Consider the following 56,137-nt stretch of genomic DNA (forward strand, 5'->3'; position numbering starts at 1 on the left):
CTGGTCACGATCCAGTCGTTGTCGCTGTCGATCAATTGCCGCAGTTGGCGTTGCGACGCAGCGTCCAGCAGCGGCGCGGTGCGCCGATAGCCTGCTACCTGCGTCACCCGAACCCCGGCCGCGCGCAACGCATCGCCCAACAGCTCGCGCCCGTTTTCACCGCGGATGATGAGCACCTCGCGTCCGCGCAACGCGTCCAGATCGAGCACTTCCAGCAAGGATTCGGAATCGCTGCGCGCCGCGTCAACCGGCCGGTAAATGGTCGCATTGGCATCGGTCACCCCATGCGCCGCGAGCGCCAACCGGCTGCCCTCGCCGACCACCGCCAGCGCGACACCGTCCGGCCAGCGCGGCAGATGGGCGAAGCAGGCGTCAATCGCATTCGGGCTGACAAACGCGACCAGCGCATAATGCGATTGATCAGCCAGTGCGGCCAGTACGGCCTGTAGCGGCGCAGGATCGGACAATGGATGGATTTCGAGCAACGGAAATACGATCGCCTCTCGTCCCAGCGCGGCGACTTGACGCGCGAACGCACCGGCCTGCGCCAGCGGCCGCGTAATGACGACCGGTCTAGGCATCCGGCGTGGTGTCCGCGCCGGACTCGGTCACGCAAGAAGCCAGAATCGCCGCCGCATCCTGGTTCTTCAGCGCATCGGCCACTTGCCGGCCCAAGGCATCGGGCGCATCGGCAGCGCCGCGCACATCTGCCGTCGCCATTCGCAGGCCATCCGGCGTCGCGACCATCGCCCGCAAGCGCATCTGGTCGCCATCGACGGTAGCGAACGCGGCCAGCGGCACCTGGCAACTGCCACCGAACACTTTCGACACGGTGCGCTCGGCCTGCACTGCGCGCTCGGTCGCCAGATGATTCAGCGGCGCCAACCAAGCGTGCAGATCGTCGCGACCGGTGCGAATTTCAATCGCCATCGCGCCCTGACCGGCAGCCGGCAGGCTTTGCTCGGGCGACAGCAGCGCCCGGATCCGTTGCGGCAGGCCGAGCCGTTTGAGACCGGCCGCTGCCAGGATGATCGCCGCATATTCGCCGCGATCGAGCTTGGCCAGACGGGTGTCGAGATTACCGCGCAAGGGTCGTATCACCAGGTGCGGATAGCGCGCCGCGATCAGCGACTGACGGCGCAGGCTGCTGGTGCCGACCACCGCGCCTGGCGGCAGCGCGTCGAGACTGTCGTAATCATTGGACACGAACGCATCGCGCGGATCTTCGCGCTCCAGCATCGCCGCCAGCACGAAGCCGGCGGGCAGGTCCATCGGCACATCCTTGAGCGAATGCACCGCCAGATCGGCACGACCGTCCGCGATCGCGAGTTCCAGTTCCTTGACGAACAGGCCTTTGCCGCCGACCTTGGATAGCGTGCGGTCGAGAATCTGGTCGCCGCGCGTGGTCATGCCGAGGATTTCTATCTGGCATTGCGGGTATAACGCCGCCAGTTGTGCACGCACGTGTTCGGCCTGCCACATGGCGAGGCGGCTTTCGCGCGAGGCGATCACCAACTTGGTGGGATGGGGTGCTTTCAAAACGGGCTCTTTCGGATGGGCGTTGCGGCCGGGCTTGCCACCAGCTGCTTGGCGTCCGGCAAGTGCACCGGCGCGCAGTTTCAGTGGAATTTCAAGCCCGTATCGCTGTGTAAACAAGCATCGATTTTATCATGCTGCCGTCGCCGCTCATGGGCGGGAGCGGACGTGTCTACAGGGCGTCCGGGGCTGCGAAGCGCGTGTCGCCAACGATTCTCCTGATTTCAACTCGCATACCGGATCACAAGGTCAAATCCCGAAACATATATACTGCACCGTGTATTTTTCAACCCCGCCAGAACACCTGCGGGAGAAGCGCATATTTTGCACATACTCCCGCAAAACATGTCAAATTGGGAGCATGGCAAGGTGCATTTTGGCATCCTGCCACCCCCAACAGCGCGATGGAATCACTGCGCCGGTAAATGCTGTTCGACCCGATCCAGTTCCTGTTCCGGCTCCTCCACCACCTCGCCGTTTAAATGCCGACGCATTCGGTCGCTGTCAAGATCGCCGGTCCATTTGCCAACTACCACGGTGGCGACGCCGTTGCCGACCAGATTGGTCAGCGCCCGCGCTTCCGACATGAAACGGTCGATCCCGAGAATCAACGCCAGTCCGGCCACCGGCACATGGCCGACCGCCGACAGCGTCGCCGCCAGCACGATGAAGCCGCTGCCGGTCACGCCGGCCGCCCCCTTGGAAGTGAGCAGCAACACCGCCAGCAAGGTGATCTGCTGCGTCAAGGTCATCGGCGTATTGGTGGCCTGTGCGATGAATACGGCCGCCATCGTCAGATAGATCGAGGTGCCGTCCAGATTGAACGAATAACCGGTCGGGATCACCAGACCGACCACCGACTTGCGCACACCCAGGTTTTCCATCTTGACCATCATGCGCGGCAGCACTGACTCCGACGACGAGGTGCCGAGCACGATCAGCAATTCTTCCTTGATGTATTTGATGAATTTCCAAATGCTGAAACCATGCAGCCTTGCGATGATGCCAAGCACAACAAAGATGAAAAGCAGGCAGGTCAGGTAGAACGTTCCCATCAATTTGCCGAGCGACAGCAACGATCCGAGGCCGTACTTGCCGATGGTGAAAGCCATCGCGCCGAAGGCACCGATCGGTGCGACCTTCATGATGATCGCGACGATCGAAAACAGCACGTGTGAGACTTTTTCGACCATGTCGAATACCAGCGTGCCCCTGCCGCCAAACTTATGCAGCGCGAAGCCGAACAGGATCGCGAACAACAGCACTTGCAGAATTTCGCCCTTGGCAAAGGCGTCGATCACGCTCGACGGAATGATATTGAGCAGAAATTCGGTTGTGCCCTGCATCTTGCCGGGGCCGGTATAGGCCGCGATGCCCTTGGTATCGAGGCTGGCCGCGTCGATGTTCATGCCGGCACCGGGTTGCACCAGATTGACCAGGGTCAGGCCGACGATCAGCGCGATGCTGCTGACGACTTCAAAATACAGCAGCGCCAGGCCGCCGGTCTTGCCGACTTTTTTCATGTCCTCCATACCCGCAATGCCGACTACCACGGTACAGAAAATGATCGGTGCGATGATCATCTTGATCAGCTTGATGAAGCCATCGCCCAAGGGCTTCATCGCGGCCCCGGTGTCGGGATAAAAATAGCCCAGCGCGACACCAATGACGATCGCGGTCAGCACTTGCACATACAGGGATTGATAGATCGGCTTTTTGCTCATTGCTGCTCTCCGTTTTATTGTCCTTGAGCGCCATTGCAAGACGGTCCACGTGCTCGCGTCACATCCGGCTCAAGGTATTAATGATGACTTAAATCGCAAATTCAGCGCTATTGTGGGCGCATGAGCGTGTCGGACGTAATTGTGGATTTCCGCATTGCGCAGAGGTTGCGCAAGATCAATCTTCAGGCGCCAGGCTGGAGCGCTGCTAGAAGAATTCCCCAACGGCAATATTTCGCCCCCCAGCCTGGCCTGGCTATCGCACCAAGGCCTTCACCACCGGCCACTGGCGGCGCGAAATGGGCAACCGCTCGTCGACGTCGCGCAGGATGACTTCCCACGATTCCTGCACCTTGTCCGGTTCACCGTCGCCATCGACCGCATGCGCACCGCGATTGACGCCAATGATTGCATTGCGCGCGACCAGCGCATTGCGGTGGACCCGGACAAAAATCGCGCCCAGGCTTTCTTCAATCGACACCAGCGATTCCTCGATCAGGTAGTCGCGCATTTTTGTGCGCAGCGTGACGTACTTCAGTTCCGCCTTCAGATACAACACGTCGGCCACCGGCACCAGCAACAGGCGATCGCGCTCCTGTACCGAAAAATACTGGCGTCCGGCCGGCAGCAGCGCAGTGTTCGCAGCAGTATTCACAACAGTATTGGCAGTCGTATTGTTAGCGGCCATTGAGCTTGAGGTCTGGCTCTGGGCTCGGCGTTCACCGGCGCGGGCGATTGCATCGTTCAGGCGGCTGGCGCGCACCGGCTTCAACAGATAGTCGAGCGCATGCACCTCGAATGCCTTCAGCGCGTAATGGTCGTAAGCGGTGATGAAAATGATGACGGGCGGGCCGGCCTGTTTCCCGATATGGGCCGCCAGCTCGATGCCGGTCATGCCGGGCATCTGCACATCAAGCAGCACGATATCCGGCGTCGTGGCGGCGATGCCGTCCAGCGCCGCTTGCGCGTTATCTGCTTCGCCGACCAGCTGATGCGGGCAGTCCGGCGCGATATCGGACAGCAGCATCCTGAGCCGGTCGCGCGCCGGCGTCTCGTCGTCCACGATGAATAGTCGCAAGGGATTCATACTATCGAGGTCGGGCCGCCGACCTTTACATAAGGAAAACGCAGACGCACTTCAAATTGGCCTTGTACGCTGCTCGCTGTCAGTTGTGCCTCGACATCGTACAACAACGCCAGCCGTTCACGGATATTCTGCAGCGCCATCTGGTTGCCGGCCAGTGCCGAGGATTCGCCATGCACTGGATTGGCGACCACGATTTCGATCCGGTCCAGCGAACGGCTCAGCTGAACCCGTATCAGTGCCGCTTCGCGCGACGGTTCAATGCCGTAGCGCACCGCATTTTCCAGCAATGGCTGCAGCATCAGCGCCGCGATCTGGGCCTTGGCGATCACCTCGTCGCTGATATTGGCGGTATCCCACTCTACCTGCAGCCGTGCGCCGAGCCGGATTTTTTCTATCGCCAGATACTGCTTGCACAGCCGAATTTCTTCGTCCAGTGTGGTCATGTTGCGCGTATCACGCATCAGGACCCGGAACAGGTCGGCCAGGTCTTCCAGCGTGGTCTCGGCGCGGCGTGGTTCGGTCCGGATCAGCGACAGCACCGCGTTCAGGCTATTGAAAAGAAAATGCGGGCGGATTCGCGCTTGCAACGCCTGCAAGCGCGCCTCGGACAAGGCCGGCGAAAATGCGCGCGCCCGCAATTCGAAATAATGCTGCAGCACCAGACCGAACAGGCTGGACACCACTACTCCTTCGGACACCGTCAGGTGCGTAAAACTCGTCGAAAACCAGTCAAAACCCGATAATAAATGAATCAGCAGCCCGGTCACGGTGGCAGGCACCAGCGCGCACAAGGCGCGCTGTGCCCACAGCGACAGTTTCGGTATCAGCTGCATCTGCAGCAGGCCGCGCCGGACGCCGCACAGCGCCACCAGCGACATCAGGCTGGCCAGCTCCAGCAGCATCGACGATTCGACGAAATCGATCAAACCGGCCAGCAAACCGCGGACATTCGTCAAGACCGCGGCCAATACCGCGACGTTGACCGCCAGCAGCGTGCGCAAAATCATGCCGATATTGCAGCAATCGGGAATGATGCAGTCGAACGGCAGTTTCTTGCGGTCGGCGGGGGGCAGCTTCATTTAATCGGCTTGTATCAATAGGTCATTAATGCTGAAGCGGTGCCGGGACGTTGGCCATGTTTTATAATCGTGCAATTCACAGGGATCCAATTATGACAGCACAACTCTCCAAAAAAGGCGAAGCCTGGTCGGCACGTTTCTCCGAACCGGTTTCCGATCTGGTCAAACGTTACACCGCGTCGGTCTTTTTCGACAAGCGGCTGGCGCCGTTCGACATCGAAGGCTCGCTGGCGCATGCCGAAATGCTGCAGGCGCAACACATCATCGATGCCCAGGATTATGCCGATATCCAGCGCGGCATGGAACAGATTCGCACGGAAATCGCGGACGGCAAGTTCGAATGGCTGCTCGATCTGGAAGATGTGCATCTGAATATCGAAAAACGCCTGACCGAACTGGTCGGCGACGCTGGCAAGCGGCTGCACACCGGCCGTTCGCGCAATGACCAGGTCGCGACCGACATCCGGCTGTATGTGCGTGCCGCCATCGACGACATCAACGGCCTGCTGCGGGATCTGCGGCTGGCGCTGGTCGATCTGGCCGAACAGCATGCCGACACCATCCTGCCCGGCTTCACCCATATGCAAGTGGCGCAGCCGATTACCTTCGGCCATCACATCCTGGCCTACGTCGAAATGTTCGGCCGCGATGCCGAACGCATGGCCGATTGCCGCAAACGCGTCAACCGCCTGCCGCTGGGTGCTGCCGCGCTGGCTGGCACCACCTTCCCGATCGATCGCGAACGCGTGGCCAAGACGCTCGGCTTCGACGACGTCTGCCACAACTCGCTGGATGCGGTATCGGACCGCGATTTCGCGATCGAATTTTGCGCTGCAGCGGCATTGGTGATGACGCATATTTCGCGCATGGCGGAAGAACTGGTGATCTGGATGAGCCCGCGCGTCGGCTTCATCGATATCGCCGACCGCTTCTGCACCGGTTCATCGATCATGCCGCAAAAGAAGAACCCCGATGTGCCGGAACTGGCGCGCGGCAAGACTGGCCGCGTCAACGGTCACCTGATCGCACTGCTGACCCTGATGAAGGGCCAACCGCTGGCCTACAACAAGGACAACCAGGAAGACAAGGAACCGCTGTTCGACACCGTCGACACGCTGACCGACACCTTGCGCATCTTCGCCGACATGGCCGGCGGCATCACGGTCAAGCCAGCCGCCATGCGCGATGCGGCGTTGCAGGGCTACGCCACGGCGACCGATCTGGCCGACTACCTGGTCAAGAAAGGCTTGCCGTTCCGCGACGCCCACGAGGCGGTCGCCCGTGCGGTGCGGGTCTGCGTCGACAAGGGTTGCGACCTGTCCGACCTGACGCTGGACGAGATGCACAAGTTTTCCGACCTGATCGAGCTCGATGTGTTTCAGGTGCTGACGCTGGAAGGATCGGTCGCGGCGCGCGACCATGTCGGCGGCACCGCGCCGAATCAGGTGCGAAAAGCGATTGCGCGGGTACGGGCGCAGCTCGGTTGATGTTTTGAGACATGGGGATTGAGGCGCGTCGGTGCGCGCCCGTCCCCAATGTAAAGTTCAACTCGATTGATACGCTAACGACACTGGGTCCCAGCGTGGCCGCAGGCCAGTTTATCCTGAGCTTGCCGAAGGGCTGGGACGACAGGATTCTAGGCGGATAACGGTGTGCGGCCTGTTGTCGATACTTTGGCGCTTGAGGGACTGCATTCATGCCGCGGCCTAACGGAACGCCGGTCAACTTAGGTAAATTCGCCGGAGAATAGACGTCAGTCAATTTGTGCGTAAATCAACACCAACGATCGACATTACCGGTTACCCACCCAGGTAAGCCTCAACCACCTTGGGATTACCCAGCAAATTGGCGCCGGTATCGGCCAGCACAATCTTCCCGTTTTCCAGCACATAACCGCGCTGCGCAATCCGCAGGGCCTGGCGCACATTCTGCTCGACCAGCAAGATCGTCAAGCCGGTCCGATTGATTTCGGTCAGGACCCGGAAGATTTCCTGCACCATCAGCGGCGCCAGCCCCATCGATGGCTCATCGAGCAACAACACGCGCGGTTTGGCCATCAGCGCGCGGCCGATGGCCAGCATCTGCTGCTCACCGCCGGACAGGTTGCCGGCAAAACCCGCAGCACGGTTTTTCAGTACCGGGAACAGCGTAAACACCCACTCCAGATCGCGCTCCACTTGCGCCTTGTCGGAGCGAACATAGGCGCCAAGGTCGAGGTTTTCCCGGACGCTGAGCGTGGTCAGAATGGCGCGTCCCTCCGCCACCTGCACTACGCCTTTTTGCACGATCCGGTGCGGCGGCAGTTTGCTGATGTCTTCGCCATCGAGCATGACCTGGCCGCGCACCGGCTTCAGCAAGCCTGAAATCGCCAGCAGCGAGGTGCTCTTGCCGGCGCCATTCGCGCCGACCAGGGCCGTGATTTCACCCTGGTTCAGCGCCAGGTCGATGCCTTTGACCGCCTCGATATGACCGTAGGACACGGCCAGATCGGTGATACGCAAAATCTCGCTCATGCCGCTTCTTCCTTGCCCAGATAGGCTTCGATCACTTCCGGATTGTTCTTGATCTGATCCGGTGATCCTTCGGCGATGATGCGGCCGAAATTGAGCACGGCGATCCTGTCGCACAATTCCATCACGAAGCGCATATCGTGTTCGATCAGGAAGATGCTGAAGCCGCGCTGCTTGATGTTGACGATCTCGGCCATCAATTCGGACTTTTCGGTCGAATTCATGCCTGCAACCGGCTCGTCCAGCAGCAGCAACTTCGGTTCGGTCGCCAGCGCGCGGGCAAATTCGAGCTTGCGCTGCTCACCGTAGGACAGGCTGTCGGCCAGCATGTGCGATTTGTGATCGAGCCGCAGCCACGACAGCAGTTCCAGCGCGCGTTCCCGCGCCTTGGCCTCCATGCGGCGGTACGACGGCAGATTCAGGACCGAACTGACGACGCTGTAATTAAGATGATCGTGCATGCCGACCACCACGTTTTCCAGCAGCGTCATTTCCTTGAAGACGCGGATATTCTGAAAGGTGCGCGCAATGCCGAGCTCGGTAATCCGGTGCGCCGGCACGTTGGCCAGATTCTGTCCGTTAAATTCGATGCCGCCGCCGGACGCACGCAACAAGCCGGTGACCAGATTGAATACGGTGGTTTTGCCGGCACCGTTCGGTCCGATCAGGCCGAAAATGCTGCCGTGCGGGACGGTGAAACTGACGTCCTGCAGCACCTGCAGACCGCCAAAATTCTTGCTGACTTTAGTGAGTTGCAACATCAGGCGATCTTTCCAGCTTTAGTGCGTTTCCAGAATGTGCGTATGCGGCGCGGATCCCACATGCCCTTGGGCAGATAAAGGATCACGAGAATCAGGATCAGCCCATTGACCGCCAAGCGGTATTGGTTCAGGCCGCGCAGCAGTTCCGGCAACAACGTCAGAACCGCGCCACCGAGCACCGGCCCGACCAGATTGCTGGTGCCGCCGAACACTGCCATGGTCAGGATGTCGACCGCATTCTCAAATGCATAATTATTGGCGCCGATGGTGAAGGTGTAATGCGCATTCAAGCCACCGGCCACACCTGCGATCACTGCGCCGAGCACGAAGGCCAGCAGCTTGTAGCGCGGAACGTTCACCCCCATCAGCCGCGCGGCCACCTCGTCGGCCTTGATCGCCTCGAACGCGCGACCGACCTTGGAGCGGCGCAGCCGCGCCAGCACGTAGAGGGTCAACAGCAGGATTAACAGGATATGCCACCACTCGGTCTTTTGCGGTATGCCGTTAATGCCCATCGGACCGCCGGTGATGTCCAGGTTCAGCACGATCACACGCACCACTTCGCCAAAGCCGAGAGTCGCCATGGCCAGATACACGCCGGACAGGCGCAGGGTCGGAATCCCGATCACCACCGCCACCAGCGCCGGCAACACGCCACCCGCGATCAGCGCCACCGGAAACGGCAGCCCGCTGTGCATCGTGATCATCGCCGCGGTATAAGCGCCGATGCCCATGAAGGCGGCATTCGCCAGCGACAGCAAGCCGCAAGACAGTGTCAGGTAAATCGACAGCGCCAGCATCGCGTTGACGCCGATGCTGAACACGACCGTGTTATATGTGGCCCAGAAGCCATCCCACCATTCCAACATGTCAGGCCTTTCTTTCGAGTACTTTGCCAAACATGCCCGAAGGCCTGACTAACAAAATCAGAAACAGTAATCCGAACGCGACCGCATCGCGAAAATCGCTGGACAGATAGGCCACCGTCAAGACCTCGGCAAAGCCGAGGAACAGGCCGCCGATCAGCGCGCCGCGAATGTCGCCCATGCCGCCCAGAATGATGACGGCGATGCCCTTGTGCAGCATCGGTTGCCCCATGAAAGGTGAAATCGCATTGAACGACAAGCCGACCAGCACGCCCGCCGCACCGCCTAGCGCCGCAGCGGCAAATGAGGTCAGATAGAACAAGCCTTCAACGTTGATGCCGAGCAGATAGGCCGCCTTCGGCGATTCGGCAATGGCGCGCAACGCCCGCCCCAGTTGGGTACGCCGCATCACGACCAGCAACACCATCATCAGCGCGAACGAAATGGCGACGATGCCGATCTGCACCGCGGTGACATGGACATTGCCCATAGTGATGCTTTGCTCGGGAATCGTGCCGGACGGGAAGCGTTTGTTTTCAGCGCCGAACAAACCCTGCGCCAGGTTGGTCAGCAGGATCGCAACGCCAATGGTGGCGATCATCGGCGTCAGATGGGGTGCATTGCGTGCACGCAGCGGCTTCAACACCAGATAGTCGACCAGCAGGCCGATCAGACCGGTCACGAGCATCGCCGCCAGCATGGCCAGCCAGAGCGGCATCGCCAATTTCTCTACCAGCAATAGTGCGGCGTAGCTACCCAGCATGAAGATCGCGCCATGCGACAGATTGATCACGCCCAGCACGCCGAACACCAGCGTGAAACCGAGAGCGAACAGCGCATAGACACTGCCCAGTGATAGCGCGTTGATAAGTTGTTGTTCAAGCATATTGGGTCATAAAAATCGCCGAAGCCCGGCAAATTTACCGGGCTTCGACGTCACAACATTACGAGAGAGTCGCGACCGGCAGATGTACAAAACCGCGGCTCGCGGCGCCAGGCTGGCACTGCAGGCGGCGCAATGATCAACCACCTGCATCTTTGCTGAGCTTACTTCAACAGCACGAACTTGCCACCCTTGGCGATATTGACGATGGCATCCTGCTGCGCGTCATAACCGGCTTCCTTGCCATCCTTGGCGGCGGCGCGGCGGAACGCGAATTTGCCGGTCGCGCCGTCAAATTTCACAGCAGGCAAGGCCTCACGCAGGGCTTGGCGATCCTTGTCCAGCGTGCCGGTGATGGTGACCTTTTGCAGCGCTGCGGTGACGATATGCATCGCGTCGTAGGCTTGAGCTGCAAACTGATCCGGATCGGCATTGAATTTCGCCTTGTAGGCGGCGATGAAGGCCTTGTTTGCAGCGGCCGAATTATCGGCCGACCATGGGCTGCCCATCACCGTATTGTCGGCGCCGTCCTTGGCGATTTCAAACAGCTTCGGCGAATTGAAGCCATTGCCGCCGATGAACGGCTGCTTCATGCCGAGCGTACGGGTCTGCAGGATGATGTTGGCCGCTTCTTCTGCCAGGCAGGAGCACACGATCGCGTCCGGATTGGAGGCCTTGATCTTGGTCAGCTGTGCCTTGAAGTCGACGTCGCCCTTGGCGTAGGTTTCGGTATTGGTCACCGCAATTTTTTGGGCGTCGAGCGTGGACTTGAAGACGTCATAGCCGTTCTTGGTGAACGCGTCATCGTTGCCGTAAATCACGGCGACTTTCTTGATGCCGAAATGCTTGATAGCAGCGCGCGTAGTGACGGGCAGCACGTCGGACTCCATCACCGAGTTGCGGAACGTATACGGGCCCATCGCGGTGATACCGTCGGCGGTATTGCTGGTGCCGAACACGACGACCTTGGCGGCATTGGCGATGGGGTCAGCGGCAAACGCCGAGTTCGACAAGGTCGGTCCGAATATCATCAGCACCTTGTCCTGGAAAATCAGTTTCTTGAAGACGTTGATCGCTTCTTCTTTTTTACCCTGCTCGTCATCGACCACCAGCGCCAGCTTGTTGCCGTTGACACCGCCCTTGGCATTGATTTCGTCGGCGGCAAGCGTGAAGCCGTTCTTGATCGCGACACCATACTTGGCGGCTGGTCCGGTCAATGCTTCGGCCACGCCGATCTTGAGGTCGGCCGCCAATGTTGCGCTGGCCAGGCCTGCGCTCAATAACAGGAAGGATAATTTTTTCAGACTGATTTTCATGTGCATTGTGTCCTCTGAGTCAAAAAAATGCTTGCCTTGAAACGGCAAGAATACCGTGGTTCGATGCGTCAAACCGAACAGCTTCCGGGGTCGACCAGCGTTATCACGCAGGGTGGCGGCAGCGGTCTGTCCTTCCGGGTGTCGGCAAATTCTCGTGCCGAAAGTATAAACAGAAAGAATCGCCCGGATTGGCTGGTAACGATCAGTAATTGTACTTAGCCGCGCCACCCGTCATGCAGTCGATCTGGTTTGAGTATTGGCATTGATTGCCGAGTATATTACACAACAGCAATAAATTAGCGCGCATCACTGTGGGCGGACCTGGAGTATATGGCGCCATCACGCCAATGCACGTCTCCGCATGACCTCAATGCTGCTGCGCCCCGCCCAGATAAGCCGCCCTCACCGCCGGATCGTTTTGCAGCTTCTCGGCCGGTCCGTGCACCGAGATGCGGCCGTTTTCCAGCACATAGCCGTAATCCGCCACTTGCAGCGCGGCCGCCGCAAACTGCTCGACCAACAGCATCGTGACGCCGTCCGCTTTCAGACGCGCGATGATGCGAAACACTTCTTCCACCAGAATTGGCGCGAGCCCCATCGACGGTTCGTCCAGCAGCACGACTTCCGGATTGAGCATCACCGCGCGTGCCATCGCCAGCATTTGCTGTTCGCCGCCGGACAGCGTGCCGGCCAGCTGGGTCTGGCGCTCTTTGAGCCGCGGGAACAGTTCCAGCGCGCGCTCCAGATCGTGCTTGATGTCGCCGCGTGGACGCGCGCCGATATAGCGCGGGAAGGCGCCGAGCAGCAAGTTGTCGGTCACGCTCATGGTCGCGAACACGCGCCGCCCTTCTGGCGAGTGCGCCAGCCCTGCGCGCGCGATGCGGTGCGAATCGAGGCCGGTAACATCCTTGCCGCCCAGCGTCACGGTGCCTGATTTCGGCTTCAACATGCCGGAAATGGCCCGCATCGTGGTGGTCTTGCCGGCACCATTGGAGCCGATCAGCGTCACCACCTTGCCTTTCGGCACATCCAGAGATATCCCATGCAGCACTTCGACCTTGCCATAGGCGGCGTACAAATTGGAAATATTCAACATGTCAGGCCCCCGCTGTGGTTGAGGTGATGGCGGCGATCGCATCGCCGGCCTCGCCGCCGAGATAGGCCTCGATCACTTTCGGATCAGCCTGCACTGCCGCGGGCTTGCCTTCGGCGATTTTCTGGCCAAAATCGAGCACCGTCACGGTATCGGAAATCGACATGACCACGTCCATATGATGTTCGATCAGGATGATCGTGATGCCGTGCTGGCGGATCTTGCGGATGATCGCAACCAGTTCGACGATGTCGGGCGCGGTCAGGCCCGCTGCCGGTTCGTCCAGCAATAACAGGTTCGGATTCAGACCGAGCGCACGGCCGATTTCCAGCAAACGTTGCTTGCCGTAAGGCAGGTTGCGTGCCTCTTCCTCGGCCAGGCTGGCGAGTCCGACGAACTGAAGGATGCTGGCGGCGCGAACGCGGGCCCGCTGCTCCTCGTCTCGATAACGACGAGTGTGCAGCATCACGTCCCACACAGTACTCTTGAACGTGTGGTGCAGGCCGACCAGCACGTTTTCAGTCGCGCTCATTTCGCCGAACAGCTGCACGTTCTGGAAGGTGCGTGCAACGCCGCCCAGCGCGATTGCCGACGGCGTGCGTCCTGAAATGCGTTGACCGTTGAATTCGACGGCGCCGGCGGTCGGCTGGTAGATGCCGGTCAGCACGTTCATCATCGTGCTCTTGCCGGAACCGTTCGGTCCGATCAGTCCGTGGATTGAACCGGCAACGACAGTCAGGTCGACCTGGTTTAACGCCTTCAGCCCGCCAAACTGCATCAGCACCTGCTGTACCTTCAGCAGGTCGCCGCTGGTGGCCAGGCCTTGCTCGGGCGCGGCCCACGCACGCGCCGCATCGCCATGCTCGATCGGCATGGCGGCGGTGGCCGCGATGCGCTTGCCGAACATGCTGCGCAGAAAACCGACGATGCCGTCCTGCAGGTAATACACGACGAATAGCGTCATCAGCCCAAATATCGTTAAGCGCCAGTCAGTGATGTTTTCCAACCGATACGAGAACACGGCCATGCCGACCGTCGCGATCACCGGTACCACCACCTGGTTCAGGCTCTTGCTTTTCTTGGCCAGCAAGAAAACGTTGACCGCGACCGTGACCACCGCGGCGGTCGTCGCGATCTTGCGGAACAGCTCGATATCCGACAGCAAGCTCGGCAGCATCACCACGATCAGGGCGCCGACCAGCGCGCCGCTGCGGGTCTTGCGTCCGCCCATGATGACCGCCAGCAGGAACAGGATCGTCAGTTCAAAGTTGTAGGTATTCGGTGAAATATACTCTTCCGAATAGGCATACAGGCCGCCCGCCAGACCCGCCAGCGCGGCGCTGATCACGAACGCATACACCTTGTAGCGATACACCGAGACGCCCATGCAATCGGACGCGACCGGGCTGTCACGCAGGGCCTGGAATGCGCGTCCCAGATGCGACCGGACGATCCGATGCACCACGATCAAGGACAACACCATCAGCACCACGATGAAATAGAAAAATTCGAACTTGTCGAATTTATGGCCGAACAGCGATGGTTTGGCCACCTTGATGCCGAGCGGTCCCTCGGTCAAGAAGGTCATTTCATTGATCAGGATCTGGATGATGGTCCCGAACGCGAGCGTCACCATCGCTAGATAAGGCCCTGTCACGCGCAGCGCCGGCAGCGCCAGGATCGCGCCGAATATTGCAGTAACCGCGATACTGGCCGGCAGCGCGATCAGGAACGGCAGTCCGAGCTTGATGTACAGCACACCGGTGGTGTACGAACCGATCCCGAACAGGCCTGCATGTCCGAGCGAGACCTGACCGGTGTAACCGACCACGATATCGAGCCCGAACAGCAGGATCGCGTAGATCAGGATGGTTTCGACCAGATGGATGTAATACGAATTCTGGACGAAGAGCGGGAACAACAGCAACGCCGCGAGCCCGAGCAAGCCCGGCAGATAATTTTTGAGTTTCATCGGTCAGACCTTTTTGATCGCAGTTTTGCCGAACAGGCCGGCCGGCTTGACCGCCAAAACCAGTAACAGCAGCAGCAGGCCCGGCACTTCCTTGTAGCCGGTCGATATGTAAAAACCGGTCATCGTTTCCGCAACGCCGAGGATCAGGCCGCCGACGATTGCACCCATGCCTGAAGTCAGGCCGCCGATGATCGCGACCGCGAATGCCTTCAGTCCGAGCGCGGACCCCATGGTGGCACCGGTCAGCGTCAGCGGTGCCACCAGCACGCCGGCAAACGCGGCGGTGGCGGACGACAATGCGTACGAAAACGTGATGACCAGACTGGTGTTGATCCCCATCAGGCCGGCGGCATCGCGGTCGTTCGAGGTCGCCACCACCGCCTTGCCGTAAATCGACTTGCGGTTGAAGATTTCCACCGCCAGCATGATCGCCAACGCGCCCAGCACCACCACCACCTGCATCGGCTGGACGTTGGCGCCGAACACCTGGAATGGTGTCGACGACAATGGCGACGGGAAAGTCAGATCGTCCTTGCCCCAGATGTTTTCCGCGACGTTCTTGAAGATGATGGCCAGCGCGATGGTCGACATGATCCAGCCGAATTCCGACTTGATCTTGATCGCCGGCCGCACGCCGATCCGCTCGACTACCATGCCCTGCAGCGCGCCGAACACGATCACGATCGGGATCATCAACCAGTAATTCAGATACGGGCCACCGTGGATATTGCCGACCAGGCTAAGGCCGACCAGCGCGCCCAGCATCAGCGCTTCGCCCTGACCAAAATTGAGGGTGCCGGAAGTGGCAAACGTGAGTTGGTAGCCGAACGCGATCACCGCGTAGATCATGCCGAGCGCGATACCGCTGATCATCAGTTGTAGCAGGATTTCCATTATTTCACCCGAGTGACGACGCCACTTTACCGTTGCCGGTAACAAGCGGTTCCAAGAAAAAGGCCAGTCCTCGCATCGCTAGGACTGGCCCGATTTGTAGCTATGCCGATGGCAAGTTCAACGCCATGCTGACCCGCAAGGTATCCGCCGCGCTTACTTGGCCAGAACGACGCGCCCACCCTTGGCTTCGCCCATTACGGCCATGCCCGGTTTGATGGCTTCGTGGTCGTCATGGCTAAATGGCTTGTTGTAGGTGGTGACGACACCCTCGACCTTCTCGTGCAGGTTCTCGAGCGCTTCACGGATCTTTGGTCCGTCGGTCGAGCCAGCCTGCTTGATCGCGGCTGCCAGCAGATAGACCGAATCGTAACCCTGTGCCGCTGACACGGGAGACGGCATACGGTCGACCTTGTAGGTCTTCTGATAGGCCTCGATGAAGGCCTTGCGTTTTGGCGTATTGCCGTCCTGGATGAAGGTCTGCGGCATCAATGCGCCGTCGCCATTCTTGCCTGCGTTATCGATGAAGTTGCCCATCGACAAAGTCCAGCTGCCGATCATCGGCACCTTCCAGTTGAGTTTTTCCATGCCGTTGGCGATCTGCGCCAGTTCCGGTCCGATACCGTAGGTCAGCACGGCCTGGGCACCGGCCTGCTTGGCCTTCAGCAGCTGCGGCGTCATGTCGACGTCCTTCAGGTTGTATTTCTCGACCGCCACCGGCTTGATGCCTTTCGCGCCCAGGGTCTTTTCCAGGTCCTCGCGTCCGAGCTGGCCATAATTGGTCGAATCCGCCAGGATCGCGACCTTGGTGAATTTACGCTTGTTGATGGCTTCGTCGACGATCATCGCGGACTGGATCGTGTCGTTGGCCGAGGTGCGGAAGATGTAGTTATCCTTGTGCTCCGGCGGTAAAAACTGCTTGGTGACGATGCTGCCGGTGGCGACGTTATTGATGACCGGGATCTTGGCTTCCTGGTAGAAGCGCTGCGACGCCAGCGCCACGCCGGTATTGATATAACCGACGGTGGCGACGACATTTTCCTTGTTGATCAGTTCTTGCGTGACCTGAACACCGCGCTCGTTCTTGGCTTCTTCGTCGCGTTCGATCAGTTGCAGCTGGCGTCCCAGCACGCCACCCTTGGCATTGATTTCGCTGACGGCCAGCTTGACACCATCGCGCATCGACACGCCCATCGGTGCCGAACCGCCGGTAAATGGGCCGGATACGCCGATCTTGATTGTCTCAGCAGCAAAACCTGCCGCGGACAAGCTCAGCAATGCGGTCGCAATAGTCAAGGCCATCGATTTCATCTTGAAATTCATTTCATCTCCTGACACAGGGTTATGCCGTGATATCGGCACGAATAATATTTGACGAATAAAGCGAACTGGTGCGAATTGGGGCTGGAACATTGATGCCGCAAACGATATTAAGTGCTGCTTCCCCATCTGGCAAGACCGCATCGCGCCGGCTACGTAGAATTACTTAAGTGCCGGCGACCGCACGGCCATGCGACGGCAACACTCAACCGCCTGCGACCATCATGCTTTCAAGCAGGATCGAACCGGTCTGCTTGGTGCCCCGAATCAGCCTGTCGTTGCCGATCGCGACGATTTGTCGCAACATGTCCTTCATATTGCCGGCAATCGTGATTTCTTCGACCGGATACTGGATCACGCCGCGCTCGACCCAATAGCCGGACGCGCCACGCGAATAGTCGCCGGTCACGTAGTTGACGCCATCGCCCATCAGTTCGGTCACCAGCAGGCCGGTATCGAGTTTTTTCAGCATCGCCGTGAAGTTGTCGGTCGGCTTGGTCAGCGACGACGTCAGCGACAGATTGTGCGAGCCGCCGGCATTGCCGGTGGTTTTCATGCCGAGCTTGCGCGCCGAATAGCTGGACAGGAAATAGCCCTGCACCACGCCGTTCTTGACGACATCGCGCCGACTGGTGCGCACGCCCTCATCATCGAACGGCGACGAGCCGACGGCGCCAATCTGGTGCGGGTCCTCGACGATCTGGATGTGCGGCGCAAATACCGCCTGGCCGAGCGAATCAAGCAGGAAGGTCGACTTGCGATACAGCGCGCCGCCGGACACTGCCTGCACGAATGCGCCGAGCAAACCGGCCGCCAGCGGGGCCTCGAACAGCACCGGGCATTTGCGGGTGTCGAGCTTGCGCGCGTTCAGGCGCGCCAGCGCGCGCTCGGCGGCATAGCGTCCGACCGTTTCCGGCTTGGCCAGATGTTTCGGATTGCGCATCGACGAATACCAGTCGTCGCGCTGCATATTGCGGCCCTTGCCGGCAATCGGCGCGACCGACAGCGTATGCCGCGAATACGGATAACCGCCGATGAAGCCGCGCGTATTGGCGGCGACGAAATGCGATTGCTGCGCATACACGCCCGCACCCTCGCTATTGGTAATGCGCGGATCGACCGCAAACGCCGCGGCTTCGCAGCGCTGCGCCAGCTCGACCGCCTCGGCGGCCGAAATCAGCCAGGGATAGCACAGCTTCAGGTCCTTCGGATGCTTCTCCAGCATGTCCTCGTCGGCCAGACCGGCGCAATCGTCTTCCGCGGTAAAGCGCGCGATGTTATAGGCGGCCTCGACCGTCGCTCGCAACGCCTGGGGCGAAAAATCGGAGGTGCTGGCATTGCCGCGCTTTTGACCGATAAACACGGTCACGCCCATGCCCTTGTCCTTGTTTTGCTCGATCGTCTCGATTTTGCCCTTGCGCACCGACACGGACAAGCCGCTGCCTTCGGAGAATTCGACCGCCGCATCAGTGCCGCCGGTTTCTTTGGCAAAACGCAACACATCCTGCGCCAGTTGCCTTAATTGATCTTGACTATGGATAAATACGGTATCGCTCATGAGCTGGTTTTCTTCGGAATGCCTGTAAAACAGTTATCATAGCAGTCGTTTACAGTATAAGTATGGCTTACCGCCTCCTCCATCTCCATCATGCCAAATCCAAACCGCGGGGCCTGCGGATTCCAGTCGAGCGAATTCGAGCAGGAATACGATCGCCCTTCCAAGTCACAACTCAAGCGCGAAATGACCGCCCTGCAGAAACTGGGCGCAGAACTGATCGCCGAACCGCGCGAGCGCGTCAAGCGCGTGCCGATGCCGGAAGACGTGCGCGATGCGATTCTCGAATGCCAGCAGATCAAGGATCACGAAGGCCGTCGCCGCCAGTTGCAATACGTCGGCAAGAAAATGCGCTCGCTCGATCCGGAGGAACTCGCCGCAATCCAGCGCACCATCGACAGCTGGAAAGGCCAGTCCAAGGCCGAGACCGCCACCATGCATGCGATGGAACGGCGCCGCGAGAAACTGCTGACCGACGACACGGTACTGACCGAGTTGCTGGCCGAGCACCCGCAGCTCGATGCGCAACATTTGCGCACGCTGATCCGCAACGCCCGCAAGGAACAGGCCGAGCACAAGCCGCCCAAGGCCTACCGCGAGATTTTCCAGATCCTGAAGCAGCTGCAAGGGAAATCCGCAGTGGACTCCGACACCGATACAGATGCGATGGATGACAACGATGACGACAACGAAGCCGAACAGGAGTAATCCGGATCAGTTGCTGATCGGCTTGGTGTCGATCTCCGATCGCGCCGCCGGCGGCGTGTACCAGGATCAGGGCATCCCGGCTTTGCAGGAATGGTTGGCGGCCGCTGTCAGCAGCCCGTTCCTGATCGAAACCCGGCTGATTCCGGACGATCGCGCGCAGATCGAGCAAACCCTGATCGACCTGGTGGACGAGCTGCAGTGCGATCTGATACTGACCACTGGCGGCACCGGCCCGGCCCGGCGCGATGTGACACCGGAAGCGACGCTCGCGGTCGCGACCAAGGAAATGCCCGGTTTCGGCGAGCAGATGCGCCAGATCAGTTTGAAATTCGTGCCGACCGCGATTCTGTCGCGCCAGGTGACCGTCATCCGCGAAACGCCTGGTCACGCAGCGCTGATCATGAATCTGCCGGGACAGCCGAAATCGATCAAGGAAACACTGGAAGGCCTGAAGGATGCCGATGGCAAGACGTTGGTGTCGGGCATCTTTGCAGCGGTGCCGTATTGCATCGACCTGATCGGCGGCCCCTACATCGAAACCAATGATGCGGTGTGCGCGGCGTTCCGGCCGAAATCGGCCATCCGCAACAAGGCCTGAGCGCTTCACCAGCTTTGAAGTCGGACATATACTCCCAAGAGCGAACAACCTTTGCGCGCGCATTTCAATCGCAATGACCATATACTGCCACCAAACATGACTATCAGCACGCTTGATGCGATCGAAATTGAATCCTCCCCGAACCCTACGACCTCGGTGATCTGGCTCCATGGCCTGGGCGCCGATGGCAACGACTTCGTGCCGATCGTGCGCGAACTCGACCTGCGCGATTGCCCGCCGATTCGCTTCGTGTTCCCGCATGCGCCGACGATGCCGGTGACGATTAATGGCGGCTACGTGATGCGAGCCTGGTACGACATCCTGGGCACCGATCTGGTGCGGCGCGAAGACGAGTCCGGCCTGCGCAAATCGCAGGCTGCGGTCGAACAATTGATCACAAGGGAAAAAGCACGCGGCATCCCGGCCGAGCGGATCGTCCTCGCCGGCTTCTCGCAAGGCTGCGCGATGACCTTGCAGACCGGCTTGCGTTATCCCGAAAAACTGGCCGGCCTGCTATGCCTGTCGGGTTACCTGCCGCTCAATGAGGTGGTGGCGGCGGAACGTCACGCCGCCAATCAGCACACGCCCATCTTCATGGCGCACGGTCGTGGCGACCCGGTGATCCCGATCGACCGCGCAGAAAAATCGCGCGACATGCTGCAAGCCCACGGCTACGACGTCGAATGGCATGAATACATGATGCCGCATTCGGTATGTGCGGAAGAGATTGATGATATCGGGGTGTGGTTGCGGCGGGTGCTGGGGTAGTTTTGCCTTGGCTTGACCTGCCCACGCAAGGTGGACGGCGCAGTTCAGCGCTTCAGCGTGATCGCAGGCCGGCCCTAAATCCCGGCCTACACGAAAAATATACTCCAGCGTGTATTTTTTAAAGCCCAATGAAAGCATGGGCGATAGCACTATTTTAGCCCATACTCCTAAGAAAACACCTTAGCGCATAGCCTCAGCCGCGGCCTTGAACGTCACCAGATCAATCTGCACCGTTTCATCCCCGCCCGTCATCCAGATCTGCCCATCCTGAATCGTGCATTGCAGCTGCATGTTGCGTTGTGCCAGTTTTTGCAATGCCTGACTGGTTTCCGTCGGCAGGTTGAAGACGGTCAGGTTCTTGGCGCGTTCGAGTCGGCTACCGATCTGGTTCCACCAGATGCTGCTGTTGCTGGCGTAGCTATACACCACTACCTGTTCGGCGCGGCCGCAGGCTTTCAGCAGGCGCTTGTCGTCGGGTTGGCCGACTTCGATCCACAGCGCGATGGCGCCGGTTAAATCCTTTTGCCACAAGTCCGGTTCATCGGTGTCGAACAGACCTTTCGTAAAGCTCAGCGCCTCATGTGCGTGACGGGCGAAGGCCAGCACCCGCACCATCATGCGCTCATCGGTTTCGGACGGATGGCGGGCAATGGTCAGGTTTTGTGTTTCGTAAAAATTGCGGTCCATGTCTGCGATTTGCAGATCGGCTTTGTAGATTGTTGCCTTGAGTGCCATCGTGTCGGTTTTCTTTATTTCTGTTTGGTTCTATTTGATGCTTGCTGCCGTTATCTGGCGTTAGCCCAGTCGCGCGCTATTTGAATACCACCGTCTTATGCCCGTCGAGCAAGATCCGGTGCTCGACAAACCATTTGACCGCGCGCGCCAGCACCACGCATTCGACGTCGCGTCCGATCGCGGTCAGCGTATCGGGGTCCATCGCGTGATCGACGCGCTCGACATCCTGTTCGATGATCGGGCCCTCATCCAGCTCGCCGGTGACGAAATGCGCGGTGGCGCCGATCAGTTTGACGCCGCGATCGTGCGCCTGCAAATACGGCCTGGCGCCCTTGAAACTGGGCAGGAAGGAATGGTGAATATTGATCGCCCGCCCCTGCAGCGCCCGGCACAGCGTTGGCGACAGGACTTGCATGTAACGCGCCAGCACTACCAGTTCGATCTGCTGGGTGTCGATGATGTCGAGCAGGCGCTGTTCCTGTTCCTGCTTGGCTTGCGTCGACGCACCGGCCGCCAGCGGCAGATGGTGGAACGGGATGTTGTAGCTGGCGGCGAGCTGGTAGAAATCCATATGATTCGACACGATCGCCGGAATCTCGACCGGCAGCAGCCCGCTCTTGTAGCGGAACAGCAGGTCGTTCAGGCAATGGCCGATCTTCGACACCATCAGCAGCACGCGCGGTTTGCGGCGTGCATCGTGCAGCTGCGCGTTCATTCCCAGGCTGCTCGCGAGCTGCGCAAATTCGCTGCGCAGCGTGGCATCGGGCAGCGCCGGATTTTCCGACGCGAAGTGCACACGCATGAAAAACAGCCGTGAATCGGCATCACCGAACTGCGCAGAGTCGATGATATTGCAGTCGTGTTGCGCCAAAAAACCCGACACGCGATGGACGATGCCGCGTTGGTCCGGGCAGGACAAGGTAAGGATGTATTCGGGATGCATGCTGGACTCGGCGAAGTGCGGGGCGAAGTGATTGGAAGAGTAACGTCAATGCAAAGCGCACATTGTCGCATGGCTGCGGGGCGCCGCGCCGAAATGCAACGCCGCCGGTGTCGCGAGAAACCGGCGGCGTGCTGGGAAGTTGCGGCTCGACGGATGGTTGATCCGCCTTGAGATCGGCTTATTTGGCCGGAAATTTCATGCCGAGCTGGTCGAACAGGAAGCTGTACACGTCAGCTGTCTGGTTGATCCGGATCGATAGCGAGCTGCCGATACCGTGGCCGGCGTGGGAATTGATGCTGAGATACACCGGGCGGTCCGAACCGGTCGCCGCTTGCAAGCGCGCGATCATCTTGCGCGAATGCATGGGATTAACGCGGCCGTCGGTCTCGCCGGTCGCCATCAGGATCGCAGGATACCGGGCGCCATCGACCACGTGGTGATATGGCGAGTAGGCATACAGCGCCTTGAACTGATCGGGATTCTTGACGCTGCCGAATTCAGTCACGTTGAATGCGCCATTCGGATCGAGCTCGACGCGCAACATATCGTACAGGCCGACCTGCGACACCACGGCGCGGAACAGCCGCGGCTGCTGGGTCAGTACCGCCCCCATCAGCAGACCGCCGTTGCTGCCGCCGATGCTGGCCATGCGCGCGCGGCTGGTGTACTTCTGCTGCACCAGGTATTGCCCCGCGGCGATGAAGTCGTCGAACACGTTCTGCTTCCTGGTCAGCATCCCCTGCTGGTGCCATTCTTCGCCGAACTCGCCGCCGCCGCGCAGATTGACGCTGACGAACACACCGCCGCCATCGAGCCACAGGCGCGTGGCCGCGCCCAGGAAGTGCGGCGTTTGGCTCACGCCGTAGCCGCCGTAGCCGTTCAGCAGCAAGGGGTTGTTGCCGTCGAGCTTGACGCCTTTGCGACGCACGATATTGAGCGGAATCTTGGTGCCGTCCTTCGAGGTCGCAAATTCGCGCACCACCTCGGTATCGTCAAAATTGACGGGACTGGTCTGCACCAGTTTGGTCACCGCGCCCTTGCCGCTCTTTTCGTCGTAGCGCGCGAAATAAGACGGCTTCAGATAGGTGCCGATCGAATACACCAGCGCGCCATTGCCGAGTGCTTCGACTTCATTGACCGTTGCCACATCCGGCAGCGGCAACATGCCTTGCGGTTTGCCGTCATGGTCATAGATCGCGACGCGCGACGGACCGCCGACCAGTTCGTTCAGGTAAATCGCGCGCGGCGTCACCACGATCGCGGAGCTGCCCAGATTGCCGCCCGACTGCATCACCGCATCCGATTGCGCGACGATCGCCTGCGCATGCGCCAGTTGATAGTCGCCGCTCTTTAATTTCAGCAGCTTGCCACGCGGCGCGTCCTTGCGCGACACCAGGTACAGCGCATCGTCAGGACCAATCACGGTCGCCACCACCTGGTCCTCGAAGCGGGTCACCTGCCGGATAGCGCCGCCTTGCTGGATCACGTAATGCGCGAACTCGCCGCCGTCACCGTTGGCGACCGTCGCCAGCACCGCTGTCGAATTCGGATGGTTGTCGAGAAAGATCTCGGCCACTTTCGGGAAATCCTTGCCCAGCACATAGACATCCTGCTTTGGATCGTCGCCGATACGATGGTAGAAAACCTGCTGGTAAAAATGCTGGCGCTCGGCCGGCTGATCGGCGCCCGGATACTGGGTGTACCAGAAGCCGGAACCATCGGCCCGCCAGGCCAGGCTACCGCCGCCAGTCGGGTACTGCACGCGCGGGATCACGGCGTCGACCTGCTGGCCGCTCTTCACGTCAAAAATATGTACCGAGCCGTCTTCGCTGCCGTTGTCGGACAGCGACACCGCCACCAGCTCACCGGTAGGCGATGGCACGAACCAGTCGATCGCAGTCGTGCCCTGTGCGCTGATCTGGTTCGGATCGAGTACGATGCGCACCTTGGCCGGATCGAGGTCCTGGCCCATCACCGCGATCATCGGCTGCTGTTTCGGCGGCTGGTTATACATCGCAAACACCTGCTCGCCGGCGGTCTGCAAGCCGTAATAGGCGCTGGAACTGGCGGCCGCCTGTTGCATCAGCCACTTGAAAATCGGTGCGCGCGAAGGCAGGCGGTCGATATATTTACGGGTCCGCTGATCCTGCGCCAGACTCCATTGGTGCACCTTCGGATCGGCCGCATTCTCCAGCCAGCGATACGGATCGCTGGCGGTGATGCCGTGATACGTGTCGCTGACCGCGATGATGGGTGTGGGCGGTGCCGCCGGGGCGGACTTCAACTTGGTGGCAGTCGGCGCGCCCGCCTGTGCGGCGCCTGCGACCAGTGCGGCGGCGGCCACCTTGCCGACCAGTGCCAGCAATCCCAGCGGCGACGCGCCGCGCCCGAACCGGCCGGCCAGACGGTTTCTTGAACTCATACTGTGATCTTCCTGGTTATTGTAGAACTGTTGAAAGCAATGCAATGGTGAAGAACAGCCGAGTATATTCAGTTTCCTCTCAGTTTTTATTCGGAAATCTTACTCAAAAGCAAGAACATATTCCGGTGCCACGCGCACTCCCCATAAAAAAATCGCCGACGCCTGTTACCGGGCATCGGCGATTTGTCCATCCATAACAATACACCGGATGCGCCGCGCGGCGCGTCCGGTTATCCGAAACAGCAACAATGCAAGGCGGTGTTTATGCCTGCTTATGTCTGCTTATGCCGCCTGTGGTACCGACTGTGGCGTCGGTTGCGAGGACGGTTTTGCCGCTGACTTAGCCTGAGTACCGACCTGCACTTCGCCGGTCAGTTGGCCACCCTCCTCGATCACTACCTTGCCATAGCGGATCTTGCCGGACACCTTGCCAGTGGAATAGATCACCAGTTTTTCGCGTACCGTCAGGTCGCCTTCGAATTGGCCGCGGATTTCGGCGATATCGATCTCGGCCGAACCGATGAACGCGCCCTGTTCCGCAATCTGCATCACGCGCGAATCCATCGTCGCCTCGACTCGCCCCTCGACCACCAGCGTGTCGCAATCGGTGATCTCGACGCCCTTCAGCTTGATGTTCGGTCCGACGATCAGCTTGCTGCCCATTTCATTGGTGCTCGACACCGGCGCATTGGCGGGGCTGGTTTGGGTGCTGCCGGTTGGAGTAATCATGGGTTTCTGAATACCAGAGGGGCTATTGGAGGATGTATTGGCAGATGCAAAGGCGCTATTGCCGCCCAAAGGGGAATTAGTGGTCGGTGTACTGACCGGTTTTTTGCCAAAAAGTGTTTCGGATCGAAGCATAGGATCTCCTGATTGGTGCCCGGTACCTCGGCGCGCTCATGTATTGATCCACATGAAGGAACACGCCTGCAGTACTCGTTTTTACTTATTTCGACTAGCATCGTGTTACAAATATATGGAACACGATGCTGCATTTTGGTGCATGCAAAGCTGCTGCGCTCCTGTGAGCCGTGGTTTTCTGCAAGCTCATGGAGTTGGTCTACGACAAGTTCTCAAAGTTCAGATTTGTTACATTTCTTACATAATCATATAAAAAGCACGACCGTGCAAATTGCGCTATAGTGCCCTCCTTGCCATTACTCACCGGAGAAAGACATGACGACAAGCGTGCTGATCAATCAGCAATTTCAACTGGCCGCCCGCCCAGTCGGCATGCCAAAGCCGAGCGACTGGAACTTCATCTCCGCGCCAGTGCGCGAGCTGGCCGATGGCGAGATCCTGGTCAAAGCCCTGTACCTGTCGCTCGACCCCGCAATGCGCGGTTGGATGAATGAAGGCAAGTCCTATATCCGTCCGGTTGCGATCGGTGAAATCATGCGCGCCGGCGGTATCGGTCGCGTGATCGCATCGAAGTCACCCAAATTCGCCATCGGCGATATCGTGTCCGGCGGCATCGGCGTCCAGCAATACTGGGTCGGCGCCGCCGCCGACAAGACCGCGGGGTTCTACAAAGTCGATCCCAAAGCCGCGCCGCTGCCCAAATACCTGAACGCGCTCGGCATGCCCGGAATGACCGCCTACTTCGGCCTGCTCGAAGTCGGCCAGCCGAAAGCCGGCGAAACCGTCGTCGTGTCCGGCGCTGCCGGCGCGGTCGGCCAGAGCGTCGGCCAAGTCGCCAAACACAAGGGCTGCCGCGTGGTCGGCATTGCCGGCGGCAAGGAAAAAAGCGATTTCGTCGTCAACGAACTTGGCTTCGACGCCTGCATCGACTACAAGGCCGGCACACTGAAAGAAGGCCTGAAACAGCACTGCCCGGACGGCGTCGACATCTATTTCGACAACGTCGGCGGCGAAATCCTCGATACTGTCCTCACCAAGATCAACCTGAAAGCCCGCATCATCATCTGCGGCGCCATCTCGCAGTACAACAACACGACCCCGGTCAAGGGTCCGGCCAACTACCTGTCGTTACTGGTCAACCGCGCCCGGATGGAAGGCATCGTGGTATTCGACTACGCTGACCGCTACCATATCGGCGCAGCCGAAATAGTCAAGTGGATGCAGCAAGGCACTTTCAAGACACGGGAAGATATCGTCGAAGGTCTGGAGAATTTCCCGGATGCGTTATTGATGCTGTTCGAAGGAAAAAATTTCGGCAAGCTGGTGCTGAAGGTGGCCGACGAATAGTCTCCATTTCAAAGTCCTTGAAAAACCGCCATTCCGGTATGCTCTGGAATGGCGGTTTTTATTTGGACGACAAGTTTCTAGCCCGCTGGTTTTGCAGTTGCCGTTGCCGTTGCGCTTGAAGTTCCGCTTGAGACGCTGCCGTCTGTGCGCCAAGCAAAGCGGATCAGAAATGAAAAATGTCTGAGCGCAGCGAGTTGTTTTCATTTCCCGCTTTGCTTGGCGCACAGACGGGAACCCGAAGGGCAGCGTCTGCGCGGTCGCCTTTCTTTGCTTACTTTTCTTTGGCGAAGCAAAGAAAAGTGAGTGGCCGCCGGGCCACCCCCGGCCAGTGCCCACGAAGTGCAACCAGCCAACAATCAAAATCGATCGGCGCTTGATAAAATGTTGCGCTTGGCAACCCCACCGACCTTGTTGGAAACAACATGAAAATCATTTGCCGCGTAACTGTTATATCGATTGCCGTGGCCATCAGTCTCGCCGATGTGCCGGCGGCTTCATTCAATGCCAAAGCGCCGCCAAAAACGAAACTATGGGCGACATGAACACCCATTTTTCAGTCAAGATTGAACCCAAAGGCTGGGATTTTGAAGCTCAGGATTCTCTGTCCCTGCTCGAAGTGGCCCAATTTGCCGACATCACCTTACCCAGCTCCTGCCGCAATGGCACCTGCCGCACCTGCATGTGCCGCCTGATCAGCGGCCAAGTCAAATACGTCATCGAATGGCCCGGCCTCAGCGCCGAAGAAAAAGCCGACGGCTACATTCTGCCGTGCGTCGCCTATCCACAATCGGACGTCATCATCGATGTCCCCGGCGCAACACGACGCCGAAGTCCGACATGACTCGCCAATCCTGACTGCAAACTTGACCGACCGCCGATCACTACCGGCGCACGTTTGACGGACACTTTCTAGATGACGTCGCACTGATACGGTATATTCTAAGATGTTACCGAGATGTTACCGAGGTGGAGAAATTCGATGCATCGTGGCGTTATCTATGCGCTGGCGGCGGCCGTATTGTTCGGCGCCGGCACGCCGTTTTCGAAAACGCTGGTCGGCGAAATCGCCCCGGTTACGCTGGCCGGATTGTTGTACCTCGGCAGCGGCTTGGGCTTGCTGGCGTGGTTCATCGTACGCACCATGAAACCGAATGGCCAGCAGACCGACACTGCGCACCTTACCGCGCCGGATTTGCCGTGGCTGGCCGGCGCGATTGCCACAGGTGGTATCGCCGGCCCGGTGTTGCTGATGCTCGGACTGACGCTCACTCCGGCATCGTCCGCCTCGCTGTTGCTCAACATGGAGGGCGTGTTGACCGCCATGCTTGCATGGTTTGTGTTCAAGGAAAATTTCGACCGCCGCATTTTTGCCGGCATGGCGCTCATCGTGCTTGCCGGCGTGCTGTTGTCGTGGGAACAAATTCCGGTGCTCGGCATGCCATGGGGCGCCTTGGCCATCGTTGGCGCCTGCCTGTGCTGGGCCATCGACAACAACCTGACACGCAGGATCTCGGCCAGCGATGCAGTGCAGATCGCCGGCCTCAAGGGGCTAGTCGCGGGTTCGGTCAATCTGACGATCGCCCTGGCACTCGGTTTTTCGCTGCCGGAATTGCGTATGGTATTGGCAGCCGGCGTCATTGGTTTTTGCGGCTACGGCCTCAGTCTCGTGATGTTCGTACTGGCGCTTCAGCATCTCGGCACAGCGCGAACCGGCGCGTATTTCTCGGCTGCGCCTTTTGTCGGCGCAGCGATTTCATTGCTAATGCTGGGCGAAAATCCGGGCACCGTCTTTTGGGTCGCAGCAACGCTGATGGGCGCCGGCATCTGGCTGCACCTGACCGAAACGCACGAACATGAGCATCAGCATGAACCCATGTCTCACACCCATGCGCACAACCATGACGCGCATCACCATCACGAGCATGATTTCGAGTGGGATGACAAGGAGCCGCATGTGCACCCGCACCGCCACCAAGCGCTCAGGCATACGCATCCGCATTACCCGGATATACATCATCGCCATCCCCATAAGCATTGATCGTTTGCTATTGGCGCACAACAGTCTGTGAATGTCGGTTCGTGGGTAAGACCAACGCCAGCCGTTCGGCCCTTTTCGCTATTTTCCAGCTGGATGAAGGCTACGACAGTGAAATGGCTGCTTCGACTGCGAAGGGCCAGTTGGTTTGAGATGAGGATAAGAGGCTGCTTTGGAATGCGGATCAGCGGTGCGAATACGCACCTTTGAACCGCATTCACTACCACGCCCTCAGACTCGATCTGCGTGACCCTCATCACCTGCGCTGATGGGCGCAAGCGACGTCGTATTGCGAAACGCTGGCAATATTGACTGAATTCTGCGGTTGTTGTCCGGCATATACCGTTCCTGCCGTCCCGCTCGGATTGAAAGCCGATCCGGGCGCCGTAGCGGTATTGCCTGGTGTATTAGGAGCCGCCGCACTGCCGCAGCTCTGGTTTGGCTGCCCGGTAGTCGATGGACCGTGCACTGTCGGTTGTGCTACATGGGTCGTGACGACCGATGTCTGCCGCGCATGCATCGGCCGGTCGGGCGTGCCTGTGGCGGCCAGTGCAGTTGATCCGACCAGCAACAAACTGCCGATCGACGTGCAAGTCACAAGGGATTTCATGAACGCGCTCCTTTTTCATTAAAGGAATTGAACACCATGCATTGATTAGCGTAGTGGCGTTCGACATCCCGGAGCAAATCGGGGTTCCCCGACGGGGGATCAAAGGAAGCTCACTGTGCGGATGCACAAAATGTCCGCGAGGCGGCGACGTCACGGAGAAAAAACGAGCCAGATTTTCTCTTATATCCTATAATTTCAGTAATTCCTGAAAATTCAATAATTCCAGCAAAGAAACACAACAATATGGACACCCTCACCCCGCTCACCCAGCGCTTCATCCTGCACTTCGGCGAAATGGGCAGCCGCTGGGGCATCAACCGCACGGTCGGGCAAATTTACGCGTTGTTATATGTACTGAACAAGCCGCTCAATGCCGATGAAATCGCCGAGCACCTGTCGTTCTCGCGCTCGAACGTCAGCATGGGGCTCAAGGAATTGCAATCGTGGCGGCTGGTCAAGCTGTTGCACCAGCCGGGCGACCGGCGCGAATATTTTGAGCCGCCGAAGGATATCTGGGATATTTTCAAGACACTGCTGGAAGAGCGTCGCCGCCGTGAAGTTGAGCCGACGTTGTCGATGCTGCGCGACGCGCTGCTGGAAACTGCGACCACCGAGGTGGACCGCGTGGCGCAGCGACGGATGCGCGAAATGTACGACCTAATCGAATTGTCGAGCTCATGGTTTGACGATGTGCAACGTCTGTCGCCGGAAACCCTGACATCCTTGATGAAAATGGGGGCTACCGTCAAAAAATTGCTGGATGTGCGGGAGAAATTCCGTTTCGGCAAGGCTGCCGACGCGGGCGCGATGCCAGCCGCGACAAACAAGATCCCGCTGGACGATGCTGACAAACCGGAGTGAACGGATGGCCTCAATCCGGTTGCCACGCCATCTGCACTACCCGCATTTCACGCGACTACCGCTGGCGCTTGAAATCGCGCTGGCGCTGCTAATCAAGATCCTGATTCTGATCCTGTTGTGGCATGCGTTCTTCTCGACGCCGCAGACCAAAAAGATGCGGATGCCGACGCCGCAGGTCGAACAGCATTTGCTGACGCCGCCCGCCATCGCGGCAACGCCGAAGGCCGCAGCACCCATTTCCTCTTCCACTCCAAAGGCTCACGATGATACCCATCGATGAAGTTGTCAGTCTGTCGCGCCTGCAGTTCGCTGCCACCGCGATGTTTCACTTCCTGTTTGTGCCGCTCACGCTCGGTCTGGCGTGGATCCTGGTCATCATGGAGTCGGTCTATGTGATGACCGGGCGCGAAATCTATCGCGACATGACCAAGTTCTGGGGCAAGCTGTTCGGCATCAATTTTGCGATGGGGATCACCACCGGCATCACGCTGGAGTTCCAGTTCGGCACCAACTGGGCCTATTACTCGCATTACGTCGGTGATATCTTCGGTACGCCATTGGCGCTTGAGGGCATCATGGCCTTCTTCCTCGAGTCGACCTTCGTCGGCCTGTTTTTTTTCGGCTGGCAGCGGCTGTCGCGCGTGCAGCATCTGACAGTCACCTTCCTGGTCGCGCTCGGCTCCAGCCTGTCGGCAGTGTGGATTCTGATCGCGAACGGCTGGATGAACAATCCGGTCGGCGCCGAATTCAATTTTGAAACGATGCGCATGGAGCTGACCAGCATCCAGGACGTGATCTTCAATCCGGTGGCGCAGGTGAAATTTGTGCATACGGTCGCGGCCGGCTATGTGGCGGCGTCGATGTTCGTGCTCGGGATCTCTTCCTATTACTTGCTGAAGGCGCGCGACACCGCGTTTGCGCTGCGCTCGTTCGCGGTGGCGGCCGCCTTCGGACTGGCGTCGACGCTGTCGGTGATCGTGCTGGGCGACGAATCCGGCTACACCGCCGGCGAGGTGAACAAGGTCAAGCTGGCCGCGATCGAGGCCGAATGGGAAACCGAGCCGGCGCCGGCCGGCATCACCGTGGTCGGACTGCCGAACGAGGCCAAGCAGCGTACCGATTATGCGATCAAGATCCCGTATCTGTTGGGGCTGATCGGGACCCGTTCGACCGACAAGGAGATCACCGGCATCAAGGACCTGAAGAAGATGCATGAGGTCCGCATCCGCAACGGCATGTTGGCCTATGCGGCATTGCTGCGACTGAAATCGGGCGACAAGTCACCCGCGGCGCGCGCAGCGTTCGATCAACTCAAAGTCGATCTCGGCCATGGCCTGCTGCTGAAGAAATACGCGCCCAACGTGGTCGATGCAACGCCCGAGCAGATCGCGCTGGCAGTCAATGATAGCGTGCCGCAAATCTGGCCGATGTTCTGGGGCTTTCGGGTCATGGTCGGGCTGGGGCTGCTGTTTCTGTTCATCTTCAGCGCGGCATTCTATTTCCTGATCTGCAAAAAACTCGCGCAGCAACGCTGGCTGCTGAAGCTGGCGCTGTTTTCCATCCCGCTGCCGTGGGTCGCGATCGAGGTCGGCTGGGTGGTGGCGGAATACGGTCGCCAGCCGTGGACCATTGCGGGCGTGCTGCCAACCCATCTGTCGGCTTCCACTTTGCAGCCGTCGAGCCTGTATTTCAGCCTGGCCGGTTTCATGGGCTTTTACACGCTGCTGTTCGTGATCGAGATGATGCTGATGTTTAAATATGCGCGCCAAGGCCCAGCCAGCCTGCATACCGGCAAATATCACGGCGAGCTGCCGCAACCATCCGCCACCGCCATTGCAGGGGCTGGCGCTGCCATCCCGCCTGCCGCCGTTTAAGGATCCAGGAGCCGCGATGATCTTCGACTATGAAACCCTGAAAGTAATCTGGTGGTGCTTTGTCGGCGTGCTGCTGATCGGCTTCGCACTGACTGACGGCTTCGACTTCGGTGTCGGTACCTTGCTGCCATTTTTGGGCAAGAGCGACATCGAACGCCGCATCATCATCAATTCGATTGGCCCGACCTGGGAAGGCAACCAGACCTGGTTCATCACCGCCGGCGGCGCGATGTTCGCGGCATGGCCGCTGGTGTATGCAGCGGCGTTTTCCGGCTTTTACATCGCGTTGATGCTGGTGCTGTTCGCATTGTTTTTCCGGCCGGTCGGTTTCGACTATCGCGGCAAGATCGCCGATCCGCGCTGGCGCAGCGCCTGGGACTGGGGCCTGTTTGTCGGCGGTTTCGTGCCGCCCTTGATCTTCGGCGTCGCGTTCGGCAACCTGCTGCTGGGCGTACCCTTCCATTACGACAACACGATGCGGATGGAGTACACCGGCAATTTCTTCGGCTTACTCAATCCTTTCGGCCTGTTGGCTGGGGTAGTCAGCGTCGCGATGCTGGTGATGCATGGCGCCGCCTTCCTGCAAGTCAAAACGGAAGGCGTGCTGGCCGGGCGTGCGCGCAAGGCCGCGACCGGTGCCGCGCTGCTGCTAGTCGTCGCTTTCATTTTGGCCGGGCTGTGGGTCGCGATCGGCATCGACGGCTACCGCATCGTGACCATGCCCGATAGCAATTCGGCCTTCATGCCGGTCGCCAAGACGGTCGAGAGAGTCAGCGGCGCCTGGCTCGACAATTATCATCGCTGGCCACTGACCTGGGTGCTGCCGCTACTGGCCATCGGCGGCGCGCTGCTGTGCATATTGTTCAGCGCGCTGCAGCGTGCATTGGCCGCGTTTTTGGCCAGCGGCACGGCAGTTGCCGGCGTGATCCTGACCGCCGGCGTGTCAATGTTTCCATTCGTGATGCCGTCGTCGCTGGAGCCGAACAGCAGCCTGACCGCCTGGGACGCAGTTGCGAGCCATAAGAGTCTGGCGATCATGTTCTGGGTGGTGGTCGTGTTCTTGCCGATCATCATGCTGTATACCACCTGGGTTTATCGCGTGGTGCGCGGCAAGGTGACCGAGCAACATATCAATGAGAACGAGCATTCAAGCTATTAGGAGCAGCCATGTGGTATTTCAACTGGATTTTGGGAATCGGGCTGGCGCTGGCCTTCGGTATCATTAACGTGATGTGGCTGGAAGCCAACTACGCGTTCGGTGAACGCGACGAGGACAAGACGCGCGAAAGTTTTGAGACCGCGCGCGACGCCGGCCTGCGCGACGACCGGGAGCGCGGCAAGTAGGCCAAATGATGCGCTGAAATCGCAAAATTCGCGGGAGTATATGGCAAAACATGTAATAAGGTCCACGCATTTATTGCGCTATATTTTAATACACCGCCCAGTATATTTTTTCTGCAAAATCATCCCGCAGCACTTCAATACCACGAAAAAAACGCCTCAAATCATTCTGCGGCGTTTTTTGCGACGGTGCAGGCAATCGCCTGACTGACTTTTTTACTTGCTGCGGCTTTTGTATTCGCCGGTGCGGGTATCGATCTCGATCTTGTCGCCCTGTTCGACGAACAGTGAATCGTTTATTTGCGCCTTGGTGTGCTCCGGCATGGTTTCCGCTATTTGCGCCACGGCCCCTGCCAAATCGATTACCGCCAGCGTCAGATTGACAATCAGGTCGCGCTCATTAGTCATCTTTCATCGTTCAGTGTCATACGGCGGACGGCATGATTACATTACACTGTCGAATGCAAAGCCGCCGGGCAATAAAAAAGCGTCGATTACTGTTGAAATTTGAATCTTGAACCACCAAAAAATGCATCCGAAAGAGCATCAAACAACATCGCTGGCATTGTTTTGCAAAGTCGTTGATAACTATGGCGACATTGGGATTTGCTGGCGTTTGGCACGGCAACTGGAGCAGGAACATGGCATCGCCGTCACCTTGTGGGTGGACGATTTGCAGAGTTTTCAGCGGATTTGTCCAGAAGTCGCTATCGACCGCGAGGCACAACAGATCGGTACTGTGACGGTGCGCTATTGGCGCGATCAAAACGGCGTGTTTGCGGCCAGTGATGTGGCCGATATCGTGATTGAGTTTTTTGCCTGTGACATACCGCCTGCGTATATTGCGGCGATGGCAGAGCGTACACCTCATCCAGTGTGGCTGAATCTGGAAGGCCTTAGCGCGGAAGCATGGGTGGAGGGTTGCCATACATTATCGTCGCCTCATCCATCGCTGTCTTTGACAAAGTATTTTTTCTTTCCTGGCTTTACCAGCAAAACTGGCGGTCTGCTGCTCGAATCTGGATTGCAACAACAGCGCCAGACATTTCAACATGATCAAGCTGCAATGGCAGCTTTTCTCGGGCAATTTGGCGTCACGCCAGCAGAGATGGCATTCCTGAAGGTCTCCTTGTTTTGCTATCCGCAGGCACCGGTTTCGGCATTATTTCATGCATGGCAAAGCAGTGACACAGCGATTATCTGCCTGGTGCCAGAAGGTATTGCTGTCGATGCAGTGCAAGCATTTATAGGTGGTACAGGGCAAGCTGCGAAGGCGGGAGCAACAGCAACCCGCGATGCATTAACCGTGCGTGTGCTGCCCTTTATTCCCCAGCCTGACTACGACAAACTGTTATGGGCATGCGATCTCAATTTTGTGCGGGGAGAAGACTCCTTCGTCCGCGCACAGTGGGCGGGCAAACCTTTTATCTGGCATATCTACCCACAAGACAAAGACTTGCATCATCTTAAATTGAACGCATTTTTGCAGTGCTATGCAGCAAAAACAGAGAGCTTGATCGAATTCTCTTTAGGCTGGAATGCTGCCACGAAAACAGCAGTTGATTGGGCCGCGATATGGCCACTGCTTGAAGCCGATATGCAAAAAATTGCCATCATGTCCATGGATTGGCAGCGCCAGTTGTTGGCAAATGGCGACTTGGCATCCAATTTACTGAAGTTTGCCGAAACAGTTCGGTAAGGGATATTCAAAAATGGGTTAAAATATACGGCTAATTTTTAACGCATTTTAAAATTCAATCAAACGTTGGCTTGCGGTGCTTTTTGCCAGTAGGCTACAGATGATTTTTATGTAACCTACTTCTTTACGTATATTCGCTATGAAACCTGCAAAAGAAATTCGTGTTGGCAACATTATTATGGTCGACAGCAAGCCTATGATCATCTTGCGCTCTGATGTCAATGGCTCGAGCCGCACGGGCTTCACCTATAAGTGGAAGATGAAAAATCTTTTGACAAATAGTCCTCAGGAAAACGTTTTCCGTGGCGACGACAAGTTCGATGTGGTTGTTCTCGATAAAAAAGCTGTGACTTATTCTTATTTCGCTGATCCGCTGTATGTGTTCATGGACACCGACTACGAACAGTATGAAATTGAAGGCGAGAACCTGGGTGATGCGCTGAACTACCTGAAAGATGGCATGGAGTGCGAAGCTGTTTTTTACGACGGCAAAGCAATTTCCGTTGAACTGCCAACGACGATCGTTCGCCAAATTGTTTACTCGGAACCTGCAGTGAAGGGCAATACTTCGGGCAACGTATTGAAAGAAGCCAAGATTGAAAATGCAATCGAAGCGCATCGCCACACAGTTCAAGTGCCACTGTTTGTCAGCCAAGATGACATGATTGAAATTGATACGCGTACCAACGAATACAAAAAAATAGTACGCAACTAATTTCACCTGTGACTAAAAACGCTGCCGATTTTCCGCAGCGTTTTTTTTCGCCCATCTGCCGGAAAAACACCGGTTCCGGACCACGGCGCCAGGTGTCGAACATACCCCACTATCACCCCTACATCCGACTGAAACGTCAGGCGCCAGCAAACACCTATATCGCCATAGTTATCGGCGACGCTGCAGAACAGGGCGAGCGTTTGAGGACCGGCCATGGAATCCATTATTTCATTTCATCGGCCGCACAAACAAGAGTGGTATGTTGGGGCGAACTGCTTGTCGCGCCTTGCAGGTCACGGCCGGTATCGATACGCCGGCCTGATTGTGCCGGGAGCGTCGGAGATGGATGGCAAAAATCATTGGCATGTGCCGCTCTGAATAAGCAATACCGACCGATTTCGAGCACACATAAAAAAACGCCACGCAAAAGCGTGGCGTTTAGTATTGGCGTCCCCAACGAGATTCGAACTCGTGTACTCACCGTGAAAGGGTGATGTCCTAGGCCTCTAGACGATGGGGACAGAAACTGTCCGTGCTACAAGTACACGCAGGTACTGTTGATGCCTTGCATACCTTGTAAGCCGGAATAAAAAGCCCTGATTAAATCAATCAGGGCTTTATAAATCTGGCGTCCCCAACGAGATTCGAACTCGTGTACTCACCGTGAAAGGGTGATGTCCTAGGCCTCTAGACGATGGGGACATTGTTCTGTCCAAACTACTAGCCTACAGCGAACCTACAGATTTTCTGCTAAACCACGTTGAACTGCTGTGGTGCTGGTGGAGGTAAGCGGGATCGAACCGCTGACCTCTTGCATGCCATGCAAGCGCTCTCCCAGCTGAGCTATACCCCCCAGTGCAGAAGCGAAATTATAGCAAAGATTTTTGCTTCCTGTAAATGCGCTTTTTGAATTTATCCAAGATATTTTGCCAGGCGCGCCAAAACCGTATCGCGACCGAACAATTCCAGCACCGCGTCAATCGATGGTGTTTGCAATTGTCCGGTGATGATCAAACGCAGCGGCATCGCCATCTGCGGCATCTTCAGTTGGTGCGCGGCCAGCACTTCTTTCAGCATCGGCGTCAGTGCATCCTTCTTCCATTCGACCGACTGGCAGCGCTCGGCATAGTCGGCGAGCGCCGGCTTGATCGCATCCGTCAGATGCTGTGCCAGCAGTGTCGCGTCGGGTGCCGGTTGGCGGTAGAACAGCATCGCGGCGGCGGCCAGTTCATTGACGGTATTCGCACGCTCTTTCATCAGGCCAATGACCGCGGCCAGATCGGGGGCGCCGTCAAACTGCGCACCTTCTTTTTCCATCAGCGGCCGCGCCAATGCTGCCAGGCGGTTGTTATCTGCCTGTTTGATATAGTGGTTGTTGACCCAGGCCAGCTTTTCCGGATTGAACTGGGCTGGCGACTTCGACAGATGACCGAGGTCGAACCACGCGCAGAACTGCTCCATTGAAAACAGCTCGTCGTCACCGTGTCCCCAACCGAGACGGGCCAGATAATTGAGCATCGCCTCCGGCAAATATCCCTGGGCCGGATAGTCCATCACGCTGACCGCGCCGTGGCGCTTGGACAGTTTCTCGCCATCAGTGCCGAGTATCATCGGCAAGTGCCCATACAACGGCAATGGTGCGCCTAGTGCCTGCAGAATGTTGATCTGCCGCGGCGTGTTGTTGACGTGATCGTCGCCGCGGATCACGTGAGTGATGCGCATGTCCCAGTCATCGACCACGACGCAGAAGTTGTAAGTCGGCGTGCCGTCGGGTCGGGCAATCACCAGGTCGTCCAGCTCGCGATTGGCAATCGTAATGGTGCCTTTGACTACGTCGTCCCAGCTGACTTCGCCATCGAGCGGATTTTTGAAACGCACGACCGGCTTGCGGCCTTCAGGAATCGGCGGCAATACCTTGCCTGGCGCGGGGCGCCAGGTGCCGTCATAACGCGGCTTCTCGCCGGCGGCGCGCTGCTGCTCGCGCATCACTTCGACTTCTGCCGGCGAGGAATAACAGTGGTATGCGGTGCCGGCCGCCAGCATCTGGCCAATCACTTCGCGGTACCGATCCGTCCGCTGCATCTGGTAGAACGGTCCCTCGTCGTGATGCATGCCCAGCCATTGCATGCCATCGATGATCGCCTGCACCGCTGCCGGCGTCGACCGATCCAGATCGGTATCCTCGATTCGTAGAATAAAAGTGCCGCCGAAATGGCGGGCATAGGCCCAGGAAAACAGCGCGGTACGGGCGCCGCCAACATGAAGATAGCCGGTGGGACTTGGGGCAAAACGGGTGCGGACGGTCATGGCAAAGAAAAACAGCCTTGGATATCCAAAGCCGTTATAGATAAAAACGCCATTTTACCGCGTTGACTGCGTCGATGGCAGTGCGCGAATTAGGCGACCCGCAATCGGTCATCCAGCAACTGCGGCTCGAATACCAGTCTTTCCTTGCCGGTCAACAACAGAAAATGCTTGCCGGTACAGCGCGCCAGCAGCGACATGTTCAGCTTTTGGGCCACCGCATGTCCCATTTGCGTCGTGCCGGAGCGCGACAGCAGGAACGGAATACCCATCTGCGCACCCTTGATGACCATTTCCGACGTCAGGCGCCCGGTGGTATAGAACACCTTGTCTGCGCCGTCGATTTCGTCGAGCCACATTTTGCCGGCAATCGCATCGACCGCATTGTGACGACCCACATCCTCGACAAAATACAGCATCTCGCCATTAGCTGAAAACAGCGCACAGCCGTGCACCGAGCCGGCCTGCTTGTAGATTGACTGCTGGAGGCGAATCGTGTCGACGATGCGGTACAGGGTCGATTGCGTTAGCCGCGCAGCGTCCGGCAGCACGATGCTATCGACGTCGTCCATCAGCCCGCCGAATACCGAGCCCTGACCGCAACCGGTGGTGACGATGCGTCTGGAGGTACGCTCTTCGATCCGGTCGACGCCGTTGCGCGTGGTGACGGCGACCGATTCCACCTCCCAGTCCACCTGGATAGCGGCGATCTCATCGAGCGTCGCGACAAAGCGCTGATTGCGCAGATAACCCAAGGTCAGCGCTTCCGGCGCACCGCCGAGCGTCATCAACGTGACCAGCTCGCGCTTGTCGAGATAGACCGTCAACGGGCGTTCGGCTGGGATCGCGATAGTCGACAAGCGGCCGCGCTCGTCGATCGCCTCCACTTCGGTGGTAAGCGGTACCGCGCTTTTGCTGAGTTGCGGATGATAGCCCATGGCCGGAGATCAGCTCTTGACGATCACACCGCACGCGATACGCGCACCGGAATTGCCGGTCGGCTGCGTTTTGAAATCGTCCGGATCGCGATGCACGATCAAGCCACGGCCGACTATGCTGGCCGCTCCGGCGCTGACGGTAGGGCCGCTGACTTCAAATGTGGCGCTGGCACGACCGTTGGCATCGGCTTTCAGGCTGGGTAGATCGCCGGCATGATGTTCGGCCGTCGCGTATTGGCCGTGCGGCTTGGCGGACGGATTGAAATGGCCGCCGGCGCTGGTGCCGTCGGGCGCGCTGCAATCGCCCTTCTCGTGGATGTGGAAGCCGTGCTCGGCATCGGGTTTCAGACCGCTCACGTCGACGGTTACTGCCACCCTGTCACCTTGCTGACGGAAGCTTACGTTGCCCTCGGCCTGACTACCGCTGCGCGGCATCAATTGAGCGGTGGCGGATTCGCCGGCCGGTCCCATCGACGCACATCCCGCCAATACGCTCAAGACCGCTAAGCCAACAAGTTTGTTTTTCATTTGCAAATCTCTCAAATCGGTAATTTATCAGGGTTTCTTTGCAATCGATTGTGGCGCCGGCATTGCTGGCGCCGCTGTGCTAGTCACTGTGCTCACGGCGCTTGCAGACACATAGGGACCGGGATCGGCGCAGGGAGAAATACCTTCGGCAGCGCTGGCCGATTTGCCGGTCGCCTTCAAATAGCCAGCGGCGGTCTTGTCCTGGACCAGACACAGTTGGTACGCCGCGACCTTGTCGGACCAGGCAGATTTGGCTTTGGTTTCGGCGGCCTTGGCTTTGGCTTCATCGCTCGGCGGCGGCAGTTTTGCCGTAGCCTGCCCGATCGCCAACAAGCCGAGCAACAGGCCCGCCGGCAGACACGTCACAATCGCTGGAAATTTTTTCATCGGATCCTCACGCCGCACTCAAGCTCGAGCCGGGCCAGTTGCATCATTCGCATTCGCTGCGCCCTCTGCGGTCCTCACCCGCGGCACCTTGCCGCTCTCGATATCCTGATACCAGAGATCGTGATGCTCCCGGGCCCATTCGTCGTCGACAAGACCGGTGGCCATCGCATCGAATGCGCCCTCCACGCCTATCGTCCCCATATAGATGTGGCCGAACGCCGCAGTGATCAGCAACACCGTGCCGACGATGTGGATGACGCTCGCAATTTGCAGGTTGCCGCGGGTGTAATCCAGACCGGGAACCAATAAGTCCAGCACCAGGCCCGAGCCGCTGACGATCAGCCCGAGCAGCGTCAAGCCACCCCAGAACCAGAGCTTCTCGCCAGCATTGAAGCGGCCGGCGCTGACGTGTGTCTTGTTGAACAGGCCGCCGAGCTTGAGCAGCCATTTCAGGTCCGCCGCTTGCGGGAAGTTGTCCTTGACGAAGGTAATGAAAGTCACCACGATCGCGACCGCAAAAATCGGCCCGACGAAATTGTGCAGATTCTTGCAGGCATAGGCCAGCCAGCCGAACAAGCCATGACCGAATAGCGGCATCATCACGTATTTGCCAAACAGCATGGTCAGCCCGGATACGGCCAGAACTACAAAGCTGATCGCCGTGGTCCAATGGACGGTGCGCTCGAATGAGGTAAAGCGTTCTATCAAGCGACCAACCGGCCCCTGTTTCATTCGTAGGGGGCCGACAATCAGATACATCGCAATCACGCCAAGCGCTGCGGCGATCAACAGCCAGCCCCCGATATGCGTCAGCGGACCGTTGCGATAATTGCGCCAGGCCTCCCCTGCAGTGGTCGCGTGCGGCTGTCCTGGAAACTGGGCTTTGGGCTGAATCAGTACACCTGCCTCGAGCGCCGGCAGGCTGGAATAATTCTTGCCGCCCTGCTTGATGATGCGGTAAGTCGGCGCCAGGTTGCCCGGCTGGTCCCTGGTGCGCTCGGCCTGATTCTGCTTCAGGATGTCGATCGATTCGATCGACTGCAGCGGCTGCGACGCTTGGGCAGGCTGGCTATCTTGGGTTGTGGCCGGGGCTGGTTGTGCTGTTGGTGGTGCAGGATTGACGGCAGCCGACTTGGCCGCGTCATCATATTGTGCCAGCGCGACATCGGCCGCCAATGTCATCAGCGCACCGAGCGATACGCCGAGGGCAAGACCGCCAATCCACTTTTTCATGTCCACTCCTCTCGCGCGGCAGTCAGTTGACCCGGTTGTACTCGTTTTGCGATTGGGCCCGCGTGCGCAACTGGGTCTCCCATCTGGCTTTGTCGCCCGGAGTCCAGCCAGCAGCGACGTAGGGATCCTGCGCGCCTTGCCATGGTTTGCCATCGGTCTTGTGACCGGAAGCGACTATCGACTGGTCTTTTTCACCGCAACCGGCCAGCATGAGCAGTGCCAGCAGCGGCAGCAGCGGCAGCACAAACAGCGCCGCGCCAGCGATCGATAAAGGTCGCTTCATGATTTTTGCTCCGTCGGTGCCTGGGCATCCGGGTGTGGCGCCTTGCCGTAAGCGGTGCCCCAACCCCAGACCTCACTGCCCTTGCCGCGCCGCACCACGCGGTTGCGGAAAATCTCGGAGATGACATCGCCATCGCCGCCGAGCAGCGCCTTGGTGGAACACATTTCTGCACACAGCGGCAGTTTCCCTTCGGCCAGCCGATTACGACCGTATTTCTCAAATTCCACCGGCGAGCCATCGGGCTCCGGGCCACCGGCACAGAAGGTGCATTTGTCCATCTTGCCGCGCAGCCCAAACGTGCCGTTCGACGGGAATTGCGGCGCACCGAACGGACAGGCATATGAACAATAACCGCAACCGATGCAAATATCCTTGTCATGCAGCACCACACCTTCGTCGGTGCGATAGAAGCAATCAACCGGGCAGACCGCCATGCATGGCGCGTCGGAACAGTGCATGCAGGCTACCGAGATCGATTTTTCCTGCCCCACCACACCGTCATTGATCGTGACCACGCGGCGCCGGTTCACGCCCCACGGAACCTCGTGCTCGTTCTTGCAGGCGGTAACGCACGCATTGCATTCGATGCAGCGCTCCGCGTCGCAAATGAATTTCATCCTTGCCATTTGTTTGTCCCCTCAACAAATTGCGTTGCCGCTGCTTTGCCTAGTACGATGGTCAGGCGACGATCCGTTCGATATTGCAGATCGTGGTCTTGGTTTCCTGCATCATCGTCACCGAATCGTAGCCATAGGTCGTCGCGGTATTGACGGCCTCGCCGCGCACGATCGGCGCCGCACCTTCCGGGTAATACTCCTTCAGGTCGCGGCCCTGCCACCAGCCTGAAAAATGGAACGGAATGAACGCCGTATCGACGCCCACGCGCGGCGTGACCAGCGCCTTGACCTTGATGCGCGCCCCGGTCGGGGTCGACACGATGCAGTACTCGCCATCGCGGATGCCGCGATCGGCGGCCGCCTTCGGATTGATTTCGACGAAATTTTCCTGCTGCAGCTCGGCCAGCCAGGGATTCGAGCGCGTTTCTTCGCCGCCGCCTTCGAATTCCACCAGCCGTCCGGAGGTCAGGATGATCGGGAATTTTTCGTACAGTTTGGCTTCGACGTTCTTCTGCTGCAGCGACTTGTACAGGGTCGGCATGCGCCAGAATGTCTTCTTGTCATCGTGGGTCGGGTATTTGGCGACCAGGTCGGGACGGGTGCCATACAGCGGCTCGCGATGCAGCGGCACCGGGTCGGGGAAATTCCACACGACGGCACGGGCCTTGGCATTGCCAAACGGATGGCAGCCATGATTTTTCATCACCACACGGATGATGCCGCCCGACAGATCGGTCTTCCAGTTCTTGCCTTCGGCGGCCTTTTTCTCGGCATCGGTCAGTTCATCCCACCAGCCGAGCTTTTTCATCAGCACATGATCGAATTCCGGATAGCCGGTGGTGATGTCGGCGCCCTTCGAATGGGATCCATCCTCCGCCAGCAGATTGACGCCATCTTTCTCGACCCCGAAGTTGGCGCGGAAATTGCCGCCGCCGTCCATCACATGCACCGAGGTATCGTACAAATTAGCCGAGCCCGGGTGTTTCAATTCGGGCGTACCGTAGCAGGGCCAAGGCAAGCCGAAGTAGTCACCGGTCATGTCATAACCGGACACTTTATCCTTGCCGCCGGCGCAGCGCAGCGTCTTGACGTCGAACAGGTGCATGTTGCGCATGTGCGCCTTCAGGCGCTGCGGCGACTGGCCTGAGTAGCCGATGGTGAAGGTGCCACGATTGATCTCTTCCAGCATCGATTCCGGCTCGGGTTCCATCATGCCGCCCTTGCCCGGCACCAGTTTGATCTTGGCGACCAGCTCCTTGCCGAAGCCGAGCTTTTGCGCCAGCTGATACATGATCATCTGATCGGTGCGCGATTCAAACAGCGGCTCGATCACCTTCTCGCGCCACTGCAACGAACGATTCGACGCGGTGACGGAACCGGAGGTCTCGAATTGCGTGGCGGCCGGCAGCAAGTAAACCACCCGGTTCGGATTGAGCTGCTGGCCGTCGACCTGCATCGCCGCCATCGCTGCGGTGGCCGAAGGATACGGGTCGATCACGACCAGCAGATCGAGTTTGTCGAACGCCTTCTTCATGTCCAGACCGCGCGTCTGCGAATTGGGCGCATGGCCCCAGAACAACATCGCCTTGACGTTGTTGTCCTGGTCGATCAGCTCAGGCTTTTCGAGCACGGCATCGACCCAGCGCGACACCGTCGTGCCGGATTTCTCCATCATTTCCTGCGACGCGAACTGTTTCTTGACCCATTCGTAATCGACACCCCACACCGCACACCAGTGCTTCCAGGCCCCGGTCGCCAGGCCATAGTAACCAGGCAGGGAATCCGGATTCGGGCCAACGTCGGTCGCGCCTTGCACATTGTCGTGGCCGCGGAAAATGTTGGTGCCGCCGCCGGACTTGCCGACATTACCCAAAGCCAGCTGCAGGATGCACGACGCGCGCACGATCGCATTGCCGATGCTGTGCTGGGTTTGCCCCATGCACCAAATCACCGTGGACGGCCGGTTTTTCGCCAGCGTTTCGGCCGCCTTGTAGACTTCCGCTTCCGGCACGCCGCAAGCCTCTTCGACCTTGTCCGGCGTCCACGTCATTACCTCTTCGCGGACCTTGTCCATGCCGTAGACGCGGTCATTGATGTACTTCTGGTCTTCCCAGCCATTCTTGAAGATGTGGTACAGCATGCCGTACAGGAAAGGGATGTCGGCACCCGATCGGATACGGATGTAGTGATCGGATTTGGCCGCCGTGCGCGTGTAGCGCGGATCCACGACGATCATCTTGCAGCCGGTTTCCTTCGCGTGCAGAATGTGCAGCATCGATACCGGATGCGCTTCCGCAGCATTCGAGCCGATAAACATCGCCGCCTTCGCGTTCTGAATATCGTTGTAGCTGTTGGTCATCGCGCCATAACCCCAGGTATTGGCTACGCCGGCCACCGTGGTCGAGTGGCAGATGCGCGCCTGGTGATCGCAGTTATTGGAGCCGAAGAACGAGACGAACTTGCGCAACAGCGCGGCTTGTTCATTGTTGTGTTTGGACGAACCGACCCAGAACACAGAATCCGGACCACTGGTTTTTTTGATGTCCAATAATTTGGCGGAAATCTCGGTGAGTGCCGTATCCCAGCTGATGCGCTGATACTTGCCGTTGACCAGCTTCATCGGGTATTTCAGGCGGTAATCGCCATGGCCATGCTCGCGGACGGCGGCACCCTTGGCACAATGCGCGCCCAGGTTGAGCGGCGAATCGAACACTGGTTCCTGCCGAACCCAGACCCCGTTCTCGACGACCGCATCGATTGCGCAGCCAACTGAACAATGGGTGCAAACCGTGCGCCGGACCTGGATCTTGCTGGCGGCGGGCTGATTGCCATCGGCTGCCTTCGCCCGCCGGATCAATCCCAGTTGCGCCGCCGCGATTCCGGCGCCAACCCCGATGCCGGAGCGCTTCAGGAATGCGCGCCGGTCCATCGTCGGCAAAGCGCGCGACAGGCTGTCGGCAAGGCTATTGGAAAGATGGGAAGCAGAACCACTAGGAGAACGCCGTCCAGCGTCACCCTTGCGAGTCAACAGCATGGTTGTCACCTCGATTTAAATGGTGGTGGTGCGGTAGTACTTTTTGATGTGTTCGGTCAGGCGATAGCTTTTGCCTTCAGGCTCGGTCTGCGGCGACGTTGCATCGCTCGCGACCAGTGCAGGACTCAGTTTCAGCGCGGCGCCCGCGGCAGCCAGCAGCCCGAGTCCGCCGAAGAAGCTGCGACGCGTCGTCTTGCGTACTTCTTCCATACTGCCCCCAATGGATAGGACATCAGTCAGGCCATTTCCAAATTTGCAATTTCCCAGATTTTTTCAATCTAGCACAATTTTTAATCTATTACACACAATTGACAATCTTATCTATTCCATATCAAACGCCTGCATCTCGATGTCGAAAAAAATCCGGGTCAAATGTGCTACTGCAGCATAAAACCTGGCTTGCGGGTGACTTTCCAAGGCCGTGCACAACTCCTGCACCCATGGCTGCAGATGCGTCGCAAAAAAATTCTTCTGAATCGCCAGGTTGGCCTGAAGCACGTCGTCAGATGCGATCAAATACCGCATCACCTCGCACAAGGTGGCGAAATGATCCTCGCTCTCGATCACGGTGTCCGCCTTTTGCAGACCCAGTTGCGCCAAGTCGTTGCGCAGCGCAATCAGCGGCTTTTCCATCAGGAAGCCGGACAAATAGTAAGAGCCGTACAAGAATATCTCGGGCTTGCCGACACCGATGAACAGTGCCTCATACTCGTCGCGTACCGCCTCGGCGCTCAGCTCGCGGCAGGCCTCTACCAAGCCGCGCCAACCATGCTGCAGCACAGCATAACCACTCGCCGGCGCCGTCGCCAGCGTATCGAGCAAGGCCTGCGGCGGCGGCGCATAGAACAGGCTTGCCAGCAGACCGTACAGGTCGGCGCGCGCGGTTTCTTCGCCGTGATCGGGGGTTTCGAATTTCAGTGGCTGGCTGGTGGTCATTTGATCCCTGGTCAACGCTGGCGCTTCAATTCACTGATCGATGGTGTAATCAATGTCTCGTTCTTGTTTTCCATCATGTCGATCACGCGGCAGTCGGCGCACATCCGGATCCGGTCCAGGTTGCCCGAAAACGCACTGTGCGCCGCAAGTTTGGCCAGCATGTTGTCGATCATTTGGAGCGTGCCGAACGGCTTGTTGCAGCGTATGCAGTGATGCGGCTGCGCCTCGTTCAGCACCCGCGCCTGCTTCGCGACATCGGTCAGCAGCAGCCGGGGCGTCAACGTGATCGCGGACTCCGGGCAGGTCTTCTCGCACAGCCCGCATTGCACGCAGTTCTTTTCCAGAAAACGCAGCTGCGGCGAGGCCGGGTTGTCCATCAGGGCCGATGCCGGACAGGCGCCGACGCACGACATACAGAGCGTGCAGGTGGCTTTATTGACGCTGACCGTACCGTACAAGGCGCCCGCTGGCAACGCGATTTCTTCGGGCTGGTGCGGTGCGCAGTCCAGCAAGTGTTCCAATACAAAATCGAGCGTGGTGCGCTTTTCCGCCGCCACGTTGAACACGGCGCGGGCCACCGGCGCCTGCGCCGGTTGCAAGCCGTGCAGCGCACTCTCCAGTTGCACCGGGGTGGTAGCGCGGATCAGCTGCAGGTGCGTTCCCGCATAACCGAGGCCGGTCAGGATCGCCTGCGCAACCTGCATCTGCTGCGTCAGCGCAGCGACGTATTGCGGCGCCTCTTCGTCGGTCAGCAGCACCGCCACATTGGCCGCACCATAAGCGACCGCGCTGAGCCATAGATCGATGCCGGTCGAGGCGGTGTGCTGCAGGTCGACCGGAATCACGCGGGCCGGCACGCCCTTGCCACCGCGCGCTACCATGCGCCCCAAGCGCCCGATCAGGTCTGCGCCCTGCTCCTTGCTGTGGAACAATAATGCGGCCTGGGTGCCGCCTGCCTTGGCATAGGTCGACAGCAGAGTTTTCAGCCGCAGCCCGAGGTCCGGTGCGCGCGGGTAGGCATAGGTCAGCGCGCCTGACGGGCATACGGTGGTGCAGGCGCCGCAACCGACGCATAGATGAGGATTGACCGTCACGTGATTGCCATGATGGCTGACTGCCGCGGCCGAACAGACCTCGATGCAGGCGTTGCAGCCGATTTTTTCGTTGCGGCTATGGACGCACAACGAATCCTTGTAGCTGAAAAATTTGGGCTTTTCGAATTCGCCGACCAGCTGCGTCAATTTCAGCACATCGTTGAGCTGGCGCGTCGGATCGGCGCCCGGCGCGAAGTAACCTTGCGGCGGCTGGTGCAACGCTATCGTCGGCGCCTCCGACAAATCGAAAATCAGGTCGAATTCGCCGCTGCGGTCGGTCGCCTCGCGCATGAAATCGATCGCGCCGATCGGCCCGCAGGCCTTGACGCAATCGCGGTGCGACTTGCATTTATCCAGGTCGATCTGGTAAGTCAGATCGATCGCCTGTTCCGGGCAGGCGTCGACGCAGGCATTGCAGCGCGTACAGGTTTCCAGGTCGATCGGATTGGCCTGCTGCCAGGAAACCTTAAAAGCGCCGAGCCAGCCTCCGATACGGACCTTGTGACCGGAAAATATCGGGAATGAACGGTCCTGCAATATTTCGTCGGAGCGGCCGTCGGTCAGCAGCACGCTCACATCGAGCTGCGATGCAAGACGCCTGGCCCACGGCAGCGTCCGCGCGGCTGGCCCGACGATTAACACATGGCCGCCTGATTCGTAGCCGACCACCGGCACCGGCTCCGGGTCGGGCAAGGCCGCCACAGCCAGCAGCGCCGCCATCTTCGGCAATGCCTGCTTCGCGTCGGCGCCCCAGCCGCCAGTTTCGCGGATATTGACGAACCGGATCGTGGCGACCGCCTGTTTTTGCTGCGCCAGTTCGGTAAATAGCGCACGCTCCTGGGTGCAGGCGACGACCACATCGTCGCCCCCTTGCAGCGGCTGCAAATAGGAACCAAGCTCGCGCCGGCACAACTCGCTGGCGACCGGTAGCGCGCCGGTGCCGAGCGCCTCGCCCAATTTGGCGCCGGCCGCGGCATCCAGCGGCATCGACCGGTTGCAGCTACAGACCTTGAATTGTGTGCTCATGCAGCGCCTTTTGGCTTGATTTCGGCGTGATTGGAGGTGGCAGGAAATGTCGATGGCGGCGGATCGTCGGAGGCGGTAATCGACGACGTATCCGGTTCGGACGGCGTGGGCGTATCGGCCGGCTCTGCCCCGCTTGCGTCCGCCGCAACCGCAGCGCCGGCCGACACGGAAGCCGGCGCCGGCAACAGCGAAGTCAGCTGCGACAATGGCGCCGTCAATTGCGCCAGCGGGTCGAGTAGCGCTTTTGCATGATTCAGGGCGGCCAGCATGCCGGGTGGCATCGGATCGGCCTTGCCGTAATCGTCGATATAGGTATCGAGGCCGTCCATCACATTGAAATGTGGATTGGTGAACAATTTTTTCAATGCAGAGCGCTTGACTGTTTCATCGACGCCTTGCGCCAGAAACGGCGAGAAGTCCGAATCCTGGTGCAGGCCGGCAACATCGTCGAGCGTCGGCAGCGCTCGCGCGCCGGGTGCGGTTGGTTCGGCGGTCGACGCCGTGGGGCGCGGTATGGGATTCGAAGCCGCGAGGTCGCCGCCATCGGGCAGCGGCGGCTTGGGCTTGGCCCAGCGAGTGAAGAAATGCTCAGCCGCCATGGCCGCTTCCTTCCGCCTTGGCCATCTGCTCCACCGCAGCGCCGCCCTCGAACGACGGCTTCTTGCGTTTGTGTTTCGGTTCCGGGCGGTAGTGCTCGGCGACAAACGCGGCCAGCCATTCGATGATGTCGGACGACGCGGGCAAGGTGTCGACCTGCTCGCCGCCATCCATCAGCCGCGCAGCCTCGTTGTAGGACAGCGTGACAGTCTTGGGCACGGCGACATCGAGGTCATCGATCGGCTCCATGCGCCACATTATGAACCAGCATGGCAACGCGGCGCTGATATTGAGGAAATACCCTTCCGCCTCGTCGCTGAACAGCTTGATGTCGAAGCCGGGAAAAAGCCAGCGCATGTCATCGCCGACGTCGCCATCCGCACTGCCGTTGCGCAAACAAAGTGCGCTGCGCTGCGCGGCCCCCAGATCACTGGTCACTTCCAGCGGTCGCCATTGCTGCGACTGCCAGCGGTTATGCAGCGAGCGGCGCTGCATAACGACACCGACGGTGATTGCCTCTGTCTCCATGATGTTCGATATGCCTTTTTGGGTGAGGACACATTGATACCAAAAGAGCTACGCCTTGTTGTATGCGGTGTTGCAGGCATAAAGCTTCTGCGCACCGCATCCACCTTGGCGCATGATTGCCGTGACTCCTGCATGTTGCGCGCCGTGCTGGTCGCTTGCCGGCCTCAGCGCTCGTCATTCTCCCTTCAAAGGCAGGTGGAAGATGGCCGAGGCCACCTCCAGCGATCAGTCGTTCTTGATAACGATACTCGGAAACTTGCTGCTCATGTCCTTGGCCTTTTCCGCCACCTTGACCGCCAGCTTGCGCGCGATTGTTTTGTAAATCGCTGCGACCGGGCCGTCCGGGTCGGCCACCACGGTCGGCTTGCCGGTATCGGTCTGTTGCCGGATCGACATCGTCAGCGGCAGGCCGCCGAGGAACTCGACGCCATATTCGGCGCACATCTTCTCACCGCCGCCGGCACCGAAGATCGGCTCGGCATGGCCACAATTGGTGCAGATATGGGTGCTCATGTTTTCGACCACGCCGAGGATCGGGATGTCGACCTTCTCGAACATCTTCAGGCCCTTGCGGGCGTCGAGCAAGGCGATGTCCTGCGGCGTGGTGACGATGACGGCGCCGGTGACCGGCACCTTCTGCGACAGCGTCAGCTGGATATCGCCGGTGCCGGGCGGCATGTCGACGATCAGGTAATCCAGGTCGCGCCAGTTGGTCTGTTCCAGCAATTGCGTGAGCGCCTGCGTCACGATCGGGCCGCGCCACACCATCGGTTCATCGGGGTCGATCATGAAACCGATCGAGGAGACCTGCAGGCCGTGGTTTTCCAGCGGCTCCATGGTCTTGCCATCGATGGTCTCGGGGCGGCCGGAGATACCCATCATCATCGGCTGCGACGGGCCGTAAATGTCGGCGTCCAGAATGCCGACCGAAGCGCCTTCGGCGGCCAGCGCCAGCGCCAGGTTGACTGCGGTGGTTGATTTGCCGACGCCGCCCTTGCCGGAAGCGATGGCGATGATGTTCTTCACGTTCGGCAACAGCTTGACGCCGCGCTGCACGGTGTGGGTAATGACCTTGCTGTGAACATCGACGCTGACGTTGCCGATGCCGGGAATGGCGCGCAGCGCAGCGATCACGCTTTTACGGATGCCGTCGAACTGGCTCTTGGCCGGATAACCGAGCTCGATCTCGAGCGCGACATCGGCGCCGTCGATCTGGATGTTTTTGGCGGATTTGCTGCTGACGAAGTCTTTATTGGTGTTGGGATCGATAACTGTGGACAGGGCTTGCTTGACCGCTTCTACTGTGACGCTCATGAATGTCTCCGGATGTGATCACCAAGTCTAGCGCAATTCCGCCGCTGCGGCACACTCTCGTGGCGCCGGGGGTCCGGTGCCGGCTATCCATGCGTTTTCGGCGTTTCGGCTGGTAAAATGCTTGTTTTACTCGCTGGAAGCGCATTAACCATGACCCGCAAGCTGTTCGTTACCACTGCCCTCCCCTACGCCAATGGCGCGTTTCATATCGGTCACATCATGGAATACATCCAGGCCGACATCTGGGTGCGGTTCCAGCGAATGCAGGGCCATGAAGTCAATTTTGTGTGCGCCGACGATGCGCACGGCGCGCCGATCATGATCGCGGCCGAAAAAGCCGGCGTCACGCCGCAGGAATTCGTTGCCGAGATCGCGGCTGGCCGCAAGCAGTACCTCGACGGCTTCCATATCGGCTTCGACAACTGGCACTCGACCGACGGCCCGGAAAACCACGAGCTGTCGCGCGACATCTATCGCCGGCTGAAGGCAGCCGGTTTCATCACCAGCAAAACGGTGGAACAGTTCTACGACCCGGTCAAGAGCATGTTCCTGCCGGATCGCTACATCAAGGGCGAATGCCCGACCTGCGGTGCCAAGGACCAATACGGCGACTCCTGTGAAGTCTGCAGCGCAGTCTACGCGCCGACCGACCTGAAGAACCCGTACTCGACGCTGACCGGCGCGACGCCGGTGATGAAGTCGTCCGAGCACTTCTTCTTCAAGCTGTCCGACCCGCAATGCGTCGAATTTCTGCGCGGCTGGGCGCTCGGCGATGTCGACGGCAAACCGCGACTGCAGCCGGAAATCGCCAACAAGGCGCGCGAATGGCTGGAGGACAAGGATAGCGATGATGGCACCGTGAAACATGGCCTGGGCGACTGGGACATCAGCCGCGATGCGCCCTACTTCGGCATCGAGATTCCGGACGAGCCGGGCAAATATTTCTACGTCTGGCTCGACGCGCCGGTCGGCTACCTGGCTTCGCTGAAAAATTACTTCAACAAGACCGGACGCGACTTCGACGCCTTCATGGCTGATCCGAGCACCGAGCAGTACCACTTCATCGGCAAGGACATCACCTATTTCCACACGCTGTTCTGGCCGGCGATGCTGCACTTTGCCGGACTGAAAACGCCGGACAATATTTTCGTGCACGGCTTCATCACGGTCTCCGGCGAGAAGATGTCGAAATCGCGCGGCACCGGCATCTCGCCGCTACGCTATCTCGACATCGGCATGAATCCGGAATGGCTGCGGTATTACATTGCGGCCAAGCTCAGTGCCAAGGTCGAGGATGTGGACTTCAACCCGGACGATTTTGTGGCGCGGGTCAATAGCGATCTGATCGGCAAGTTCGTCAATATCGCGAGCCGCTCGGCCGGCTTCATCGCCAAGAAATTCGACGGCAAAATCGCGTCGCAATGGGCCACCGGGGCCGATCCTTTCCTGGCCACGCTGCGTAGCGCGGCGGGCGAGATTCAGGCGCTGTATGACCACCGCGAATTCGGCAAGGCGCTGCGCGCGGTGATGGATCAGGCCGATATCGTCAATGCCTATGTCGATGCCAACAAGCCGTGGGAACTGGCGAAGGACGCCGCCAACAACGACAAGCTGCACGAAGTCTGCAGTCGCCTGCTCGAAGCGTTCCGAATTCTGACGATTTTCCTGAAGCCGGTATTGCCGGAATTGGCGAAACAGGTCGAAGCCCTGCTGAACCTGGCGCCGATGCAATGGGAGGACGTACTGCATCCGTTGCCGCACGGCCACCAGGTCAATGCCTATGCACACCTGATGCAGCGGGTTGATCCGAAGATGCTGGATGCGTTGTTCGAGATGCCGGAGTCTCTCCCTAGTGCGGCGGCCGCACCCCCATCCCGGCCTTCCCCCTCAGAAGGGGAAGGTGAGAACGGCGAGGCGATTGAAGCACTCGCCCCCGAGATTAAGCTGGATGATTTTGCCAAGATCGACCTGCGCATCGCCCAGATCGTCAATTGCGAGCACGTCGACGGCTCCGACAAGCTGTTGCGTCTGACGCTCGATGTCGGCGAGGGACGGCATCGCAACGTGTTCTCCGGCATCAAATCGGGCTACCGGCCGGAAGACCTGATCGGCAAGCTGACCATCATGGTGGCCAACCTGGCGCCGCGCAAGATGAAGTTCGGCGTGTCGGAAGGCATGGTGCTGGCGGCTTCCGCCGCCGACGAAAAAGCCAATCCCGGCATCTACATCCTGAACCCATGGCCGGGCGCCGCGCCGGGCATGCGAGTGCGCTAGAGACGGGGTGATGCGCATTCTGGTGCGTCCGGCCGAGAGCGGCGACGCTCACTTGATCGCCGACCTGACGCGTGCCGCGTGTCGCGTGGGCCGGCAAGGTGTAACTATTCAGCCGCAGCTAGCGATGATTTAGCAATCCCAACCAGCCGTTCGTCCTGAGTAGCCCATCGGGCGTATCGAAGGCTGCCCAGCCTTCGATACGCTCCCTTCGATACGCTCCCTTCGATACGCTTCGCTACTCAGGGCGAACGGGCCTACTCAGGTCGAACGGCCTTTTGTGTAGCAATCATTCAACCCGTCATGGCGGGCTGAACAGTGACGATAAATCAAAAAAAAGCCAGTATATCCAATTCATTGAAGTTTTCTGTGCTGGACAAGGCAATTTCTCCGGGAGTATATTGATCTTTCGCGCATCAGGCATCAATGCCCGGCCGCGCGATCCTCCGACGACGAAGTCCGTGTTACCTGCCGGCTGTCGATGTCAAAATGCACGTTGAAAAACCGGGGTTCCGTGCTCTGGTGCAGATAGCGCCAATCCCAGACCTCCTCGTTCTTCAGCTTGAATTCGACGATAGTACGTGGCTTGCCGAGCAGCCGACGGACCTCCTCCTTGCTCATCCCGGTCCGGATGTTGGCGAAGTTTTCATCGGTCAGCACCTGCTGGTAATCCTGCAACTTGCCGTATTGGTCGATGGTAAACATCCAGGTGCGGTGGCCGGCCGGGCCTTTCGGATATTCCAGCGTGCGGGCGCCGTCCTCCTCTTCCCATACGGTTTCCGGCGGCCCCATCACCATCCGCACGTCGGATTCGCCCGAAATCCCTTTTTCCAGCTGGTCCAATCCGACCTCCTCAGGGAAACGTCCTCGTTGATCGCAGGCGACCACCAGAATCACGCTCGCCAGCGCCAAAACGCCCCGTTTCCATCGATTCATGTTATCCCCTTGATAAGATGCAGCGCCACGCCCGGAATAGAAACTGCCGGCACCGTCTGCGTGGCTCAAATATGGTCATAAGACAGGGTAGAATGGCGTCTGCTCTCACCATGCTATCAAATACAACATGAAACTCAGCAAGCAATTCAAGGGATATGAGTCGGAAATCACCCTGTTCATCAAGCAACTCAAGCAGGAAAGACCCGGTCTGGAAGAATCGCAGCGCCTCGGCCGCGCCCTGCTGTGGGACAAGGCCCCGATCGGACTCGACACGCAGGAGCGCGCCAACGAGTCAAGCGTGCAGCAACAAGCCTACGTTTACCAGAACAAGCTCTGATCCCGGCCGATCGGGCACCGACCGCATCTGAGATTGCATTAGTGTGACAACCACCGTAGACAGGACCGAGCTGACCGCGGACGCCGCCGCGCTGGCGCCGTTGGGAGCGCGCGACTCGACTCCCGACGTGGTCGATGGCATCGGTTTTGCCCGGTTGTACGGCGAGCCGTTGTTCAAGCTGCCGAACGACTTGTACATTCCACCCGACGCGCTGGAAGTATTCCTGGAAGCGTTCGAGGGTCCGCTGGACCTGCTGCTATATCTGATCCGCAAGCAAAATTTCAATATCCTCGACATTCCGATGGCGCAGGTTACGCTGCAATATCTGAAGTACGTCGACCAGATCCGCGTCCACAATCTGGAACTGGCAGCCGAATATCTGCTGATGGCCGCGATGCTGATAGAAATCAAATCGCGCATGCTGCTACCGGCTCGCAAAGCCGATGCCGGCGACGAGGTCGGCGACCCGCGTGCCGAACTGGTGCGCAGGCTGCTGGAATACGAGCAGATGAAACTGGCCGCGCAGGACATCAACACACTGCCGCAACTCGGCCGCGATTTCGTTCGCACCCAGATTTTTATCGAGCAAAGCCTGATACCGCGCTGGCCGGATGTCGATGTGGTGGATCTGCAGTCGGCCTGGGCCGATCTGCTGAAACGTGCGAAGCTGACCCAGCACCACAAGATCAGCCGCCAGGAACTGTCGGTACGCGAACATATGTCGGCCATCCTGCGCCAGTTGCAATCGGCCCGGTTCGTCGAATTCTCCGATCTGTTCGACCCGACGCGCGGGGTACCGGTAGTGGTCGTCAATTTCATCGCGCTGCTCGAACTGGCGAAAGAGACACTGATTGAAATCACCCAGGCCGAGCCGTTCGCACCGATCTACGTGCGGCTGGCCTATTCACCGGACTGATGCCGGCTCATTATTTATTCCTTCCTGCCGCCATGACAGCTGATTTTGCAGCTGACACGTGCTCGGCAGGGGCCACATTATCCAAGCTCATCGCATGAAGGCGAGACCATGAAAATCATCTCCTCGATTGAAGAATTACGCGACCAGTTGCGCGGACAGCTGCGCACCGTATTCGTACCCACCATGGGCAATCTGCATGAAGGCCACCTGTCGCTGATGCGCCTGGCGCGCAAGCATGGCGATCCAATCGTTGCGTCGATCTTCGTCAATCGCCTGCAATTCGGACCGAATGAAGATTTCGACAAATATCCGCGCACCTTCCAGGCCGACGTCGAAAAACTGGAAAAGGAAGGCGTCTACGTGCTGTTTGCGCCGACCGAAAAAGACCTGTACCCGGAACCGCAGGAATTTCGCGTGAATCCGCCGGATGGCATCGGCAATATCCTTGAGGGCGAATTCCGTCCCGGCTTTTTCACCGGCGTGACCACGGTCGTGCTCAAGCTGTTTGCGTGCGTGCAGCCGCGCGTGGCCGTGTTCGGCAAGAAGGATTATCAGCAGCTGATGATCGTGCGCAATATGAGCAAGCAGTTCGCACTACCGACCGAGATCATCGCGGCCGAAACCTGGCGCGCCGATGACGGGCTGGCACTGTCGTCGCGCAACATGTATCTGTCCGAAGCCGAGCGCGCCGAAGCGCCGGCCCTGTTCCGGACCCTGAACGAAGTCGCCAACGAGGTGCGCGGCGGCCATC

At 59.0% G+C, this 56,137-nt stretch carries 56 protein-coding genes and 3 tRNA genes (2 of these 59 only partly in view); 19 read left to right on the forward strand and 40 right to left on the reverse strand.

What is annotated here, in order from left to right; all coding sequences use genetic code 11:
* The 5 genes from ACFOFO_RS17005 to ACFOFO_RS17025 all read right to left on the reverse strand — a co-directional run.
* Positions 1-581, reverse strand: the 5' portion of a protein-coding gene (locus tag ACFOFO_RS17005) for a uroporphyrinogen-III synthase (RefSeq protein WP_390325515.1). The gene continues 199 nt to the left of window position 1, outside the view; only the first 581 of its 780 coding nucleotides appear in the window; it begins with the start codon at positions 579-581; the stop codon falls past the left edge of the window.
* The gene (gene hemC, locus ACFOFO_RS17010; protein ID WP_390328152.1) at positions 574-1,539 is read right to left on the reverse strand and encodes a hydroxymethylbilane synthase; all 966 of its coding nucleotides are present in this window, start codon (positions 1,537-1,539) and stop codon (positions 574-576) included. Before hemC ends, ACFOFO_RS17005 begins: the two co-directional genes overlap by 8 nt.
* A gap of 407 nt (positions 1,540-1,946) precedes the next feature.
* Entirely contained in the window at positions 1,947-3,260 is a 1,314-nt protein-coding gene (locus ACFOFO_RS17015; RefSeq protein WP_390332131.1) for a dicarboxylate/amino acid:cation symporter, read from the reverse strand.
* Between the two features lie 253 nt (positions 3,261-3,513).
* A complete protein-coding gene (locus ACFOFO_RS17020; RefSeq protein ID WP_390325518.1) occupies positions 3,514-4,344 on the reverse strand; it encodes a LytR/AlgR family response regulator transcription factor in 831 nt (276 codons plus the stop codon).
* Positions 4,341-5,423, reverse strand: coding sequence for a sensor histidine kinase (locus ACFOFO_RS17025; RefSeq protein ID WP_390325519.1), 1,083 nt, complete (start codon positions 5,421-5,423; stop codon positions 4,341-4,343). Before ACFOFO_RS17025 ends, ACFOFO_RS17020 begins: the two co-directional genes overlap by 4 nt.
* Before the next feature lie 92 nt (positions 5,424-5,515).
* Here ACFOFO_RS17025 and argH point away from each other — a divergent pair, with 92 nt between their 5' ends.
* Positions 5,516-6,910, forward strand: coding sequence for an argininosuccinate lyase (argH, locus tag ACFOFO_RS17030; RefSeq protein ID WP_390332133.1), 1,395 nt, complete (start codon positions 5,516-5,518; stop codon positions 6,908-6,910).
* A gap of 312 nt (positions 6,911-7,222) precedes the next feature.
* Here the strand turns inward: argH and ACFOFO_RS17035 are convergent, their stop codons facing one another.
* The 10 genes from ACFOFO_RS17035 to pmbA all read right to left on the reverse strand — a co-directional run bounded on the left by ACFOFO_RS17035 (position 7,223) and on the right by pmbA (position 18,593).
* Positions 7,223-7,936, reverse strand: coding sequence for an ABC transporter ATP-binding protein (locus ACFOFO_RS17035; RefSeq protein ID WP_390325521.1), 714 nt, complete (start codon positions 7,934-7,936; stop codon positions 7,223-7,225).
* Positions 7,933-8,694, reverse strand: a complete 762-nt coding sequence (locus ACFOFO_RS17040) for an ABC transporter ATP-binding protein (RefSeq protein WP_390325524.1) — start codon at positions 8,692-8,694, stop codon at positions 7,933-7,935. Before ACFOFO_RS17040 ends, ACFOFO_RS17035 begins: the two co-directional genes overlap by 4 nt.
* Positions 8,694-9,560 (reverse strand): branched-chain amino acid ABC transporter permease, encoded by an 867-nt coding sequence (locus ACFOFO_RS17045; RefSeq protein WP_390328154.1) that lies wholly within the window; start codon positions 9,558-9,560, stop codon positions 8,694-8,696. Before ACFOFO_RS17045 ends, ACFOFO_RS17040 begins: the two co-directional genes overlap by 1 nt.
* Positions 9,561-9,564: 4 nt before the next feature.
* Entirely contained in the window at positions 9,565-10,446 is an 882-nt protein-coding gene (locus ACFOFO_RS17050) for a branched-chain amino acid ABC transporter permease (RefSeq protein WP_390325525.1), read from the reverse strand.
* Positions 10,447-10,607: 161 nt separating this feature from the next.
* Complete coding sequence (locus ACFOFO_RS17055; RefSeq protein ID WP_390328156.1) at positions 10,608-11,759, reverse strand: ABC transporter substrate-binding protein; 1,152 nt, start codon at positions 11,757-11,759, stop codon at positions 10,608-10,610.
* A gap of 367 nt (positions 11,760-12,126) precedes the next feature.
* Complete coding sequence (locus ACFOFO_RS17060) at positions 12,127-12,855, reverse strand: ABC transporter ATP-binding protein (RefSeq protein WP_390325527.1); 729 nt, start codon at positions 12,853-12,855, stop codon at positions 12,127-12,129.
* A gap of 1 nt (position 12,856) precedes the next feature.
* The gene (locus ACFOFO_RS17065) at positions 12,857-14,824 is read right to left on the reverse strand and encodes a branched-chain amino acid ABC transporter ATP-binding protein/permease (protein WP_390325528.1); all 1,968 of its coding nucleotides are present in this window, start codon (positions 14,822-14,824) and stop codon (positions 12,857-12,859) included.
* A gap of 3 nt (positions 14,825-14,827) precedes the next feature.
* Positions 14,828-15,718 carry a branched-chain amino acid ABC transporter permease gene (locus ACFOFO_RS17070; protein WP_390325531.1) on the reverse strand — a complete coding sequence of 297 codons (891 nt, stop codon included), beginning with the start codon at positions 15,716-15,718 and terminating at the stop codon, positions 14,828-14,830.
* Positions 15,719-15,871: 153 nt separating this feature from the next.
* Complete coding sequence (locus ACFOFO_RS17075) at positions 15,872-17,038, reverse strand: ABC transporter substrate-binding protein (protein WP_390332135.1); 1,167 nt, start codon at positions 17,036-17,038, stop codon at positions 15,872-15,874.
* A gap of 202 nt (positions 17,039-17,240) precedes the next feature.
* The gene (gene pmbA, locus ACFOFO_RS17080; protein ID WP_390325533.1) at positions 17,241-18,593 is read right to left on the reverse strand and encodes a metalloprotease PmbA; all 1,353 of its coding nucleotides are present in this window, start codon (positions 18,591-18,593) and stop codon (positions 17,241-17,243) included.
* Between the two features lie 90 nt (positions 18,594-18,683).
* Here pmbA and yjgA point away from each other — a divergent pair, with 90 nt between their 5' ends.
* The 3 genes from yjgA to ACFOFO_RS17095 all read left to right on the forward strand — a co-directional run bounded on the left by yjgA (position 18,684) and on the right by ACFOFO_RS17095 (position 20,664).
* The gene (gene yjgA, locus ACFOFO_RS17085) at positions 18,684-19,298 is read left to right on the forward strand and encodes a ribosome biogenesis factor YjgA (protein WP_390325535.1); all 615 of its coding nucleotides are present in this window, start codon (positions 18,684-18,686) and stop codon (positions 19,296-19,298) included.
* Positions 19,261-19,896, forward strand: a complete 636-nt coding sequence (mog, locus tag ACFOFO_RS17090; protein ID WP_390325538.1) for a molybdopterin adenylyltransferase — start codon at positions 19,261-19,263, stop codon at positions 19,894-19,896. Before yjgA ends, mog begins: the two co-directional genes overlap by 38 nt.
* A gap of 96 nt (positions 19,897-19,992) precedes the next feature.
* Entirely contained in the window at positions 19,993-20,664 is a 672-nt protein-coding gene (locus tag ACFOFO_RS17095; RefSeq protein WP_390325541.1) for an alpha/beta hydrolase, read from the forward strand.
* A 180-nt stretch (positions 20,665-20,844) separates the two neighbouring features.
* Here the strand turns inward: ACFOFO_RS17095 and ACFOFO_RS17100 are convergent, their stop codons facing one another.
* The 4 genes from ACFOFO_RS17100 to ACFOFO_RS17115 all read right to left on the reverse strand — a co-directional run bounded on the left by ACFOFO_RS17100 (position 20,845) and on the right by ACFOFO_RS17115 (position 25,625).
* Positions 20,845-21,399: a YaeQ family protein gene (locus ACFOFO_RS17100; RefSeq protein ID WP_390325543.1), complete on the reverse strand. Its 555-nt coding sequence runs from the start codon at positions 21,397-21,399 to the stop codon at positions 20,845-20,847.
* Between the two features lie 76 nt (positions 21,400-21,475).
* A complete protein-coding gene (gene purU / locus ACFOFO_RS17105; protein ID WP_390325546.1) occupies positions 21,476-22,342 on the reverse strand; it encodes a formyltetrahydrofolate deformylase in 867 nt (288 codons plus the stop codon).
* A gap of 178 nt (positions 22,343-22,520) precedes the next feature.
* Positions 22,521-24,764 carry a prolyl oligopeptidase family serine peptidase gene (locus ACFOFO_RS17110; RefSeq protein WP_390325548.1) on the reverse strand — a complete coding sequence of 748 codons (2,244 nt, stop codon included), beginning with the start codon at positions 24,762-24,764 and terminating at the stop codon, positions 22,521-22,523.
* A 282-nt stretch (positions 24,765-25,046) separates the two neighbouring features.
* Entirely contained in the window at positions 25,047-25,625 is a 579-nt protein-coding gene (locus ACFOFO_RS17115) for a bactofilin family protein (RefSeq protein ID WP_390325549.1), read from the reverse strand.
* A 315-nt stretch (positions 25,626-25,940) separates the two neighbouring features.
* Here ACFOFO_RS17115 and ACFOFO_RS17120 point away from each other — a divergent pair, with 315 nt between their 5' ends.
* From ACFOFO_RS17120 to ACFOFO_RS17130, 3 genes are all read left to right on the forward strand, one after another.
* Complete coding sequence (locus tag ACFOFO_RS17120) at positions 25,941-26,972, forward strand: NADP-dependent oxidoreductase (protein WP_390325552.1); 1,032 nt, start codon at positions 25,941-25,943, stop codon at positions 26,970-26,972.
* 529 nt (positions 26,973-27,501) lie between these two features.
* Positions 27,502-27,813 carry a 2Fe-2S iron-sulfur cluster-binding protein gene (locus ACFOFO_RS17125; RefSeq protein WP_390325554.1) on the forward strand — a complete coding sequence of 104 codons (312 nt, stop codon included), beginning with the start codon at positions 27,502-27,504 and terminating at the stop codon, positions 27,811-27,813.
* Between the two features lie 138 nt (positions 27,814-27,951).
* A complete protein-coding gene (locus ACFOFO_RS17130; RefSeq protein WP_390332138.1) occupies positions 27,952-29,010 on the forward strand; it encodes a DMT family transporter in 1,059 nt (352 codons plus the stop codon).
* Between the two features lie 253 nt (positions 29,011-29,263).
* Here the strand turns inward: ACFOFO_RS17130 and ACFOFO_RS17135 are convergent, their stop codons facing one another.
* Positions 29,264-29,617, reverse strand: a complete 354-nt coding sequence (locus ACFOFO_RS17135; protein WP_390325557.1) for a hypothetical protein — start codon at positions 29,615-29,617, stop codon at positions 29,264-29,266.
* A 243-nt stretch (positions 29,618-29,860) separates the two neighbouring features.
* On the opposite strand from ACFOFO_RS17135, the gene ACFOFO_RS17140 reads away from it, so the two are divergent.
* From ACFOFO_RS17140 to cydX, 5 genes are read left to right on the forward strand one after another with little or no spacing between them, the layout of a single operon-like run.
* Entirely contained in the window at positions 29,861-30,478 is a 618-nt protein-coding gene (locus ACFOFO_RS17140) for a GbsR/MarR family transcriptional regulator (protein ID WP_390325559.1), read from the forward strand.
* 4 nt (positions 30,479-30,482) lie between these two features.
* Complete coding sequence (cydP, locus tag ACFOFO_RS17145) at positions 30,483-30,758, forward strand: cytochrome oxidase putative small subunit CydP (protein WP_390325560.1); 276 nt, start codon at positions 30,483-30,485, stop codon at positions 30,756-30,758.
* A complete protein-coding gene (locus tag ACFOFO_RS17150; RefSeq protein ID WP_390325562.1) occupies positions 30,742-32,352 on the forward strand; it encodes a cytochrome ubiquinol oxidase subunit I in 1,611 nt (536 codons plus the stop codon). The genes cydP and ACFOFO_RS17150 overlap by 17 nt, the downstream gene beginning before the upstream one ends.
* Before the next feature lie 16 nt (positions 32,353-32,368).
* Positions 32,369-33,511: a cytochrome d ubiquinol oxidase subunit II gene (cydB, locus tag ACFOFO_RS17155; protein ID WP_390332140.1), complete on the forward strand. Its 1,143-nt coding sequence runs from the start codon at positions 32,369-32,371 to the stop codon at positions 33,509-33,511.
* Between the two features lie 8 nt (positions 33,512-33,519).
* Positions 33,520-33,696 carry a cytochrome bd-I oxidase subunit CydX gene (gene cydX / locus ACFOFO_RS17160; protein ID WP_390325564.1) on the forward strand — a complete coding sequence of 59 codons (177 nt, stop codon included), beginning with the start codon at positions 33,520-33,522 and terminating at the stop codon, positions 33,694-33,696.
* 213 nt (positions 33,697-33,909) lie between these two features.
* Here the strand turns inward: cydX and ACFOFO_RS17165 are convergent, their stop codons facing one another.
* Complete coding sequence (locus tag ACFOFO_RS17165; protein ID WP_390325565.1) at positions 33,910-34,101, reverse strand: hypothetical protein; 192 nt, start codon at positions 34,099-34,101, stop codon at positions 33,910-33,912.
* Between the two features lie 121 nt (positions 34,102-34,222).
* Between ACFOFO_RS17165 and earP (ACFOFO_RS17170) the strand changes: the two genes are divergently transcribed.
* Together earP (ACFOFO_RS17170) and ACFOFO_RS17175 are read left to right on the forward strand one after the other, a co-directional pair.
* Complete coding sequence (gene earP, locus ACFOFO_RS17170) at positions 34,223-35,392, forward strand: elongation factor P maturation arginine rhamnosyltransferase EarP (protein ID WP_390328158.1); 1,170 nt, start codon at positions 34,223-34,225, stop codon at positions 35,390-35,392.
* A gap of 139 nt (positions 35,393-35,531) precedes the next feature.
* Complete coding sequence (locus ACFOFO_RS17175; protein ID WP_390325567.1) at positions 35,532-36,107, forward strand: elongation factor P; 576 nt, start codon at positions 35,532-35,534, stop codon at positions 36,105-36,107.
* A 2-nt stretch (positions 36,108-36,109) separates the two neighbouring features.
* Here the strand turns inward: ACFOFO_RS17175 and earP (ACFOFO_RS17180) are convergent, their stop codons facing one another.
* On the reverse strand, positions 36,110-36,331 hold the full coding sequence (gene earP, locus ACFOFO_RS17180) for an elongation factor P maturation arginine rhamnosyltransferase EarP (RefSeq protein ID WP_390325568.1): 222 nt from the start codon (positions 36,329-36,331) through the stop codon (positions 36,110-36,112).
* Here earP (ACFOFO_RS17180) and ACFOFO_RS17185 point away from each other — a divergent pair.
* Positions 36,321-36,485, forward strand: coding sequence for a hypothetical protein (locus tag ACFOFO_RS17185; protein WP_390325571.1), 165 nt, complete (start codon positions 36,321-36,323; stop codon positions 36,483-36,485). The two genes, earP (ACFOFO_RS17180) and ACFOFO_RS17185, sit on opposite strands and share 11 nt — an antisense overlap.
* 67 nt (positions 36,486-36,552) lie before the next feature.
* Here the strand turns inward: ACFOFO_RS17185 and ACFOFO_RS17190 are convergent.
* From ACFOFO_RS17190 to apbC, 17 genes are all read right to left on the reverse strand, one after another.
* A tRNA-Glu gene (locus ACFOFO_RS17190) sits at positions 36,553-36,628 on the reverse strand.
* Positions 36,629-36,733: 105 nt separating this feature from the next.
* Positions 36,734-36,809: transfer RNA gene (locus ACFOFO_RS17195), tRNA-Glu, on the reverse strand.
* Positions 36,810-36,884: 75 nt separating this feature from the next.
* A tRNA-Ala gene (locus ACFOFO_RS17200) sits at positions 36,885-36,960 on the reverse strand.
* A gap of 59 nt (positions 36,961-37,019) precedes the next feature.
* Positions 37,020-38,414: a glutamate--tRNA ligase gene (gltX, locus tag ACFOFO_RS17205; RefSeq protein ID WP_390325573.1), complete on the reverse strand. Its 1,395-nt coding sequence runs from the start codon at positions 38,412-38,414 to the stop codon at positions 37,020-37,022.
* An 89-nt stretch (positions 38,415-38,503) separates the two neighbouring features.
* Positions 38,504-39,349, reverse strand: a complete 846-nt coding sequence (locus ACFOFO_RS17210) for a formate dehydrogenase accessory sulfurtransferase FdhD (RefSeq protein WP_390325575.1) — start codon at positions 39,347-39,349, stop codon at positions 38,504-38,506.
* Positions 39,350-39,358: 9 nt separating this feature from the next.
* Entirely contained in the window at positions 39,359-39,877 is a 519-nt protein-coding gene (locus ACFOFO_RS17215) for a superoxide dismutase family protein (RefSeq protein ID WP_390325577.1), read from the reverse strand.
* A gap of 27 nt (positions 39,878-39,904) precedes the next feature.
* A complete protein-coding gene (locus ACFOFO_RS17220) occupies positions 39,905-40,264 on the reverse strand; it encodes a hypothetical protein (protein WP_390325579.1) in 360 nt (119 codons plus the stop codon).
* A gap of 18 nt (positions 40,265-40,282) precedes the next feature.
* Entirely contained in the window at positions 40,283-41,497 is a 1,215-nt protein-coding gene (locus tag ACFOFO_RS17225; protein WP_390332142.1) for a formate dehydrogenase subunit gamma, read from the reverse strand.
* Between the two features lie 22 nt (positions 41,498-41,519).
* On the reverse strand, positions 41,520-41,780 hold the full coding sequence (locus ACFOFO_RS17230; protein ID WP_390325582.1) for a hypothetical protein: 261 nt from the start codon (positions 41,778-41,780) through the stop codon (positions 41,520-41,522).
* Entirely contained in the window at positions 41,777-42,406 is a 630-nt protein-coding gene (fdh3B, locus tag ACFOFO_RS17235; protein WP_390325584.1) for a formate dehydrogenase FDH3 subunit beta, read from the reverse strand. The genes ACFOFO_RS17230 and fdh3B overlap by 4 nt, the downstream gene beginning before the upstream one ends.
* 52 nt (positions 42,407-42,458) lie before the next feature.
* Positions 42,459-45,431: a formate dehydrogenase subunit alpha gene (locus ACFOFO_RS17240; protein WP_390332145.1), complete on the reverse strand. Its 2,973-nt coding sequence runs from the start codon at positions 45,429-45,431 to the stop codon at positions 42,459-42,461.
* Positions 45,432-45,446: 15 nt separating this feature from the next.
* The gene (locus ACFOFO_RS17245; protein WP_390332148.1) at positions 45,447-45,641 is read right to left on the reverse strand and encodes a hypothetical protein; all 195 of its coding nucleotides are present in this window, start codon (positions 45,639-45,641) and stop codon (positions 45,447-45,449) included.
* Positions 45,642-45,752: 111 nt separating this feature from the next.
* Positions 45,753-46,367, reverse strand: coding sequence for a TorD/DmsD family molecular chaperone (locus ACFOFO_RS17250; protein ID WP_390328160.1), 615 nt, complete (start codon positions 46,365-46,367; stop codon positions 45,753-45,755).
* An 11-nt stretch (positions 46,368-46,378) separates the two neighbouring features.
* Positions 46,379-48,487, reverse strand: coding sequence for a 4Fe-4S binding protein (locus tag ACFOFO_RS17255; protein ID WP_390325589.1), 2,109 nt, complete (start codon positions 48,485-48,487; stop codon positions 46,379-46,381).
* Positions 48,484-49,086 carry a DUF3306 domain-containing protein gene (locus ACFOFO_RS17260; RefSeq protein ID WP_390325591.1) on the reverse strand — a complete coding sequence of 201 codons (603 nt, stop codon included), beginning with the start codon at positions 49,084-49,086 and terminating at the stop codon, positions 48,484-48,486. Before ACFOFO_RS17260 ends, ACFOFO_RS17255 begins: the two co-directional genes overlap by 4 nt.
* Positions 49,076-49,612, reverse strand: a complete 537-nt coding sequence (locus ACFOFO_RS17265) for a DUF3305 domain-containing protein (protein ID WP_390325594.1) — start codon at positions 49,610-49,612, stop codon at positions 49,076-49,078. The genes ACFOFO_RS17260 and ACFOFO_RS17265 overlap by 11 nt, the downstream gene beginning before the upstream one ends.
* A gap of 225 nt (positions 49,613-49,837) precedes the next feature.
* Positions 49,838-50,926 (reverse strand): iron-sulfur cluster carrier protein ApbC, encoded by a 1,089-nt coding sequence (apbC, locus tag ACFOFO_RS17270; protein ID WP_390325596.1) that lies wholly within the window; start codon positions 50,924-50,926, stop codon positions 49,838-49,840.
* Positions 50,927-51,076: 150 nt separating this feature from the next.
* Here apbC and metG point away from each other — a divergent pair, with 150 nt between their 5' ends.
* Positions 51,077-53,200, forward strand: a complete 2,124-nt coding sequence (gene metG, locus ACFOFO_RS17275; RefSeq protein WP_390325598.1) for a methionine--tRNA ligase — start codon at positions 51,077-51,079, stop codon at positions 53,198-53,200.
* Positions 53,201-53,620: 420 nt separating this feature from the next.
* Here metG and bamE read toward each other — a convergent pair whose 3' ends face one another.
* Entirely contained in the window at positions 53,621-54,133 is a 513-nt protein-coding gene (bamE, locus tag ACFOFO_RS17280; RefSeq protein ID WP_390325599.1) for an outer membrane protein assembly factor BamE domain-containing protein, read from the reverse strand.
* A gap of 127 nt (positions 54,134-54,260) precedes the next feature.
* Here bamE and ACFOFO_RS17285 point away from each other — a divergent pair, with 127 nt between their 5' ends.
* From ACFOFO_RS17285 to panC, 3 genes are all read left to right on the forward strand, one after another.
* Complete coding sequence (locus tag ACFOFO_RS17285) at positions 54,261-54,470, forward strand: DUF3460 family protein (protein ID WP_390325601.1); 210 nt, start codon at positions 54,261-54,263, stop codon at positions 54,468-54,470.
* 43 nt (positions 54,471-54,513) lie between these two features.
* The gene (locus tag ACFOFO_RS17290) at positions 54,514-55,386 is read left to right on the forward strand and encodes a segregation and condensation protein A (protein WP_390325603.1); all 873 of its coding nucleotides are present in this window, start codon (positions 54,514-54,516) and stop codon (positions 55,384-55,386) included.
* Positions 55,387-55,494: 108 nt separating this feature from the next.
* A protein-coding gene (gene panC, locus ACFOFO_RS17295; RefSeq protein WP_390332150.1) for a pantoate--beta-alanine ligase crosses the window boundary here: on the forward strand, positions 55,495-56,137 show its 5' portion. 197 nt of this gene lie beyond the right edge of the window; the window shows 643 of its 840 coding nt (coding positions 1-643); its start codon is at positions 55,495-55,497; its stop codon lies off the right edge, out of view.

It is taken from the genome of Pseudundibacterium arcticum (assembly GCF_042646465.1).
GTDB lineage: Bacteria > Pseudomonadota > Gammaproteobacteria > Burkholderiales > Burkholderiaceae_D > Undibacterium_A > Undibacterium_A arcticum.

Excerpts from the sequence above, each read along its gene's own strand:
- ACFOFO_RS17015 (WP_390332131.1), bottom strand. The coding sequence starts at position 3,260 with ATGAGCAAAAAGCCGATCTATCAATCCCTGTATGTGCAAGTGCTGACC.
- ACFOFO_RS17020 (WP_390325518.1), bottom strand. The coding sequence starts at position 4,344 with ATGAATCCCTTGCGACTATTCATCGTGGACGACGAGACGCCGGCGCGC.
- ACFOFO_RS17025 (WP_390325519.1), bottom strand. The coding sequence starts at position 5,423 with ATGAAGCTGCCCCCCGCCGACCGCAAGAAACTGCCGTTCGACTGCATC.
- argH (WP_390332133.1), top strand. The coding sequence starts at position 5,516 with ATGACAGCACAACTCTCCAAAAAAGGCGAAGCCTGGTCGGCACGTTTC.
- ACFOFO_RS17035 (WP_390325521.1), bottom strand. The coding sequence starts at position 7,936 with ATGAGCGAGATTTTGCGTATCACCGATCTGGCCGTGTCCTACGGTCAT.
- ACFOFO_RS17040 (WP_390325524.1), bottom strand. The coding sequence starts at position 8,694 with ATGTTGCAACTCACTAAAGTCAGCAAGAATTTTGGCGGTCTGCAGGTG.
- ACFOFO_RS17050 (WP_390325525.1), bottom strand. The coding sequence starts at position 10,446 with ATGCTTGAACAACAACTTATCAACGCGCTATCACTGGGCAGTGTCTAT.
- ACFOFO_RS17055 (WP_390328156.1), bottom strand. The coding sequence starts at position 11,759 with ATGAAAATCAGTCTGAAAAAATTATCCTTCCTGTTATTGAGCGCAGGC.
- ACFOFO_RS17060 (WP_390325527.1), bottom strand. The coding sequence starts at position 12,855 with ATGTTGAATATTTCCAATTTGTACGCCGCCTATGGCAAGGTCGAAGTG.
- ACFOFO_RS17065 (WP_390325528.1), bottom strand. The coding sequence starts at position 14,824 with ATGAAACTCAAAAATTATCTGCCGGGCTTGCTCGGGCTCGCGGCGTTG.
- ACFOFO_RS17070 (WP_390325531.1), bottom strand. The coding sequence starts at position 15,718 with ATGGAAATCCTGCTACAACTGATGATCAGCGGTATCGCGCTCGGCATG.
- ACFOFO_RS17075 (WP_390332135.1), bottom strand. The coding sequence starts at position 17,038 with ATGAATTTCAAGATGAAATCGATGGCCTTGACTATTGCGACCGCATTG.
- pmbA (WP_390325533.1), bottom strand. The coding sequence starts at position 18,593 with ATGAGCGATACCGTATTTATCCATAGTCAAGATCAATTAAGGCAACTG.
- yjgA (WP_390325535.1), top strand. The coding sequence starts at position 18,684 with ATGCCAAATCCAAACCGCGGGGCCTGCGGATTCCAGTCGAGCGAATTC.
- mog (WP_390325538.1), top strand. The coding sequence starts at position 19,261 with ATGACAACGATGACGACAACGAAGCCGAACAGGAGTAATCCGGATCAG.
- ACFOFO_RS17095 (WP_390325541.1), top strand. The coding sequence starts at position 19,993 with ATGACTATCAGCACGCTTGATGCGATCGAAATTGAATCCTCCCCGAAC.
- ACFOFO_RS17100 (WP_390325543.1), bottom strand. The coding sequence starts at position 21,399 with ATGGCACTCAAGGCAACAATCTACAAAGCCGATCTGCAAATCGCAGAC.
- purU (WP_390325546.1), bottom strand. The coding sequence starts at position 22,342 with ATGCATCCCGAATACATCCTTACCTTGTCCTGCCCGGACCAACGCGGC.
- ACFOFO_RS17110 (WP_390325548.1), bottom strand. The coding sequence starts at position 24,764 with ATGAGTTCAAGAAACCGTCTGGCCGGCCGGTTCGGGCGCGGCGCGTCG.
- ACFOFO_RS17115 (WP_390325549.1), bottom strand. The coding sequence starts at position 25,625 with ATGCTTCGATCCGAAACACTTTTTGGCAAAAAACCGGTCAGTACACCG.
- ACFOFO_RS17120 (WP_390325552.1), top strand. The coding sequence starts at position 25,941 with ATGACGACAAGCGTGCTGATCAATCAGCAATTTCAACTGGCCGCCCGC.
- ACFOFO_RS17125 (WP_390325554.1), top strand. The coding sequence starts at position 27,502 with ATGGGCGACATGAACACCCATTTTTCAGTCAAGATTGAACCCAAAGGC.
- ACFOFO_RS17130 (WP_390332138.1), top strand. The coding sequence starts at position 27,952 with ATGCATCGTGGCGTTATCTATGCGCTGGCGGCGGCCGTATTGTTCGGC.
- ACFOFO_RS17135 (WP_390325557.1), bottom strand. The coding sequence starts at position 29,617 with ATGAAATCCCTTGTGACTTGCACGTCGATCGGCAGTTTGTTGCTGGTC.
- ACFOFO_RS17140 (WP_390325559.1), top strand. The coding sequence starts at position 29,861 with ATGGACACCCTCACCCCGCTCACCCAGCGCTTCATCCTGCACTTCGGC.
- cydP (WP_390325560.1), top strand. The coding sequence starts at position 30,483 with ATGGCCTCAATCCGGTTGCCACGCCATCTGCACTACCCGCATTTCACG.
- ACFOFO_RS17150 (WP_390325562.1), top strand. The coding sequence starts at position 30,742 with ATGATACCCATCGATGAAGTTGTCAGTCTGTCGCGCCTGCAGTTCGCT.
- cydB (WP_390332140.1), top strand. The coding sequence starts at position 32,369 with ATGATCTTCGACTATGAAACCCTGAAAGTAATCTGGTGGTGCTTTGTC.
- cydX (WP_390325564.1), top strand. The coding sequence starts at position 33,520 with ATGTGGTATTTCAACTGGATTTTGGGAATCGGGCTGGCGCTGGCCTTC.
- ACFOFO_RS17165 (WP_390325565.1), bottom strand. The coding sequence starts at position 34,101 with ATGACTAATGAGCGCGACCTGATTGTCAATCTGACGCTGGCGGTAATC.
- earP (WP_390328158.1), top strand. The coding sequence starts at position 34,223 with ATGCATCCGAAAGAGCATCAAACAACATCGCTGGCATTGTTTTGCAAA.
- ACFOFO_RS17175 (WP_390325567.1), top strand. The coding sequence starts at position 35,532 with ATGAAACCTGCAAAAGAAATTCGTGTTGGCAACATTATTATGGTCGAC.
- ACFOFO_RS17185 (WP_390325571.1), top strand. The coding sequence starts at position 36,321 with ATGGAATCCATTATTTCATTTCATCGGCCGCACAAACAAGAGTGGTAT.
- earP (WP_390325568.1), bottom strand. The coding sequence starts at position 36,331 with ATGGATTCCATGGCCGGTCCTCAAACGCTCGCCCTGTTCTGCAGCGTC.
- gltX (WP_390325573.1), bottom strand. The coding sequence starts at position 38,414 with ATGACCGTCCGCACCCGTTTTGCCCCAAGTCCCACCGGCTATCTTCAT.
- ACFOFO_RS17210 (WP_390325575.1), bottom strand. The coding sequence starts at position 39,349 with ATGGGCTATCATCCGCAACTCAGCAAAAGCGCGGTACCGCTTACCACC.
- ACFOFO_RS17215 (WP_390325577.1), bottom strand. The coding sequence starts at position 39,877 with ATGAAAAACAAACTTGTTGGCTTAGCGGTCTTGAGCGTATTGGCGGGA.
- ACFOFO_RS17220 (WP_390325579.1), bottom strand. The coding sequence starts at position 40,264 with ATGAAAAAATTTCCAGCGATTGTGACGTGTCTGCCGGCGGGCCTGTTG.
- ACFOFO_RS17225 (WP_390332142.1), bottom strand. The coding sequence starts at position 41,497 with ATGAAAAAGTGGATTGGCGGTCTTGCCCTCGGCGTATCGCTCGGTGCG.
- ACFOFO_RS17230 (WP_390325582.1), bottom strand. The coding sequence starts at position 41,780 with ATGAAGCGACCTTTATCGATCGCTGGCGCGGCGCTGTTTGTGCTGCCG.
- fdh3B (WP_390325584.1), bottom strand. The coding sequence starts at position 42,406 with ATGGCAAGGATGAAATTCATTTGCGACGCGGAGCGCTGCATCGAATGC.
- ACFOFO_RS17240 (WP_390332145.1), bottom strand. The coding sequence starts at position 45,431 with ATGCTGTTGACTCGCAAGGGTGACGCTGGACGGCGTTCTCCTAGTGGT.
- ACFOFO_RS17245 (WP_390332148.1), bottom strand. The coding sequence starts at position 45,641 with ATGGAAGAAGTACGCAAGACGACGCGTCGCAGCTTCTTCGGCGGACTC.
- ACFOFO_RS17250 (WP_390328160.1), bottom strand. The coding sequence starts at position 46,367 with ATGACCACCAGCCAGCCACTGAAATTCGAAACCCCCGATCACGGCGAA.
- ACFOFO_RS17255 (WP_390325589.1), bottom strand. The coding sequence starts at position 48,487 with ATGAGCACACAATTCAAGGTCTGTAGCTGCAACCGGTCGATGCCGCTG.
- ACFOFO_RS17260 (WP_390325591.1), bottom strand. The coding sequence starts at position 49,086 with ATGGCGGCTGAGCATTTCTTCACTCGCTGGGCCAAGCCCAAGCCGCCG.
- ACFOFO_RS17265 (WP_390325594.1), bottom strand. The coding sequence starts at position 49,612 with ATGGAGACAGAGGCAATCACCGTCGGTGTCGTTATGCAGCGCCGCTCG.
- apbC (WP_390325596.1), bottom strand. The coding sequence starts at position 50,926 with ATGAGCGTCACAGTAGAAGCGGTCAAGCAAGCCCTGTCCACAGTTATC.
- metG (WP_390325598.1), top strand. The coding sequence starts at position 51,077 with ATGACCCGCAAGCTGTTCGTTACCACTGCCCTCCCCTACGCCAATGGC.
- bamE (WP_390325599.1), bottom strand. The coding sequence starts at position 54,133 with ATGAATCGATGGAAACGGGGCGTTTTGGCGCTGGCGAGCGTGATTCTG.
- ACFOFO_RS17285 (WP_390325601.1), top strand. The coding sequence starts at position 54,261 with ATGAAACTCAGCAAGCAATTCAAGGGATATGAGTCGGAAATCACCCTG.